The sequence below is a fragment of the Actibacterium atlanticum genome, assembly GCF_000671395.1.
Taxonomy (GTDB): Bacteria; Pseudomonadota; Alphaproteobacteria; order Rhodobacterales; family Rhodobacteraceae; genus Actibacterium_D; species Actibacterium_D atlanticum.
Genome location: NZ_AQQY01000009.1, coordinates 1 through 56,083, shown reverse-complemented (window position 1 = coordinate 56,083; position 56,083 = coordinate 1). Strand labels below are relative to the sequence as shown.

Sequence of the window (56,083 nt, the reverse complement as noted above, 5' to 3'; positions counted from 1 at the left end):
CCAATTCTAACCTGACGCCAGAACAACAGGTGCTGTCGATTGCGGTCAACAACGTGGTCCAGGCCGAGGGCCTTTAGCAGCGGGCAAAACTGGGCGGATCAGCCGTTGAGGGCGATGCGGCACAGGTTCTCTAGCCGCGCTTGGTCGGGGTGGTGATGCACAACCCGCGCAACCCGGGCCCAGGCACAGACCAGCAAAGTTTCGATGGTCACCTGCATGAACTTATGTGCCAATTCAGATGGATCATCCGCCTGCGCAAGCCGATCATGCATATCGCGCCAGGTTTCAAACTTGCGCTCAATTTTGGGCTCTTTCAGGCTGGCGCTTTCATTGTCGACAAACCGCGCGAAGGCGTCGCCTGCGGCACTTGGCGCCAAGCGGGTTGCCAGAACGCGCTCGTGAATCCCGTTCGCGCCCTCATAGATCGCGGTGATCCGCACGTCGCGATAGGTCTGTTCCAGCCGGTATTCCTGAAGATAGCCGTACCCCCCTAGCACCTGAATGCCCAAGTCGGCAGCGCGCATCCCGGCTTCGGTGCAATAGACCTTGGCAACGGGTGTCAGAAAATCGACCAGTTCATCATTCCCGCCCGCCTCCATCATGACAAATGCAAGATGAGAAACCGCGCGCCCACCAACGGCAAGCATATCCATCTCGTTCAGCATGCGGCGCACATCCGCGTGACCATCAAGTGCAATAGGCGCACCGTCCGCCCCCCGCCCCTGAATGCGCTCGGCCGCATAGGCGCTGGCCACATCATAGGCACGCGCCGCATGGGCAACCCCTTGCAGCGCGACATCCGCACGGGCGTGGTTCATCATGGTGAACATCGCGGCAAGCCCCTGCCCTTCTTGCCCGATCAGCTCGGCCTCGGCCCCATCGAACGCCAGTTGGCAAGTCGGAGAAGCATGCAGGCCCATCTTCTCTTCGATGCGAGTAACAGTAACGGCGTTGCGGCTGCCATCCTCGCGGGTGCAAGGGCAAAGGAACAATGACAGGCCCTTGATCCCATTGTCAGATGTGCGGGCCAGAACCAGATGCAGGATCTTTTCGCTCATGTCCTGATCGCCGCCCGAGATGAAAATTTTCTCACCCGTGATTGACCAGCCCTGATCCAAGGGGGTCGCTTTGCACCGAACACGGCTGAGGTCTGATCCTGCACCGGGTTCGGTCAGACACATGGTGGCAAGTGTTTCGCCAGACGCCAACGCTGGAATGTGCCGGGTCTTTTGATCCTCGGTTCCAAACCTCAGGATGGTGCGCACTGCACCGGGAACCAAGCCTGTGACCATCTGCAAACTGTGGTTCGCACCCGAGAAAATCTCGGAGGTGATCGCCAACATCAACGTATCCAGCCCCTGGCCGTCATACTCTTCCGGTACGGTCAGCGATGGCCACCCCTGTTCAGCATATGCGCGATAGACATCGACAAAACCGTCAGGCATCGACACCCGACCATCCTGCAAGTGGCATCCTTGTTGATCGCCCGGTTCGTCCAGAGGGGCGATCTCCCCTTCGGCGAAGGCCGCGAAATGTCCGCCGATTTCCTTGGCGAAGTCACCGTCCCAATCGGGCAAGGCATCAGCCCCTGCCACGTGGTTCAGGGAAAAGAGGATGTCCTCCAAAGGGGCTTTGAACGGTTTCATGATCTGTCCAATTTCTAGAGGGCGGGGTCACCGACCCGGAAGGCAGGTGCCCGCATTCGCAGGCACCCAGTCAGATTGGTCTGCAACGGCGCAAGGCCGCGTGGACGCGCAGGTTATTCAAACCCAAGCAGGCGGGCGGCGTTGCCTTTGATGATGTCCTCGCGCAGCTCGTCCTTGATGTCGATCTTCTCGAAATCGCTCAGCCAGCGCTCGGGCGAGATCATCGGCCAGTCGGAACCAAAGAGCACCTTTTTCTTGAGGATCGAGTTGCAATAGCGCACCAGGATCGGCGGAAAGTACTTCGGCGACCAGCCCGACAGGTCGATATAAACATTGGGCTTATGCGTCGCGACGCTCAGCGCTTCTTCCTGCCAAGGGAAGGAAGGGTGCGCCATGATGATCTTCATTTCGGGGAAGTCGACGGCCACGTCATCGAGATACATGGGATGCGAGTATTTCAGCCGCATGCCGTTGCCGCCGGGCATGCCCGAGCCAACCCCGGTCTGACCAGTGTGAAACAGGCCAATGCAGCCATGTTCGTTCAGCAGCTCGTAGAACGGATAGGCCATGCGGTCATTGGGGAAAAAGCCCTGCATTGTCGGGTGGAACTTGAAGCCCTTGATGCCGTGATCCTCGATCAGGCGCCGCGCCTCGCGCACCGCCATCTTTCCCTTCCACGGGTCGATAGAGGCAAAGGGGATCAGGATGTCGCTGTGCTTTTCGACCTCGGCCAGCACCTCGTCATTCGAATAGCGGCGATAGCCGGTTTCGCGCTCTGCATCGACCGGAAAAATCACCGCCGCCACGTTCTGCGCGCGGAAATGCGCCGCGGTCTGTTCGATCGTCGGCTGGACGACCTTGGCGTTGAAGTATTTCGCCATCGCCGCCTGCAGATCATCATAGCCATCGTCGGTATGGCAGCCACACGGCTCTTCGGCGTGGGTGTGGATGTCAATCGCACGGACCTTGGAAATATCTACCATCTGTCCAATTCCTTTTTAAATCTTGATGACCGCTGCGTCGGCGTCATCATAGAGCCGGTCCAGCAGATTTTTGCGGCGCGTCAGCACCTTGCGAAAGTTTAGATTGCCTTTGGCGGTGATTTCCCCGTCAGCCATCGAAGGCGGCTCGCTCAGCACGATGGCGCGCGAAATCCGGGTTGAACTGCCCGAAATTTCTCGAGCCCGTTCGACCAGACGACGGTGGATTTCGCCCTGCAACAGGTCACAGCGAAACGCGCCATTGTCATCGGTCAGATCAAAACCTTCGCGGCTCAGTTCGGTTTTGTCAGGGAAGACCATCACGCCAATCTGATCGCGATCTGCGCCGGTGATCACCAGATCGGCGGCCAGCGGGGCAAGGCATGACAACATATCAAGCCGCAGCTGCGCCGCGCGCACCCAAGTACCCGTCAAAAGCTTGAAGTCCTCGGAAATGCGCCCATCGAACTTCATGCCTTTATTCACGTCATCCGGGTCGACAAACACCATGGCATCACCAGTGATGAAAAAACCTTCTTCGTCAAAGGCATCCTTGGTTTTGACCGGGTCTTCAAAGTAGCCAGTCATAACATTTGGCCCCTTCACACGCACTTCGCAGCGCATGTCAGAATCCGGGATCAGCTTGGCGACCACGCCGTTCAGCGGGACACCCACGACGCCTGAACGATCAATCGGTTCATGCTGCATCATTGTCGCCGGTGCAGTTTCAGTCAGCCCCCAAGACGAGGTCATCAAGGGGATTTTCCCGGTGATGTCGCGGGCCATGTTCTGAAACCCTTCCCAGATGTCTTGTGGCAACGAGGCCCCAGCGTAAAAGATCAGGTCAAGATCTTCAAAAAAGCGTTGTTTCAACCCATCATCGGCCTTCAGGGCATTGAGCAGCATCCCAAAACCTACTGGAACATTGAAGACCAGCGAACCCGTGATCATCGACAGGTTCTCGACTGTGCGGTCAAAAAGGCCTTTCACGGGCTTGCCATCATCGACGTAAAAGCTGCCGCCGTTGGCCAGCATCATGTTGAAATTGTGCGATCCGCCGAACACGTGGTTCCATGGCAGCCAGTCAACCACGCGGGGCGGGCGGGCCCGCAGAAATGGCAGGGCATCTGCAATTTGGGTCTGGTTCACACACATCATACGGTGCGTCGTCAGAACGCCTTTGGGTGCCGAGGTTGACCCGCTGGTCATCAGGATTTTGGCTACGGTGTCTGGCGTCACATCTGCATACGCCGCCTGCAGGTCAACGCTGGCATCGCCTTTCAGCAGGTCTTCAAAAGCCGTGACATTTTTCGCCTGTCCCGTGCGGGTGGCGACAACTTCGATTCCGTTCAGCGCGTCCAACGCCAGCGCCTCGCTATACTGATCGGCATCGACCACATAGGCCATCTTGGGATGAACCAGTTCAATAGCATGGCGAAGGCGCCCATGGGCCCCATGGATCAGCGAATACTGTTCGGCCACCGGAACTGTCGGCACGCCAATGTAGTGCGCGGCAAGCGACAACAACCCATGGTCCACACCGTTGCCCGACATGATGATGATCGGGGTATCGGGCCCCATGCCCCGCGCCAGAAGTGACTGCGCAATGGCCTGTACTTTTTGCAAAGCCGCGGCATAGCTTTCTTCGCGCCAGCCTGCGCCGCTGCGCTCGGCCAGAAACACGCGATCCGGTGCTTCTTGCGACCAATGGTGCAGCCAGTCCCCCGTTTTGTCCGCTACCGGACCAAGCGGATGGGTCGAGTGCAAAAGGATGGACCCGTCGGCCCGGTTTTCACGGGCAACCTGATGAGGTTGGGTATGTGATGCCTGTGTCATGATCTCCCCCTATGCGCTTTTTCGATCCGCTTGAGCGCCTCAATCATGGCTGTCCGCAAATCTTGTGGCAGGTCAGCCAGAATGGCGTTTTCATGCAAAGTGACCGCCGCTACTGCTTTTTCGTAAAGCTGTCGCCCGGCCAAGGTCGCCCGAAGCGCATAGGCCCGGCGGTCTGTCGGAACACGGTCACGAACGATCAGTTCGCGGCGTTCCAGCTCGTCGATGAGAACGACCAGATTTGGACGTTCGATATCCATGGCGTCCGCAAGCTGCGATTGACGCAGGCCCGGGTTGTCAACGATCAAAACCAGCGCGGTATAGGTCAACATGCGCAGATCAAAGGGCTTGAGCGTCTTGGTCAGGTCGGCCTGCACAACGTTGAAAGCCCGCTTCATCCGATAGCCCACGAAATTGCGCAAGGTGGCATCGCCGGCATGGATCACGTCTGATTGTGGCATCTGTTTATGCTTTTGATTTGGCATTGTATCACCGGAATTTCGGGGCGCGTTTTTCAAGGAAAGCCTTCAACCCTTCCTCGGCGTCCGGGGTGGTCTGGGACAATGCCGCCGCAAGGGATTCAGTATAAAGACCGTCCGCCTGTGACATGTCACTGATCCGCGAAATCGACTGCACCATCAGATAGTTTGACATGGGCGCGTTGCGGGAGATTTTCCCGGCAAGGGTCTGCGCCAGAGTCTGGGCTTCTCCATCCTCAACAGAGTAATGCGCCAGCCCAAGGGCCAGGCCTTCGTCGGCTGAATACTTGCGCCCTGTCAGCATCATCTCGGTCATGCGATCCGGCCCAAGCAACCGGCCGACACGCGCCGTGGCCCCGCCACCCACGAAAATACCCCGCCGCCCTTCTGGCAGTTGAAAAATGGTGGATGGTTCAGCAATCCGAACATGGGTCGCAGCTGCAAGCTCCAGCCCGCCCCCAATTACCGCGCCAAACATTGCCGAAACCGTGATCAGCCCGCCAAACTGGATCTGTTCCATCACCCGATGCCAGTGACGCGAGTGATACAGGTTTTCTTCAGCCGAACGATGGACATGTTCAGACAGATCAAGGCCCGAGCAAAAATGTCCCTCGACCCCGGTCAGCACCACAACGCGCACATCTTTTGGCGGGGCAAAGTAAAAGGCCTCCAGCGCCTCAAGCAGCTCTTCGCACATGGCGTTACGTTTGCCAGGGCGGCTCATGGTCAGGGTCGCGATGTTGCCGTCAACCTGGATATCAAGAATGGGGGCTTTCATGTGTCAGCTCCTGTTTAGCGCGGCGGCAGGCGCACTGCGCCGTCCAGCCGGATGGTTGTTCCGTTAAGGAATGGGTTGGTCACGATCTGCTCTGCTAACAGCGCGAATTCTTCGGGTTCGCCAAGACGTGACGGAAACGGGATGTTGGCGGTGATCTGTGTCGCGACCTCTTCGGGCAGGCCCTCCATCATGGGGGTGCGAAACAAGCCCGGCGCGATGGACATCACGCGAATGCCGAACTGCGCGAATTCACGCGCGGCGGGCAAACACATCGAGGCAATCGCACCTTTGGACGCGGCATAGGCAGCTTGGCCCAACTGGCCGTCCTGCCACGCAACCGATGCAGTGTTCACGATGACCCCGCGTTCGCCATGTTCCAGCGGATCAAGTTCCGCCATCCGCCGCGCGGCATGGCTCATGACGTTGTACGTGCCAAACAAATTAACGCGCAGCGTCTTTTCAAAGACATCGAAAGAAAGCTTGCCCTCGCGCCCAACGATCCGGGCCGCCATGCCGACGCCGGCACAGTTGATTGCAATCCGGGGCGCCGCTCCCAGTGCGGTTTCAACCTTTTCCAAGGCAGCGTTGACCCCTGCCTCGTCGCTGACATCGGCCTGAACCGCGATGCCGTCCAGCTCGTGTGCGACCGTTTTTGCGCGTTCAAGATCGAAATCAAGGATGGCAACACGCGCGCCCTTTGCCGCCAGATGGCGCGCCGTGGCCGCGCCCAATCCGCTTCCTCCGCCCGTCACAACGGCAATCTGTCCGCCTATCTGCATGTCGTAGGTTCCATTCGTGTTTCTGAATTATTGTTATGCGTCATATCTATTTACCTATACGAAGTGCCATACGGGCGCTTCGCTATTGTTGTCAGGGTATCAGGAACAGTGTGATTGCCGGGAACAGCACCAGGATGACCACGCGCACCAGATCAGACGCCACAAACCACATGACGGCTTTGTAGGTCTGGACCATCGGCGTGCTGCGATCCATCGCGTTGATGATGAATAGATTCATCCCCACTGGCGGCGTGATCAACCCGACTTCGACCACGATCAGCACAAGGATGCCAAACCAGATCGCGACATGTTCGGGTGACATCCCGAAATCAAGTGCACTGATGACCGGGAAGAAGATCGGAATGGTCAGCAGGATCATCGACAAGCTGTCCATCAGGCAGCCAAAGATCAGGTAAAACACCAGGATCAACATAAGCACAGTCCACGGACTGAACCCTTGCCCGATCACCCAACCGGACAGCTCCTGCGGGACCTGGCTAAGCGCCAAAAAGCCATTGTACATGCCCGCTCCCAGAACAATGAAAAAGATCATCGCGGTGCTGTGGGCGGTGGCCAGTATACTGTCGACAAAGACTTTCCAGGTCAGGTTGCCGGACACCAGCGCAATCAGGCCGGTACCCGCAGCACCGACAGCCGCGCCCTCAGTTGGGGTGAACCAACCCAGATATATGCCGCCGACGACCAGCCCGAACACAAGAAGCACAGGCCAAACATCCAATAGGGCGCGGATACGTTCAGGGTATGGTACCGGCGCGCGCGTGCCCGCAGCGTCAGGATGGCGACGGACGTAGAGCGAAATGGTGATGATATAGCCAAGCGCCGCCAGAATACCCGGAATGAAAGCTGCGAGGAACAGCTTGGCGATGTTTTGTTCGGTCAGAATGGCATAGATCACAAGGATCACCGAAGGCGGGATCAAGATACCCAGCGTTCCGCCTGCGGCCAGCGTCGCGGTCGAAAACCCACCGGAATAGCCATATCTGCGCAGTTCGGGCAAGGCGACGCGGCTCATCGTTGCGGCGGTGGCCAGCGACGATCCGCAGATCGCACCAAACCCGGCGCAGGATCCGACAGCAGCCATTGCCACCCCACCGCGCCGATGGCCCAACCAGCTTTCTGCCGCATTGAATAGCGCTTTGGACATACCCGACAGCGTGGCAAACTGGCCCATCAGCAGAAACATCGGAATAATCGTCAGCGAATAGCTGGAAAAAGTCGAATAGGTTTCGCTTTTCAATTTGGCCATGAACATGTTGCTGCCGCCCATGGCGAAATAAAGCCCCCCGATACCGCATAGCATCATGGCAAGGCCAATCGGCGCACGCAGGAAGATCATCAGCAAAAGGATGGGAAAGGACGCGTAGCCCAGTTCAAGCATGCTCAATGCACTGCCTCCTCAGAGTGGGGCATGTAGGCGCGGCCCGATATCAGCTCAGCGACACGCGCGATTGCGCAGTAGATACCGACAACCGAAGCCACCAAGGCTGCGGCGAAGCTGGCGGCATAGGCCCACCAGACCGGAAACTGCAGAAGAAATGTGATTTCACCATTGGCCATTTTGCTTTGCATCCCTGCATATAAGCGCCACGTAATTAGCAGGATCACGGCGGTCAAAACGATCTCCCAAAACACGATCAGCAGCCTGTTTAGTTTGCGCGGCAGGAAATTGGTGAAAACGTCAACCGTGGCGTGGGCGCTATACAGCTGACAGATCGGAAGGAACGAAAAGATCGCAAAGGCCACGCCAGCTTCGACGATTTCAAAGTCACCGTTGACCGGGGAAACGCCCGTCGCGATCAAAGCGTCAGCCAAGCTTTTGGACACGTAATTCAGCAGATCTGAGTGACCGAACGTATTCAGGCCACGGCCCAACACACTGACACAGGTCAGCAAAACCAGAAACGTCAACACCAGCCCGCCGACAATAGCCATAAACCTTGCAAGGCGTTCCATTACTCGAAGCATTGCTCATCCCCCAATGGTTGCCCCCGGGCGCCGAGACGCCCGGGAAACTGTTTGCTTAGTTGGCTGTATACTGTTCGATCAGCTCAAGCGCGCGGGCACGCAGACCGGTTCCGTCTTTGCCCTTCTCGTCCATCTCGGCGACCCAGGCTTCGGTGGTGGCTTGTGCGGCGGTCTTCCACTCTGCGACCTGATCTGGTGACAGCGTGATGATGTTGTTGCCCAGATCCACGGCAAGTTGGCGTGGGCCGTCATCATCCATCTGCATCTGCTTGCCGGCAAAGGCCGAGAATTCAGCGCCCGAGTTTGCATCAATGATCGCCTTCAGATCGTCAGGCAGCGCATCCCAACGCTCTTTGTTCATCGCAAAGATAAACGTCGTCGTGTACAAAGAGTCGTCCCCAAAGGTGGTGTGGTTTTTGACCAGCTCGGACACTTTCAGGGCGCCGGTGACTTCCCACGGAATGACCGTCGCATCGATCACACCTTTTGACAGGGCCTCGGGCACGGCGGGCACGGGCATCCCCACCGGGGTCGCCCCCAGCGAGCTGAACAAAGAGTTGGTCACACGGGTCGGAGCACGAAGCTTCACACCGTTCAGATCCCCAATACTTTCAACAGGCTTTTTGGAGTGGATAAGACCCGGGCCATGCACCCACAAGCCAAGCACTTTGAACTGCTTGAAGTCATCGTCAATCATCGTCTCTTGCGCCAAATCCCAATAGGCCCGCGAAACAGCCTCGGCATTGGTCATGGTAAAGGGCAGCTCGAACACCTCGGTCCGCGGGAAGCGGCCGGGGGTATAGCCGGACACAGTCCAGATGATGTCTGCAACACCGTCAATGGCCTGATCGATCAGCTGTGGCGGCTTGCCGCCCAACTGCATGGCTGGAAAGCGTTGGATTTCAATCCGTCCACCGGACTCGGCCTCGATCTTGTCAGCCCACACGTCCAGAATGTTCTTGGGCACACTCGCTTGGGCCGGCAAAAACTGGTGCATGCGCAAGGTGACGTCTGCAGCCAATGCGCTGGTCGATGCCGCGCCAAACGTCAGCGCCGAGACGACAGCCGCGCCAGCGGTCTTTAGGATAGTTCTACGAAAATGGGTCATCGGTTCCTCCCTGATTGATCCCCCGGACGGGCTTTTCTTAGCTCTTCCGGCTTCTCCCCATAATAATTATGCGCCATAACTAAATCGTTTCAACACTTTATCCTTAAGTGTCTTCAACAACTTAGGTGTCTTGCTCCTGGATGGATCTCAAAACGCATCTATTCTCCCACCTGCCAGACTGCTTCATCATATTGTGAAAGTAAAATGAGTTTTTTCGACATTTAGTTGTCCATATGGCCAAGAAACCTGAGCGGATCGGGTCATCGTGCGCTGGTGGGCACAAGTATCCCGTCGAAAAACGTGGCCAACCCGCGAACATCGTCTAGCGGCAGCACGTTTGACACGTATTGATCCGGCCGCACGACAATCACGCACCCTGTTTCCCGATCAATTCCTCGCATATCGAAAATGTCACCCAGCCCCTTATGGTCAACGCAGAACACCTTTTCGTGGTCTTGCAGGCCGAGCTTGCCTTTCGCGGGCTTCAGAAGCGATGGCATGTGTTCATAGTTCAGAGCATCGAACGTCTGCTGGAACACGGCCCGCACATCAATCACCGCGTCGATGTCTTCATCCTTGCGCGTGTATTTTACCAAAGGGGAACCGGCATCAGTTCGAAGCCATTCAGCCAATGTGTGAATTCCACCCCCAGACAAACCATTATCGTTGCGTCCAGCAAAAGCATATATCCGCCATCTTCCATCGGCTTCGGCAATATGGCCAAGCTGCATCTGCATCGCGTCCGAAACACGCACCACAGGTGCTGAATGAAAGCGGCGACCGACTTCCTGCCCGCGGGCCAAACCCTGATGCTTTGGTGCGGCGATCAGAGCAGATTCATCATACTTGACCGCCAAGCCACCGGTGAATTCCAGGTTGTCTTTGAACTGGCGCACAAAGCGCGGCTCATCCTCCTTGTCCAGGTCAGACTCGCCCGGAGGCATCGACATGATGCGGGCCCATTCATGATCTGTATCGACCAGACGTTTGGCCTCGACCCAGCGCTCGGCAGAGTAGCTGCGCAGCAGGCTCGCATCTGCCTTACCCTGAATGACATGGGCCAACTTCCAGCCAAGGTTAAACGTGTCCTGCATAGAAACGTTCATCCCCTGCCCCGCTTTGGGGCTATGCGTGTGGCAGGCGTCGCCCGCGGTAAAGACGCGCGGATTACGGTCTTCGCCCGGCGGGACGTCATCAAACCGATCCGTCATCCGGTGCCCGATTTCATAGATCGACCACCAGACGACCTCTTTCACGTCGATCGTATAGGGCTGCATTATTCGGTTGGCAGCCGCGATCATGTCTTCCTGCGTCAAATTACGATTGGCGACGCGTTCATCGGCGTTCAGCTTGTCCAACTCGACATACATCCTGAACAGATACCCGCCTTCGCGCGGCAGGATCAGTACGTTGCCTTCCTGTGCAGATGTGATCAGGCATTTCTGGCGCACATCCGGGAAGTCAGTATTGGCCAGAATATCCATCACGCCCCAGGCCTGATGCGCGGCGTCCCCCTCAAGCTTGCCCCCAATCGCTTTACGCACATTGGAACGCGCGCCATCGCACCCAACCACATAGTTGGCGCGCACGGTGACCGTCTCCCCCCAATTCACACCGGTATCTTCAAGCGTGACAGTCACAGGATGGTCATCGGTCGTCGGATCAATTGTCAGATCACGCACCGACCAGCTGTAATCAGGTTCCAGCCGGGCGGGGGCGTTTTTCATCACGTCCAGAAACAGCTGGTGCAGCCGGGCCTGGTTGATCAGGATGTGAGGCATTTCCGAGGAATCGTCAGTCACATCCTGAACCCTGCCGATACGTTTGATATGCGCTGGGTTTTCCGGGTCGGGCATCCAGAAACTGGTCTGGTTCACCCAATAGGTTTCACGCTTGACCTTATCGGCAAAGCCAAAGGCCTGAAACATCTCCATTGTGCGGGTATTGATCCCGTCGGCCTTGCCCTTTTCGATGTTGCCGGGGCTACGTTCGATGATCATTGTTTCGATCTCTGGGAACTGGGAAAGCTGCGCGGCAAGGCACAGCCCCGCGGGTCCGGTCCCGGCAATCAATACGTCTACTTTTTCAGGCAGCGGTGCATGTGGGCTGCGATCCCTGCGGCAAGGCGCGGCACCTTTGACGTCAGGATCGCCGCCTCGAAACCCATCTACGTAAAACTGCATCCTCACCCTCCCATTGGTCGCGCACAGCCAGTTCCAGCGTCGCCTGCAATTTAGTATCTATACTTACTATTATCCGTCAACAAATAAATATGTGTACAAATTATATCCAGATATATTATTTCTATTCAGAGGATTAGGCGTAAGTCGTGCAAAGGAAAATCGCAGATGATGGTCTACAAAATGGCCGGGCACTTGATTCGGCGGTTGAACCAGATTTCAACACATGTCTTCGCACAGCACATGCAACAGTCTGGGCTTGATCTGACCCCTGTTCAGTTCGCCGCCATGGATGCAATCGCTGCAAATCCGGGTATCGACCAAGCCGGAGTCGCCGCCAAGATCGCCTATGATCGGGCGACAATCGGCGGCGTGATCGACCGCCTTTTGAAGAAAGGGTACGTCACACGCCAAGTCAGCACGCAGGACCGCAGGGCGCGCGTCCTACATCTAAGTAATGCGGGCCAGACGTTGTTTGAAGACATCTTCCCCACGGTGCAGGCGCTACAGGACGAAATCCTACCGGGGCTCAATGCGAAAGAGCGCGCCCTCTTTATGGAACTCGCCAGAAAAGCAGTTGCACCAACTAGCCCTCAAGGTTCTGGCGATTCCTAACAAATTCGGGGCAGCTGCTCTCCGACCAGCATGTCGACGATCCGTGCGCCGCCAAACAGCGTGCGCATGGTGACACGGCCCGGCATGGCGTCGCCGACTCTGCCAATCGACGTGGCTTCGCGCCCCTCGGGCAAGGCGCGCATCGCCGCCAGCGCTGCCTCCGCCTGATCAGCAGGTACGAACAGAACCAAAGTGCCCTCATTGGCAAGATACAGTGGATCAAGACCCAAAATCTCGCACATGCCCTTCACCTCGGAGCGCAGCGGAAGTTGGGTTTCATCAATCTCGATCGAACACCCCGCAGCTTCGGCGACCTCATTCAATACCGAGGCCACCCCACCGCGTGTGGCATCTCGTGCCGCACGGGTGTCAGGCGCAGCCTGCAAAACCGACTCCATCAGATGACCAAGCCCGGCACAATCCGAGGTCACTTCGCTTGACAGGGCCATGTCGCCGCGTGCGGCAAGGATCGCGGCACCGTGGTCTCCCAGCTTGCCGTTGACCAGTACCACATCGCCATTTCGCACGTTCTCAGCCCGCAGATTGCGGTCAGGGCCAATTACACCAACCCCGGATGTAGTGATGAAAACCTTGTCGGCCATGCCACGCCCAACGACCTTGGTGTCGCCTGTCACAATCCGGACCCCGGCGCGTTCGGCTTCGGCCACCATCGAGGCCACGATACGGCGAAGCAGGGCAATTTCGGTGCCCTCTTCGATGATAAACGCGGCTGAAAGCCACAAGGGCTTTGCCCCGCCCACGGCCAGATCATTCACCGTGCCACAGACGGCAATCTTGCCGATGTCGCCACCGGGAAACTCGACCGGATCCACCACGAAACTGTCGGTGGTGAAAGCCAGACGCGCACCGGTTTCTTGAAGCGCCGCATCCATCAGACGGGCCTGATCTTCCATGGCGTCCGGCTGAAAGGCTTGGGTGAACACCGATTCAATCAGCTCACGCATGGCCTTGCCACCGCCGCCATGGGCCAGTGTCACAACCTGATCACGCATTTTCGGGGGCATCATGTTCATCGCCGCCTCCTATTCCGCCGGTTCAACAGCGCGGGCACCGCCATATTGGTAATAGGCCGCGCAGGCCCCTTCCGAGCTGACCATAAGCGCGCCCAGCGGCATTTCAGGCGTGCAGCCCTTGCCAAACTGTTCACACTGAACGGGTTTGATCCGCCCGGTCATCACAGCGCCACAGGCACAGCCTTCGGGCTCTTGTACACTCCGCGCGCCGGCGCCATAGCCGATGCCAAACTTGGCCTCGGCGTCAAAGGCGGCATAGGCAGGACGAATACGCAATCCGCTGGCGTCGATCTCGCCCAATCCGCGCCATTCAAAGCTGGGACGTTCTTCGTAGACATCTTTGATCGCGGCGATGGACACCGGATTTCCGTTCTCGGGCACAACGCGGGCATACTGGTTTTCAATCTCGGCCCGGCCATCGCGGATTTGCTCCAGCACCATCAGCACGGATTGCAAAAGGTCGAGCGGTTCAAACCCGGCCACGACCAAGGGCTTACCGTAATCTTCGGCAATGAAATCATAGGGGTGCACGCCGATGACCATCGACACATGCCCCGGGCCGACAAAGCCGTCCAACACCATATGCGGATCGTCCAACAGTGCCTTGATGGGCGGCGGCACAGTGATGTGGTTGCAAAAGACGGTGAAATTCTCAAGCCCTTCGCGCGCGGCTTGCTGAATCGACAGCGCGGTTGAAGGCGTGGTGGTTTCAAAGCCCAGCCCAAAGAACACCACCTCACGGTCGGGGTTGCGGCGGGCGATTTCCAAGGCATCCAGCGGGGAGTAAACCATCCGAATGTCAGCGCCGTCGGCTTTGGCTTGCATCAATGACTTGCGGGTGCCGGGCACACGCATGGCATCGCCGAAGGTGGTAAAGATCACTTCGGGCCGTTCGGCCAGTTCGACGCACTCATCAACGCGGCTCATGGGCAAAACACAAACCGGGCAGCCGGGACCGTGAATAAACTCGATCCCTTCGGGGGTCAGCTTATCAAGGCCATAGCGAAAGATCGCATGGGTGTGGCCACCACAGATTTCCATGATGTGCACAGGTTTTTCGGCGGTAGCGCCGATCTGATCCACCACTTTGGCGATTTCATCCAAAACCGCGCGGGCCGCGATAGGATCGCGAAATTCATCTGCGTATTTCATGCTGTGCCCTCCAATGCAGCGTCGCCTGCGGCCATGGCCTCGAGGGTTTCCTGCGCTTCACCCAGACCGCGCAGGGCCTCAAGCGTTTTCGCGGCTTCTTCCTCGTCGATTTCGCTCATGGCGAACCCGACATGGATCAAAGCCCACTTTCCGATCACCCCTTCCAGGGGACCCTGTGCAATCGGGGCAACGTTGACCTCGCGGCGCACCCCCGACACTTCGGCCATTGCCATCATTCGGTCAGCGTCTGTGACGGCGACAATCTGGCCCGGTATTCCTAGGCACATGGGTTAATCCTCCTCAGGTTCGGGGCTGTCGGTTTTGCCGGTTTCAGCAATCCCATAGCGGTCAATCTTGGCCCGCAGGCCCACGCGGCTTAGCCCCAGCTCATTTGCTGCGCGGCTTTTGTTCCATTTCAAACGAGTCAGGGTTTCGCGCAGAATGCGCATTTCGATCTGCTCGACCCGCTCTTTCAACGTCCCGTCTGACACCAGCACCTGATCCACGGCATTGTCCCCTGGTGTTTGCGGGTTGGCTTGCAGGATGTGGCGACTGATCAATTCTGGGCCCAGAATGCTGTCTTGCGAGAAGATCAGCATGCGGACCATTTCATTTTCCAGCTCGCGCAGGTTGCCGGGCCAGTCATAGCGCGCCAGAAAACGCAGCGCGTCATCGGACAATCCATGGATCGGCTTGCCGTGTTTGGCCGCCGCATCAAACAGGAAGTTCTGCGCCAGAACCGACAGATCATCCTTGCGCGCCCGTAGCGGCGGCGTGGTCAGTGTAGTTTTGCTAAGGGCATAGTACAGATCAGACCGAAACCGACCTTCGGCAACATCCACCGACAGATCGGAATGGGCCGAGGCCATCAGGCGCACATCGCTGGTTTCCAGTTCGCTCGCGCCGATCGGGCGAAAGGTGCCTTCGGTCGCAAAACGCGCCATCACGCGTTGCATCCGAGGCGACAGGTCGGCCACACCGCGCAGAAACACCGTGCCTTTGTCGGCTTTGCGCAGCACTCCAACCTTTTGCGTCTGGCGCCCCTGAACCGATCCGCGCTTGGCCCCGAAAAGTTCGATTTCCAGCAGATCGTCATCCACGCCCGAGCAGTTGACCTCGACGTATCGCCGATCAGACCGCAATGAGCTGTAGTGCATCGCGCGGGCCAGAGCGGATTTGTCGGTGCCCGCTTCACCCTGGATCAGCACGGCAACATCGAAGCTGGCAAACTGCCGCGCCTGCGCCACAACGCTGTTCAGCGGAGAGTTGGGCGCCCGCAGGACATTTTCAAACCCAAGTCCTTCGCGCAGCGTTTTGCGCTGTTCTTCGACCTTGCTTTCGACCGTGCGCGTCAGGAAACGCATTTCCAGCGCCATCTGATCGTGTTCGCGGGTCAGACGAAACAGATCAGTGGCATTCTTGGCGCTCATAACCAGATGATCGGGATGCCATGGCTTGGTCAGAAACTGATAAATCCCGGCCTCGTTGATGGCGGCGATGATATCATTGGTTTCAGTATAGCCCGTGATGATGATGCGGACAGTATCAGGCCAGCGGTCGCGCACCTCGGTCAGGAATTCGACACCTGAACGCCCCGGCATGCGCTGATCGCAAAAGATCGCCTGAACAAAGTTCTCTTCCATGTATTGCATGGCAACCTCGGCATTCGGTGCGGTCAGGCACTCGAATTCATCCTCAAGCGCCATGCGCATCGACGCCAAGGAATGCTCCTCGTCATCGACCAACAGGATTGTAGGAAGCGCCTCGGTCATGGGTTACTCCGCTGCCAGGCTGCCTTGTTTGCGCTGCAACGAACTGCGCAACCAATTGAGCCAGTTTTCCATGCCCTCGCCAGTGCGGGCCGAGACACGAATGACCTCAATCCCCGGGTTCACGCGGCGCAGGTTCTTTTCGTACAGGTCCAGATCAACGTCGCAATGAGGTGCCAGATCGACCTTGTTCAACAATGCCAACCGCGAGGCGGTAAACATATCTGGGTATTTCAACGGCTTGTCTTCACCTTCGGTCACACTGAGGATCGCAACCTTGCAATCTTCGCCCAGATCAAACGCGGCAGGACAGACAAGATTGCCAACGTTTTCGATGAACAAGATCGAGTGTTCAGCCAGATCCAGATGTTCCATCGCGTGGCCCACCATGTGACCGTCCAGATGGCAGCCCTTACCGGTGTTCACCTGCACCGCAACCGCTCCGGTGGCACGGATACGGTCGGCATCATTGGCAGTTTGCTGATCCCCTTCGATCACGGCCAAAGGCTGATCGCCCAATGCCTCGATGGTTTTGCACAACAAGGTCGTTTTGCCAGAACCGGGCGAAGACACCATGTTCACGGCGAAGGCTCCCAGAGCGGTCAACGTAGCCCGGTTGGCATCCGCATAACGATCATTCTTGGCCAGAATGTCGGTTTCAATCTCGATCAATCGGTCCTGACTCATCCCCGGCACTTCGACCCCGGCAGGGCCATGGCCGAAATGCAGATCTCCGCCTTCGGGGTGATGATGGTGGTCGTGGTCATGAGAATGCTCATGCCCTTCCACACTGGCTGTTCCACATCCACAAACGGTACACATCACACCACCTCCAAGTCCTTGATCCTCATTTCATCGCCCGAGACAGGCATCAGCTTGCCGCCGCCGCAGTCCGGGCAGGGCGCAAGCCGGTCGTCGATTTCGACTTCTTTCATACAGTCATAGCACATGGCCTTGCCGGGCAGGTCGATCATCTCGAGCGCTGCACCTTCTGCAACCGATCCACGCATGACCACATCAAAGGCAAATTCCAGCGCCGGTTTCTCAACGCCTGAGAACTGGCCGATCTCGATCCGGACCCGTTTGACCGCGCGCACATTATGGGCGCGGGACTGATCCTCGATCACCTGACGGATTCCTTCGCATAGCGACATCTCATGCATCTTGTGCGCCCTCCTGCAAAGATACGGGAACACATGGGTCCAGAATGTCCAGCAAAAGCGGCGCATGCGAGTGTTTTTCCGCGGGCAAACGGGCCAATGACTGCGCCAGAATTCCCCCCGGCGCCAGCAGATGGTCGGTCGGTGTGAAGCGGCGAAACGCGGTGACTCTGCCAGCCTGCACTTCGGCCCGTACAGCATAGAGTCCACGCGCTGCGGGCACTAAAACAGCGCCATTCACAACCAAAGGGTCAGCCAAAGCGCCTTGCTCGACAGCTTGCAAATCCAATGCCCGCGCTGCCAGCCGCCACAGTGGGCCGCGCCCGCGCGTGACCTCGAGGTATTGCAGTACAGGATGATCCAGATGCCGCGCCGCAAGAGAGTTTTCGACAGGTGCGAGCCTTTCGGCGGAGACGGCGGTGACCGTCGGAAGAGTGTCGGTCACCGCCTCGCCGGGCGCGAAAATCTGGTCGACAGCGCGCAAATACGGGGCAATGCCTTGCTCCGTCTTCAAATAATCTTCGAACGCCGCGCCGGATTTTGGGAAAATCGCGCCTAGGGTTGGTTTAGAGAGATGCTGATTGCCGGGAGGGAGGGCCAGTGGCGCCATTCCCAACTTCGCAGGCAGCATCACTGCCAGCTTCAATGCATGATCGCGTGCAATGTCGCGACACAGGTCCTGCTTCCAGCCATTGGGCAACGCCAAGCCGAACGACAGACGTGCAGCCACCATCTGGGCAGCACGACACAGGTTAAAGATACGCGGCAACAGCTCGGCAGCGTCTTCAACGGATCGGCCCAAGACAAACTGTTCCACCGGGGGCGCAGGCACCACCCGGGGGGACAGTTTGATATGAGCGCGATCCAGCATTATTCTGCCACGTCGCCAGATATGCCAGCCGTCAAAACCTGACGGCGGGTCGGAGCCAGCGGAATTTCGGGCTGTTCAGCCTGGGCCTCGGCTTCGGCTTGCTTAGCCTCTTCGATCGCGGCCAGTTCGGCCTCGCGACTTGCTCGGATATCCGCAGAGCGATCCGTTTCCGCGCGATGCTCTTCTTGGAACAAGGCAACCATGATCGCTTCGGCCACTTCGACGGCCTGCTTTTGGGTTTTGAATTCGCCCATTGGCGAAAACAACGAGCAGGCTTTGTAACCGCCAGTCATGTCCCGCGCATTGTGGATGAACTCATAGTCGCCCGAGCCAAAGCTGATCACTTCCTTCGCGCCCGCCACCAGTTCGGACCAATCCTCGCCTTCGGTGGGCAACTGGATCAGGTTCATGAACCAAGGAGAAATCAAAACGCCAAGCGGGCGACCTTCATGGATCTTCCAGCCCACTGCCTGCACATGCAAAACCTTATTGACCATCGGGACATCGCGCATCTTGCTGTGCCAGACCTCGGTGAAGTCCGCGACCAGCAACTTGGTTTTCTGATCCAGCATATCGGCATCGCGCGCGGCATCAGAACCGGGATCCTCGGACACCAGGAACTGCTCCTTGGGTGCGTCGCAGTTGGGGCATTTCCAATCTTCGGGCAATGCAATGAACGGCGTTCCGGGCAGCACTTGCCGGGTGTCATCGCCTTCGGCTGGGTCATAGGGCGTCCAGCAGATTTTGCATTCCATGATGGCCTGGGTGCTGATCTTGTCATTCGCCCCCAGGAAGGATCCTTCAAAGCCGCTCATCGGATCGCCTCCAGCACTTCGACCAGACGTTCGCCGCTGTCCACCAGATCTTCAGGCGCTGCAATGGCGACTTCGGGCATGGAGGTCACTTCGAACGTGTCCAGGATCAACGTGTCCATCGAATTAAAGAACTGTACCCGCCAGATATGCGGCAAAGCCGTCGCCGAGACGCGGCAGTTGCCGTAACCGCGTGAAAGAATATCGACCGCGCCTTTCCCCATTGCGGCGTCCAGCCACTCCAAATCCTGTTCGGTATGGGGCAGCAATGTCAGGTTCACGACATGCGCTTCGTCATCGGACGAGAACCCGGCGGACTTATCAGCCAGTTCCACATAAATCGGAGGGGCGTTCACCACACCGGGCACCTTCGGCGCTTTGGTACCCTTGCCTTCCTTGCGTGGCACAAAGGCGCGGTCCAGCGCACCCTGCGGCACCGGGCCAACCTCGATCACATCAATGTTGGCGCCGCGCAGAACCCAAATGCCAGCGAAGACGCTTTCTTGCGCCGCGACGGCAGGCACATCGTGGATTTTCACGGACACTTCGCCCTCGCCCATTGTCTCGGCGATGAGGGCGCGATTGGGTTTGTCCAAACCAGACAGATCAAACTTAACGTTTTCGGCCCCGCGCCCGACTTTGTCGGATGCCTTCGCGATGTCACGCAGCACTGTCAGAGCCGGCGCATAGTTTTCGTCGGCCTCAATCTCGGGGATGTGGGTGGTGTAGGACCGCATATCCTGCGGCATCTGCATGTATTCCAGCTTGTCGCCCGTATCCTCAGGCTGCGAGCCGGGACCATAGCCCACTGGCGGTATATGAAAGCTTCCGACCATCTTTATTCTCCCTATTCTGCCGCGACCGGCTGGGCGAGAATCTGAGCGATCCGCACCATGTATTCATCCCAATCCCGTACCTTGGGGATGTTGCCGATCATCTGACCGTCACGGTAAAAAATCAGGCTGGGCGTTTTCAGAACCTTGGTTTCCTGACGCAGCTCTGTCTCGATATCATCGCCAACGACGGCACAATCGAACTGGCCCTGAAAGGCCATCTTCAGCTCGGGCAGGATCACCGCCACATCCGCTGTTTCCAGATTGCGCTTGGGGTCGCCTGGCACGAAAAGCGCATGGGCGCCGGGTTGTTGGATAAACGCGTCCAGCGCGTCTCGATCATTCAGGTCCTGCCAGCCCATCTCTGAGCTCAGCCTGTCAATCAACGGATGGGTCATGCGCGTTTCCTCCTGTCATGCCACCGATTTGCCTTTGGCCTGCGCCGCCTGAAGATGCGGCGGCAAGCTGGGGCCGCGCCCCTCTAAGTCTGCGAATGCGTCGCCCAGATCACCGCCCGCCATAAGTGAGCGAAGCCCATCCAGTGCGGCTGAAATCTTCTGCGCCTCGTCCGCGGTGATCACCTCGCGCGCGGCTCCCAGAAAGGTCAAGACCCAATCGCCGACCGGCACCGGGCCGGTAAGCGAAAGATCAATCTGCGCTTCTTCGCGCCCATCGGTCGCCTGCGCCGCGATCCCATCCACCGACAAGATCTGCATAGGAACCCCAACACACATCAGTCAGCCACCGGAAAGAAACGATCATCCCCGGTGCGGCAGGCCGCATCGGCGTCAGGGCGCCCCTCTTCGTAGGCATCCCGCAGGATCGAGGCATCAGCCAGCAGGCTCTGGTCGCTTTGGCCGGGACGCGCTTCGATGCCCCAGCGCTTAAGATGATCCATCGCAATCTGGATCGCGGGATCAATCTGCGCAGCCACGGTATCCCGCAGCCCCCCGCCGTAATCTTCCAACTCGACAGGTTGGCAGCCGATCAACAGGAGGGTTTCGGGGCAATAGCCCATCAACTGTGCGGTGGCGATGACGTCCTGAAAGCCCGTCTGATGCAGGCTCATTTTCTTCGCGCCCATGAACTGGGGCACGTCTTCGTTTTCGACGATTTTCATGGTGCCGGGTTCTAGCCCGTAGTCCACTGCATCAAAGACGATCAGCGTATCGGCTTCTTCCAGAAACGGCAGCAGATAGAGACCCTGCGTGCCGCCATCCAAAAGGCGTACGTTGTCGTCGAAGGCATATTTGGAGGCCATTGTCTCGACGCAACGAACGCCGAAACCTTCATCCGCCCACAGGACGTTCCCAATTCCTAATATGAGCACTTGCGCTGGCATTTTCCGGCCCTCCCAAACCTAAAAAGCTGGCTGCTTACTTTCCATTTTTTCTATCTTTGGAAGCTAATCTGCAGGAGGCGGCCACAAAACCACTTTAACCGCATTCCGCTGTATACCGTGCAAGTCCCAGTATTTTAACAATAATTAACGAATTTCAGCCCTATGAACAACTTGTCGCACGGTTAATTAGTATCCGGTTTTTCGAACAATCGTAATCTTTTCTTCCAATAAAAAAGGGCGGAGCCCAGCTCCGCCCTTTCGATTCGTACTGACTGTCGCTTAATCGGGCCGGTCGTCTTTGAAGCTCCGGTGCCCGGAAATCATCGTCGATACCATCGACTGACGGCTCATGATGTCCTCGCGGATCGCCAGATAGATGTGCACGATCATGAACAGCACGATCACCCACATCCCGATATGATGCAGGGAGTGTACCGCCTGACTGTTGCCCACCCAGGTCAGCACCCAGCCAAACATCGTGTCATAGAAACTGCCCTGTCCCGCGCCTTCCGAGTAGAGCGCAAAGCCAGTCAGGATCATGAACGGCAGGCCCAGCGTCATGGCAATGAACATCGCCGCCTGCGCCAAGGGGTTATGGCCCACGTATTTCTTGGGCTCGGACTCCATGAACAGATACCAGCGCAGTTCAAAGAACACCTCGCTCCACCAGTGTTTGTCCCACAGGGGCAACATGAACAGCTGCTTCGAGTGATGATTGCCCACCAAAGCCCAGTACATGCGCCCGAAGAACCCAACGGTCAGGATCATTCCCGCCGCGAAGTGGGCAAATCGGATGTAGCCGAACACAAACTGATGTGTTGCCTCGGCGATCTGCATGGATGGCGGCGGAGAGCCGATGAACCACCCTGTGATACACAGGACCAGAATAGCAGCCGCGTTAATCCAGTGCCAAAGCCGCACAGGGGCTTCGTATACGTAGACCGAGGTGCGACGACGCAGAGACCCGAGATCTTCGGCGGTTGCGTCACCGGTCAGGACCTGAGGCGCATCCGAGGGATCGGCAGAGGGGGCAGAAGTGACTTGGTCGCTCATGGCACCCTCCTTACTCGCGCAGGGCGCGCATCCGGCGCACCGACCAACGAATCCCCGCCAGCGATACCAACGCCGCTGACAGACCGACCACAACAATGTGGTCGGGTTGCGTCAGCCAATGGGCCTGACCTTCAACAACGGCCGCGTCATGGCCCGGATGGGCCAGAGCCGCAGTGGCAGTAGCAAAATAAGCGATAAGTAGTTTCTTCATGTCGTTTCCTCCTTAACGCACTTTGACTTCGGTCAGTTCTTCGCCATCGGGCGACATCACGTGGGTCGAACACGCCAGACAAGGGTCGAAACTGTGCAGGGTACGCAAAATCTCGACCGGCTCATCAGGACGCTCCATCGGAGTGTTCATCAAGCTTGCCTCAAACGCGCCAATGTTGCCCTGCGTATCACGCGGAGAGCCGTTCCAGGTGGTGGGAACCACACATTGGTAGTTCTCAATCCGGCCATCCTTGATCTTGATCCAGTGGCCCAACGCCCCACGCGGGGCCTCGGTCATGCCAACGCCTTTGGCCTCTTTGGGCCAGGTGCTGGGATCCCACTTTTCGATGTTCGCGGTGCTTTCGTCGCCGTTTTTGATATTGGTCATCAGCTTGTTGAAGAAGTACTTCTGCAAGCGTCCACAATATTCAGATTCCAGCGCCCGCGCCGCAGTGCGACCCAAGGTCGAGAACAGCGCATCCACCGGCAGATCCATGTCGCGCAGGAAGCCGTCGACCTGATCTTTGATGTCCTCGTGACCCTTGGCATAGCCCACGATGTAGCGGGCCAGCGGGCCAACTTCCATGGCATTGCCGCGCCAGCGCGGCGCTTTGATCCACGAATATTTGCCCTCTTCATCCAACTGTTTGATGTTGGTCTTGGTGCCTTTGGCATTCGGACCCAGCTCATAGTTGGGTTCGGTCACACCATCCCAAGGGTGCAGGCCTTTGCCGGATTCACCGTAAGAATACCACGAGTGATCGACGAACTCTTGCACCTGTTCTGGGTCGCGCGGATCAACGTCATGAACTTCGTTCAGGTTTCCGTTAATGATCGCGCCACGCGGCAGATACAGCTGCTCGGGCGAGAAGTCATTCGGGTTCTCGGGAATGTCCCCATAGGCCAGGCAGGCTTTCGAAGACAGACCGCCCCCATAGAGCCAGTTGCGGTAGAACCCACCGATGGCTTTGACGTCCGGGATATACACATTCCGGTTGAACTCGTCACACTTGTCGATGATCGAGCTGACAAGGTTCAGACGCTCCATGTTGATGGCACCGACGGCACCGGTGGAGTGCATGTTGATCGGGCACGGAACGCCGCCCACCAGCCAGTTGGGGTGCGGGTTCTTACCGCCAAAGATCGTGTGAACTTTCACGATCTCTTTTTGCAGGTCCAACGCTTCCAAATAGTGGGTGGTGGCCATCAGGTCTGCCTCGGGAGGCAGTTTATAGGCCGGGTTGTCCCAATAGCCGTTCTTGAACAGGCCCAGCTGGCCACTTTCGACGAACTTCTTCAGGCGGTTCTGCACGTCCCGGAAATAGCCGGGCGAAGACAGCGGGTGTGCCGGCGATACCGCTTGTTGCAGTTCTGACGTCGCCTTGGGATCAGCGCGCAGCGCGTTGATCGGGTTCACCCAATCCAGTGCATGCAGGTGATAGAAGTGCACGACGTGGTCGTGGATTTCCAGGTTCAGCTGCATCATGTTGCGGATGGAGTTGGCGTTGTCGGGGATGGTGATCCCAAGCGCATCTTCCACCGCACGAACCGAGGTCAGAGCGTGGGTGCCGGTGCAAACACCGCAGATGCGTTCGGTGAAAGCCCAAGCATCGCGGGGATCACGGCCTTTCAGGATCACCTCCAGACCACGCCACATTGTGCCCGTGGAAACGGCGTTACGGATCACACCTTCATCGTCCACGTTTACTTCGCAACGCATGTGGCCTTCGATCCGGGTGACCGGGTCCACCACGATGCGGCGGCCGGTATTGTCGAGGTCGAAACCGTTCGGAGTCGTTACCATCTATCAGGCCTCCTCTTTCGTGGATTGAGTTTTCTTCTGCGCTGCCTTCAGCGCGGTGATTGCCGCGTGGGCTGCAACACCTGCACCGACGGCACCTGCGGCGGTCAGGCCAATCTTGTCGGCGTTGGCTTCAACACCAAACTGGGTCAGATCGGTCACGCGATCATAGAAGCTGCCCTGATCCCAGAATCCGTCTTCGGAACAGCCAATACAGCCGTGGCCCGATTGGATCGGAAAGCTGACACCGTCGTTCCAACGCATGGTTGAACACGCGTTATAGGTGGTCGGACCCTTACAGCCCATTTTGTACAGGCAGTAACCTTTGCGGGCGTTTTCATCGTCCCAGGCTTCGACAAACTGACCGGCATCAAAATGCGGGCGGCGATAGCATTTGTCGTGGATACGCTGGCCATAGAACATGGCTGGGCGACCCTGACGGTCCAGCTCGGGCATGCGATCAAAGGTCAGCATATAGGTGATCACGCCGGTCATAACCTCGGCGATCGGCGGGCAACCGGGCACTTTGATGATTGGCTTATCGGTGATCACCTTGTGAACCGGTGTTGCCTGCGTCGGGTTCGGCTTGGCGGCCTGTACACAACCATAAGACGCACAAGCGCCCCAGCTGATCACAGCTTTAGCATCCTTGGCGGCGTGTTTCAGCTTCTCGACAAAGGGTTTACCACCCGAGATACAGAACATGCCGTCTTCATTCAGCGGCGGGTTGCCTTCGACCGCCAGAATGTAGTTGCCTTTGTACTTCTGGATTGTTTCCTCAAAGGCGGCTTCGGCGGCGTGGCCAGCAGCGGCCATCAGCGTGTCGTCGTAATCCAACGAGATCATCGACAACACCACATCCTTGGCAAGCGGGTGGGCCGAGCGGATGAAGCTTTCGGAACAGCAGGTGCATTCCAGCCCGTGCACCCAGATCACTGGCGTACGGGGCTTGGTTTCCATTGCATGAGCAATCTTAGGCACAAAACTGGGCGACAGGCCCAGCGCCGCTGCCGTCAGCGAGCAGTACTTCATGAAGCTGCGTCGGGTAATCCCCTGTCGCCGCATGACGTCGTAAAAGGTTTCTATCTGGCTCAAAGCTGGCCCTCCCTAGCGCGTCTGATTCTGTCGGAATGCAAATGCATACATTCCCTCAGCTTCAAAATGACGGGTTGGGGCGGGGCAGTAAAAAAGAAAGCCGAGCGTCGGGTGGAATTAATTAATGTGATTTTAATCAGGTACTTATGAAGATTGTCGCACAGATTTCCGCATCTGCAGCTGAGAGGGCGATAACCGGGTTTTCAACCTGCCGGTCAGCCGCTTACCGGGCCAGGGCCGCCGCGATCACGGCTTGTCCCAAAGCCAGCCCGCCATCGTTGGCAGGGGTGTGGGTGTGCAGCAGAACCGGCACATCAGGCAGCTGGTCCACCACTTCGGCCAGAAGGCGTGCGTTCTGAAAACACCCACCCGACAGTGCCACGGCCCGCGCCGCACCGCTTTCGATCAGCGCCTTGGCGGGGGCGGCAAAGGCCCGGGCCAGGCCCGTATGAAATGCGGCTGAAACCTGCGCGACCTTCGCCCCGGCATCAAGGTCCGCGCACATCGCACGGATCATCGGCGCGGGGTCAATGCACGACCCGTCGACGGTGAAATCATAACCTGCGTGTTGGGTGCCCTGCCCCAAGGCCTCTAGCCGCATCGCGGCCTCGCCTTCGAAGCTCTGGCGATCCGGGCAAAGCCCGCAGAGCGCAGCCACGGCATCGAACAACCGACCCGCGCTGGAAGACAGCGGCGCGTTCACGCCTTTGGCTGCGGCTTGACGCGCGATCTGCAATGGCTTGTCACCAAACAGCGCATCTGCCCGATCTGAAAGGCCCGCTTGATCGAGCCGCACCAAAGCGTTGCGCCACGGCTCGGCCGAGGCGCGATCACCGCCGATCATTGGCGCGGGTTTCAGCCATGCCTGCCGTGTGTAGCCGCGATAATCCCCCAACAAAATCTCACCGCCCCAAACCGTGCCATCATCGCCCAGACCGATCCCATCCAGAATGATCCCAGCCACCGGACCGCCATCCAATGGCCAGCCGTTTTCGGCCAAACAGGCGGCCAGATGGGCATGGTGATGTTGCACCTCGATCACCGGCAATCCCTTGCTGCGCGCATGTTGCGAGGCGCGGAAATCCGGGTGCAGATCACAGGCCACCATCCGCGGGCTATGGTCAAACAGATCTGCATAGTCGGCATCTGCCTGCAAAAAAGCGTCATAGGTGAGCGCCTCGTCCAGTTCACCCAGATGATGGCCCAACAGCGCCTGCCCGTTTTTGATCAGGCAGATCGCCGATTTCATCTGCCCGCCATAGGCGACGACCTGAGGCGCGTCTTCAAACCCTTCAGGTAAGGGCAGCGTTCCCGGCACCCGCCCACGGGCGCGACGAAGGATCATCGGACCGTGCGGTGTGATCCGTTCAACGCTATCATCCAAACGGCGGGCAATATCACGATCATGCATCAGATAGGCGTCTGCAAAGCCAGACAGTTTCTGGCGCGCCTCTTCGTTCCCTATGACTTGCGGCTCACCCGACAGGTTGCCGCTGGTCATCACCAAGGGGCGGTCAAGAGCATCCAGCAACAGGTGATGCACCGGCGTGTACGGCAGCATCCATCCAAGGCTGGCCTGACCCGGCGCAACCGTTTCAGGCAGCGCCGCGCCCCCCTTGTCTAGCAGGACAATCGGAGCGGCAGCGTCCTGAAGCAAGGCCTCTTCTTCAGGAGAGACCTGCGCGTACTGGCGGATGGTACCCAACCGCGCCATCAGGGCAAATGGCTTGGCCGGGCGGTGTTTGCGCTTGCGCAATGTATCAACGGCTTGCGCATTCGTCGCATCACAGGCCAGATGAAACCCGCCCAATCCTTTGATCGCCAGAACCTCGCCCTGCGCCAGACGCGCGGCGGCCCCGGCAATGGGATCACCGCCATCAGGTTCCAGCCACACCCGAGGACCACAGTCGGCACAGGCAACGGGTTGGGCATGAAATCGGCGGTCGGCAGGATTTTCATATTCGTCGCGACACGCATCGCACATGTCAAACGGCGCCATGGTGGTTTGAGCACGGTCATAGGGCAGCGCGCGCAGAATGGTGAACCGTGGGCCGCAATGGGTGCAATTGGCAAAGGCATAGCCGTATCGCCGATTAGATGGGTCGCGAATGTCCGACAGGCAATCCGGGCATGTGGCCGCATCAGGCGTGACCCGCGTTTCGGCCCCAGCCCCTTGCGAAGCAACAATTTCAAACCCATCGCCCGGTTCAATTTGCACCGCTTCGGCTTCGATCTGGTCAATCCGAGCCAAAGGCGGGGCTTCGGCGCGCAACGCCTTTTGGAAGGCCGGCAGTGCCTCGCCAACCGCAAGGATCAAGACGCCTTCTGGGTCGTTCAGAACGTGGCCACGCAACCCAAATCGTTGCGCCAGCTGCCAGACGAAAGGCCTGAACCCCACGCCCTGCACCTGTCCGCGGACTCGTATTCGTTGCCCGTGTTCCATGCCAGTTAGTGCACAGTGCAAACCATGCACGGGTCAAAGCTGCGTACGATATGCTGCACGCTTATGGGCGTATCTTCGCCTTCACCCACAGGCGCGCCGACCAACGCGGCCTCCACAGGGCCGGGCACGCCATTTGAATCACGCGGGCTAAAGTTCCACGTCGTGGGCGCGATGATCTGGTACGAGGTGATCTCTCCGCCCCTGAACTGCACCCAGTGCCCCAAAGCGCCTCGGGCGGCCTCGACCAAACCGCTGCCTTCGCCATCGTCGGGAATCACAACCGGCTCCATGAAACTTTGGCTGGGATCGATTTGCGCAACATGGCGTTCCAGCGCGATCTGGGTACGTGCAACTTCGAGTACGCGGCCAAAGATACGCGCCCGCACGCTGGCCTCTTGGGCCAAGGCGACGGCCAGCGGATGACCATCAACGATCTGTCGGGCCAAAGCACCGGTTTCGAAAACCTCATCATTCAAACGAGGGGCCTTGCACCAGCTATATCCGTCTTCGCCCATGTCCTCGTCAGGCAGGGTCTGGCCCCGGGTTGGATGCGCCGTATCGCCCAGCATCCAGGCATGGCTCAGGTCTTCGCGGATCAACGCCGGATCAAAGTCGCCTCGTGCCCCGTTCGCCCAGGTTCCCTGCTTGAACATCGGCCCCGAAGCACTTGGGTAGGCTCCGAACGACAAATAGCGCCCCTCTCCGCGCCCAGCTTCGTTCAGGCCAAGATCGTTGGCGATTTGCAAAAACAAGCCGACGTCACCGGTGGCCCAGCTGTCCAGTTCGGCGACAGTCGACAGGTTTACGAATGCCTCCAGCGGCGCGCCAAACAGCTGTGTTTCAAGATACCTGCGAAAAGTTTTCAGATCCGTCGCAATACGGATTTTATCACGGCTGGTGGGCGCTTTGGTGGCACCGCCTGGCTGAATGGCCAATGTGTGTGGCCACTTGCCCCCCAGCAGGCCAACGATGTGAAACAACCGCGCACGCGCATCAGTGGCCGCGCGCAAACCCGAGCCTTGCATCGCAGTAAACCGTTCCACGGCTTTATTGTACCAGCCGCGCCCCTGATAGATGGGGCGGGTGAAATCCGGCATGAAGAACAGATGGAAATGGGTAATGTGATCGGCGAGGTTTTCGACCGCGTGCATCAAAACGGCGATCTTTTCCCCTTCGACCGAAGGTGTCACCCCCGCGGCATCCGCCAAGGCCCGCGCTGCTGCAACGGACTGGCTTATCGAGCAGATGCCGCAAATACGCGGTGTGATGGTCAATGCTTCGGTCGGGGGCTTGCCCAGCAGAATACGTTCAAACCCCCGAAACAACGGCGAGTTGGCATAGGCGGCCGTGACCCGGCCATCCGCCACATCAAGGCGGATTTCCAGATCCCCCTCAACCCGGTTGAACGGACCGACGATCAAAGAGGTATCGCTCATGATTTTGGGACTTTCAGGCTTGGGGGTACAGTCACGCGGTCCGAGGTGGCATTAACCCCGATCCGCCGTGGCGTTGCGGCTTTGGACAGGCTGGCCAGCGCCATAAACCATGCTTTGGGCATATCCGACGGCAACCCCACAGGGATGCCCGCGAACTTGGGGGTTTCGGTGAAACGGTGCCCCGGTTCTTCGAACTCCGGCGCGGTGCAATTGATGCATGGATACCCCGCACGGGTGCAGCTGCCTTCGCCATTCCAGGTGCGGATATTGCAATCTCCGACAGCCTGCGTACCGATGCAGCCAAGATGTTCCATCATGCAGCCGATCTCTGACAGTTTGGTCGCGCTGGCCTTGTATTCGTAGAACTCGTTCTTTGGGCAGGCGTGATGAACCAGATGATCCGCATAGAACCGTGGGCGCCCAAAGCCATCCAGAGAGTCCAGGCTAAGTTCATCCGCCGCCAGCAACAGCAAGGTTTCCGTCACCCAATCAGGGTGGGTTGGGCAGCCCGCGATATTGACAACAGGCAGGCCCGACTTACTGGTAAAATCGGCAGCCAAAGCAGCGCCACGGTGAGAGCCTTCATACTGGACCCCGGTGGCATCTGACGGGTTCTCCCCCGATGAGGTCACCCCCCCATAGGTCGCGCAGGTACCGACGGCCACCACGTGGCGGGCTTTGGGGGCAAGGCTTTGCGTCCAGTCCAGCATCGAACGGCCAGTCCCTGCCAACATGTGGTATTTGCCTGTGCCATTGGGCCCGCGCACAATCGAGCCTTCGATGCAAAGGACATCCAATTCCTGCTCACCGCTTTCGATCCGTTGCAGCAACCGGCGCACCTCGGCCCCGGTTTCAAGGCTTAGCGAAGGATGCCACAGAAAGGAAATGCCCGCGCCTTCCAGCAGTTCAAGCACGTTAGGGCTTTCTGCGCAGAGCGTTGACATCGTGCAACCCCCGCAGCCCGCAGACTGTAGCCATAGAATGTTCATGTCGGCTCTCCTGTGGGCAGCTCCAAACGGAAACAGGCCCCTTTGCCTTCTTTCGCGACCAAGCTCAGAGAGCCCCCGTGCTCTTCTGCAATCTTGTGCGAAATCGACAAACCCAGCCCGGTTCCATCCCCGACCTGTTTAGTCGTGAAGAAAGGATCAAAAATGGTTGTGCTGATATCCTCGGGAACGCCAGGCCCATTGTCGCAAACCGTCAAAACAGCACGGTCCCCAACCTGCGAAAGATCAAGGCAAATTGCGGCATCTTCAACACCGGCCAATGCATCGACGGCATTTTGAACAAGGTTCATTACAACCTGCTGGATATGACCGGGCCGCCCATAGGCCATGCAATTCTCTTCGCCCCGATAGGTAATTTCATAGGCGGACTTGGTACCGCGCTTCACCCAATTGGCGGCGATGCGCGCGGTTTCTGACAGGTCAAACTGGCTGAACTCTCCCGACCCATCCGCCGACAGACGACGCAGATCTTCTACGATGCTGCGCACCCGCTCCGAGCCATCGCGCGCGCCCTCAATCGCGATGCGCAGGTTCTTGAGATCGCGATCCAGTTTCAGTTCCTGGCGCAGTTCAATCAGGTCCGTGCGCGACGCCCCGGCCTGCACCTGTTCGAAATAGGTTTCGAACCGATCAAGATACTTTTCCAACACATGAGTGTTGGCATAGACAAAGCTGATGGGGTTGTTCAGTTCATGCGCGACACCCGCCAACAAACGACCCAGCGACGCAAGCTTTTCGTTGCGCACCAGCTGGCCCTGCGCGTGTTTCAGTTCTTCGTGGCTGTGTTCCAATTCGGAAAATGCACGCCGCAATTCACCCAGTGTGCGTCCGGTCAGAACCACCCCCGTGGCCCGGCGGCGTTTGTCCAGTCGTGGTGCGACTTTAAATTCAACTGGGTCAGGCCCGTCTCGCGTGATCAGATCGGCCTCAAGCGTTGCACCGGTTTTCATGCTAAATGTCAGATGGATCGTATCCAGCAAATTTGCGCGATGACTGTCGGACAGAAAGGCCCCGATATCGCGCCCGATCAAATCCTCTTTGGCAACCCCAACTGCGGCACAAAAGGACGCACTGGCATCGGTGATCCGGCAGTCTTTTCCCGTGACGATCAGGAAATCACTGATCGAGGTCATGACCGACGACAGAAAAGAGCGCAGCTGCATCAGCTCTGTGTTGCGGGCTTCCAGCTGCTCCTGGTAATCCACAAGCTCAGCATAAGTCTTGTCGACGGCCTCAAGCACATCAACCCACGCCTCTTCTCCGAAGTTGGCCGCTTCCTGAGCCACGTTGTCTCCTATTTCAATCGCGCGCACCTGTTCTTGGCAAAAGCCTACGTCATCGCCTTCTATTTGTAAAAACCATAGAGTGCGACGCGTCGTCCGATGTGTGCTCAACGAAAGAATGCAGGCAGGCGCAGACACTTAGGCACGGCCAAGCAACGGTGCACATGATGCCGCTTTTCGGAGTATTGGCAGTCTTAACTACAGCTCTTCGGCCCAGGGTGGGTTGGCTCCGGCGCGCGAAACCGTCACCGCCGCTACGCGCGCACCAAATTCCAACGCCTCGGCAACCATGTCTGGTGAAATCTGGCGAAGGCCGGATTTGGTCAGCGCGCCAATCTGCGAAAGCTTTGCCAGAACACCCGCGTTGAAAGTATCGCCAGCGCCGACTGTATCGACCACCTCGACCCTTTGCGCGGGCACCGAAACTTCGGCCCCATCCGCCAGTACGGCGGTCGCCCCTTCACCGCCTTTGGTCAGGATAATCAACGCCGGCCCCATGGTGAGCATCTTGCGCACTTTCGACTCTAACGAATCCGGTGCTGGCAGAATCCAGTTCAGATCTTCGTCCGAGATTTTCAGGATGTCGGACCGGGCAATCATCGCCTCTAGCCGCGCGCGATACCGCGCTTCATCCTTGATGAAACTGGGTCGAATGTTGGGATCAATCATCACAGCCCGGTCTTTGCCCTCGCGGGCCAGGAGCGCGGCATAGGCATCTGCCCCCGGCTCGCATGCCAAACTGATGCCCCCAAAATAAAGCGTTGAAATATCGTCGGGCAATGCAGGCATGTCGTCGGGTGCCAGCATCCGCCCGGCGGTGTTTTCGTCATAGAATGAATAGGTCGCGTGGCCATCTGTTAGCTTCACGAAAGCCAGGGTCGTTGGACGATCCGTGGTGATAATATGGGAAGTATCCACGTGGCTAGCAGCTAGCGCATCCGCCAGTTGCGCCCCAAACATGTCACGCGACAGACCCGTCAGCATCCCGGTCCGCACGCGCAGTCGGCCAAGCGCAATCGCTGTGTTGAAAATCGCCCCGCCGGAATGCGGCACGAACCCATCGCGACCGCTGTCCGTGGGGGCGGGGATCATATCTATCAGCGCTTCGCCACAGCAAAGGATCATCGTCTTAACCTTTCCAGAGTGCATTTCGGTCGACCAGAAACCGGTTCGACAACGGCAAGCTTGCGGCACCCAAAGCGCGCGCATCGCTGCCAATGGTACCTACGCGTATATCGGGAACATCAATTCCGGGTAACGCGCTGCGTTTAAGTTGCGCAACAGTGCGCGCGACAAGCGCCTCACGCAGGTGATCCGGCATCCAGCCGTCAATCACAACGCAATCGAATTCGATCAAACAAACAGAACCGGCAATCACATGGGCCAGCCCCTGTGCTGCCCCGTCCAGCCAGTGCTCCAGCAAATGCGCGGGAACAGTCCATTCTTGGCTATCCCCCCAGATTTGATCGCTGTTTCCGCCCTCGTTCAGCAGCGCCTTTTCCAGCGTCGCCAGCGAGGCCAGATCGACAAGCTGTCGCATCTGACCATCGCCTGACGGAACAGGAGCCGATCCTAGCGCCGCAGCATTGCCCGTGCGCCCGGTGTAAAGTGCGTTGTCCAACACCAGTCCGCCGCCGACAAAAAAGCCTACGAAGAAATAGAGAAAATTACGTGGTTTGTCCTGATCACCAAAGACCAGCTCTGCACCGCAGGCAGCCGACGCATCATTTTGCAAATAGACAGGAACTTCCAGTCTCTGCGCGATTTCTACGGCGACATCGCGGTCTTGCCATGCGGCCATCTGAGCAGGGTCAACCTTTAGTGCATCGGCCCATTCCCACAGCCGATAGGGCATGGCAATGCCCAGCCCCGCCAGCCGTTTGCGATGCTGCACAGGCAGTTTACCCAGCAGCTGTGTCATGGCTTTTTCAGCAAAACGCACAACGGCATCAGGTTCGGGAAAACGATGCGAAGTCTGCGCGCGCCCCTGAACACGGCCCAGAAAATCCACAAGGATCATTTCCAGACTGCGTCTTCCAATCTTCAGCCCCAAGAAATAAGCGCCCTGAGCCACTAGCCCCATTGGCACCGAGGGTTGCCCAACCTTACCCCGGATCGGAGCGCCTTTTTCAAGCAGACCATCCGCTTCAAGCGCGCGCATGATCACCGATACGGTCTGGGCCGACAGGCCTGTCATCCGGGCAATCTCGGCCTTGGGCAGCGGCCCCATCTGACGCACAAGCGTCAGAACAAGACGCTCGTTATGGGCGCGCATTCCGCTCTGGTTTGAGCCGCGCACGGCGTCACCGTGCGCCGCCGCCTCGCGCGGGGGATCTTGATTTTTAGCGTTGTCCATGACCGATTTGACTGACCTAAAACGGATGCGGCCCACACATTCTCCCTTTCGGGGAACTATGTCAATATTAAATAAATCTAATTTACTTATTGAGGGCTATGCCTTTGATACAAAGGACATTCGTTAGATCTCAATCAGAATCACCAACGCCAGCCAGCCGCTGATTTCGCCGATTTGTTGGGCGCCCCCCATCACATCCCCGGTCTGGCCGCCGATCTGGCGCATGGCAGTCATTGCAACTAGTCCGCTCCCCAAAACCGTTGCGACAACCACGCCCAAGCCGGTGCCGAAGGGCAGCAGCAGCACAGACAGCATCCCAGCCAGTGTAAGTGCAGCAGCGACCGCCAGCGGGGCGGGGCGCGCGGCGCCGTGACCCAAACCATCCGTGCGGGCAGGCGGCAAGGCATATAGCCAAAGCGCCATCATCGTGCGGCTGATGACAGCAAGGGTGATCATTGCGGGCAGAACAACTATGGGGTTGGCCACGCTTTCGATGGCGGCAACACGCAACAGAATGGATAGTATCAGCGCGGCAACCCCATAGGTCCCGATCCGGCTGTCACGCATGATCTCTAGCTTGCGATGACGGCTCTGTCCGCCGCCAAAACCGTCAGCAAGATCAGCAAGGCCGTCTTCATGCATCGCGCCCGTGACAAACAGGCCCACCGTTAATGACAACATCGCCGCCAAAACCGGTCCAAACCCAACGGCGAAAGCCGCGCCATAGGTCAGCGCAGCCAGCCCGCCGACCACGGCCCCGACAATGGGCCACGCCCATACGCTTTGCGCCATAGAGGGTACCTGCCCCTTGATCCGCCCCGCCGGAAGCCGGGTCAGCAGCATCAAAGCGATGCGCAATTCAGACCAGCGGGCAGTCAGGTTCATGCGTCGGAAACTCCGGCCTCGGCAAAGGTGGCCATGCCATTGTGGCACGCCAGAGCCGAACGCAAAATGCCCAGCGCCAATGCCGCGCCAGAACCTTCGCCCAACCGCATATCAAACGACAGCACCGGCTCTTTGCCCATAGCATCAAGCAATAAGCGATGACCCGGTTCAGCACTGGCATGACCGACAAGGCAATGATCCAAAAGAGCAGGGTCCGCACCAAACAGGGGGGCGACCGCCGCGGTACAGATAAACCCATCCAGAATTACCGGAATGCGTTTGGCCCGCGCGGCCAGAACCGCTCCGCATATCGCAGCCTGTTCGCGTCCTCCCAAAGCCGCCAAAAAGGCGGGGAAATTTCCTTTCAGCGCATCGTGCTTGGCCAGACCGCGTTCAATCGCATCAACCTTACGTGCGACACCCTGTGCATCCGACCCGGTGCCGGGACCGACCCATTTGGCAGCCCCCCCACCAAATGTTGCACACGCCAGCGCGGCCGCGATGGTAGAGTTTCCAATGCCCATCTCACCCAGCACCAAGATATCCGCAGACCCATCCACGGCCTGAGCGCCACGCGCCATGGCCTCTAACGTTTCGGCCTCGCTCATGGCAGGACCTTGGGTGAAATCGGCAGTGGGGCGGTCCAGATCCAGCGCAACGACCGACAGCTGTGCGCCATTTACGGCACATAATTGGTTGATCGCCGCGCCACCGGCTTCAAAGTTCGCCACCATCTGGGCGGTAACCTCTTGCGGATAGGGGTTCACGCCCTGCGCGCAAATACCATGATTGCCGGCAAAAACGACGGCCTGCGCGGTGTCAATCTTGGGGCAATCCACCCCCTGCCACGTCGCCATGAACGCAGCCAGTTCCTCAAGCCGCCCCAGACTTCCCGGCGGTTTGGTCAACTGGTTCTGTCGGTCTTGGGCGGCCTGTCCGGCGGCGGTGTCTGCCGCGGGCAGGCTTGCGCTGATCGTGGTCAAATCGCGCAACGCGGTCAGTGTGAAAGAAGTCTCAGTCATTCGGTTTTACCTTCATCGGCAGGCCACAGACGGCCATGTAAACTTCGTCGGCCTGGGCGGCGATCATCTGATTCATCAGCCCCGAGGCGTCGCGGTAGCGCCGTGCCAGCGCGTTTTCAGGGACGATTCCTGCGCCCACTTCATTGGTCACGAGCACCACCGGGTCTATGAGTTCTGGCAAGGCCAGCGCCAAGGCGTTCACCTGGGCCTCCCAGTCCATTTCAGCGAGCATCATGTTGCTCAGCCACAGGGTTAGGCAATCCACCAGACGCGGGCCTTGACCATCTGTTTCTTGCAATATTTGCAACAGGTTAAATGGTTCCTGAACATCGTTCCATTCAGCGCCGCGTCGTGCTTGGTGCAAGGCCACACGGGCGCCCATCTCGGCGTCCCTCACCTCGGCTGTGGCAACGTAAACGGCAGGCGATCCCAGCGACAATGTATGCCGCTCGGCCAGAGTGCTTTTGCCGGAACGCGCCCCCCCTGTGTATAAAATCACCTTGCTCATGAGGCGCAGAAAAAGCAGATATGGGCGTCGTGTGGAAGGGGTAATTCGGCTATGCAGGCACAGCCCGGCGCGGAGTTGACGCTGATACGGCACGCCCCGGTGCAGGGCGATGGCCGCGTTTATGGCCGTCGCGATCTGCCCGCTGATTGCAGCAACAAGGCGGGGTTTGACGCGCTGCGTGCGATGCTTTCTAGGCCCGAGCGCTTGATCGCTAGCCCGGCCCAAAGGTGCTTGCAAACCAGCGCACAGCTCTGGCCCGGCCTGACACCCGAGACACATGCGGACCTGTGGGAGCAAAGCTTTGGCGCATGGGAGGGTCTGCCCTTTGGAGACATCCCAGATATTGGCCCGTTAAGCGGTGAACTGTTGGCCGAACACCGCCCGCCTGAAGGGGAAAGTTTTGCCGATATTTGCGCCCGCATATCCCCTATCTTGAACGATATCGCATTGCGAGGCCCGGCGACCATTGTCGCCCATGCCGGCACGGTGCGCGCCGCTTTGGCGCTGGCAATTGGTACGGTTGCACCCGCTTTGTCGTTCGATGTGAAACCACTGTCTGTCACGCGGATAACCCTTCTGCCCGGCGGCCAGTTTGTCATCGGGGGGGTAAACCAGTGCGCAACAGCCCCCTGACCGCCCGTATCGCCGGCCATTTCGGAGAGCTGATCCAGGGCCGCATCGGAGAAAATGGCCCCGTTGCGTTGCTGACACTGCCGTGCCCCGACCTCTGTGTGACGGCGCAGTTCCAACCCGATCGCCACCTGCGCCTGTTCAGTCAACAGCGGCTTATCACTCCGGCACAGGCGCGCACATTTCTGACAGGTCTGAACGGCGCATTTGGACGGTTTCGTCTGCACGCGCAAATGCCTGCCGGTGGCGGCGCCGGGGCCTCAACCGCCGCTCTGGTTGCTCTGGCGCATCTGGCTTGTCGGGATGTGACGGCCAAAGAGATCGCGCAAGCCTGTATCGCGACGGAGGGCGCCAGCGATCCGCTTATGTTGCCCCGGCCCGAACGTGTGCTTTGGGCCTCGCGTCGAGCGCAGGTTCTGGCCCAACTGCCGCCCCTGCCCCGGTTCGATGTGGTTGGTGGTTTCTTTGGTCCGCCCCGGCGCACCCGACCGGTCGATCATAACTTTGCCGATGTATCGGACCTTGTGGCCCGTTGGCAGCGCGCGCCCGACCTTGAAACACTTGCGCAGGTCGCCAGCCTGTCCGCCCAGCGCAATCTGGCCCTGCGCGGTCCAGCGCAAGACCCGACCGAAAGCTTGGCGAAACGACTTGGGGCTTTAGGCCATGTCATCGCGCATACCGGGTCAGCGCGCGGATTGATCTTTGCGCCGGGCACCGTGCCGCCATCAGCCAAATCAGCGCTGCGCCAAAGTGGGTTTCGGCAGGTTGTACAGTTTCGCGCCGGGAGCACCAGATGACCGGTGCGCTGGCAATGCTTGTGGCGTTGGTACTGGATGCGCTGATTGGCTGGCCCGACGGCCTGTTCAAACGCATCGGCCATCCCGTAACCTGGCTGGGACGGGTGATCGGCGCACTTGAAACCCGGTTGAATGACGGCTCAGCCAAACGTCGCCTTATCATGGGGGCGCTGACCAGCCTACTTACGATCGCTTGCGCCACGATACCCGCCATCTTGATTGTGGGTCTGGTCCCGTCCGGATGGGAGGGAGCCATCTTGGCCGGGGTGCTGGCTTGGCCGCTGGTCGCGGCGCGCTCCATGCACAGCCATGTTTCCGCTGTCGCGCGACCTCTGGCCCAAGGTGATCTGGCTGCCGCGCGCTTCGCGGTGTCGATGATCGTTGGACGCGACCCGTCGCAGCTGGACGAACCCGCCGTCGCCCGCGCGGCGTTAGAAAGCTTGGCCGAGAACACCAGCGACGGGATTGTCGCGCCGCTGTTCTGGGGGCTGGTCTTTGGCTTGCCCGGCATCGCCGCCTATAAGGCAATCAACACGTTGGACTCGATGATCGGGCATCGCAATGACCGCTACGAGTATTTCGGAAAATTCGCCGCGCGATTGGATGATGTGGTCAACCTGATCCCCGCCCGTCTGACGGGGGTGTTGTTCGCGCTGACCTCGGCACGGCCAATATCTGCCCTGCGGCAGATGGCGAAAGACGCCAGCCAGCACCGATCGCCCAATGCCGGCTGGCCCGAGGCCGCCTTGGCAGGTGCGCTGAACCTGCGCTTGTCAGGCCCGCGCAGCTATGGCGACACCGTCCTCTCCGAGCCATGGGTGAATGGCGCTGCGCCCGACCCAAGCCCCAGCGATCTGCACCGCGGATTGCGCCTTTACCTGCGCGCAATGGTTGCGCTGGCCGCCTGTCTGGGGATATTGGCCCTGATCTAAGGGGGCATACATGCGCGATCACGGTGGAAATCTGGACGGGGCGATGGCCCGCTTTGGCGGCGATCCCAGCGATTGGATCGACCTTTCAACCGGGATCAATCGGGTGCCCTATCCCATGCCCGATATTCCGCCCGCGCGTTGGCAAAACCTGCCCACCAAGGCGGAAATCGCCGCCCTGTGTGACGCGGCCGCGCGGGCCTATCGCACCCAGGCACCGATCTTGCCGCTGGCCGGGGCGCAAGGCGCGATCCAGCTGATCCCGCAGCTGCGCATTCCGGGCGAGGCCCGCGTGTTGGCGCCAACCTACAACGAACACGCCGCCAGCCTGAGGGCTGGAGGATGGACGGTGCAGGACGTTCCGACGCTTAAGGACCTACATGGCGCGGATCTGGCGGTGGTGGTGAACCCGAACAACCCGGATGGTCAAACCTTTTCCGCCGCTCAACTGAAAGCCCTTCGGGATAAAGTCGGACTGCTGGTGGTGGACGAAAGCTTCGCCGACCCGCGCCCCGATCTATCAGTCGCATCGATTGCAGCCGATAAACCGGGGCTTTTGGTGTTGCGATCCTTCGGCAAATTCTACGGGCTTGCCGGACTGCGCCTGGGGTTTGTGCTGGGCCACGGTGACGACATCGCCAAACTGGCCGAGGCCGCCGGACCGTGGCCGATCTCGGGCGCAGCCATTGAAATTGGCCTGAAAGCGCTGGCCGACACGCAATGGGCCGCCCAAACAACGGCGCGCCTGCGCTCGGAAGTCCCTCGGATCGACGTCATCGCGGCAGGCGCGGGATGGGACAGCGCGGGGGGCGGCGAGCTTTTCAGGCTCTATGCCACGCCAAACGCCGAAGCCGCGCAAGACCGCTTGGCCAAGTCCCACATCTGGAGCCGCATCTTCCCCTGGTCACCCAGCCTGATCCGGCTGGGCCTGCCTGGTACGCCCGCTGAATGGGCAAGACTAAAGGATGCGCTGGATTAAAACTCCACCCCGGCTTGCCCTTTGATGCCGGATCGAAACGGGTGCTTGATCAGCTTCATCTCGGTCACCAGATCAGCAATCTCGATCAGCTCTTCCTTGGCATTGCGCCCAGTCAGGACCACATGGGTCATCTCAGGCTTTTCGTTTTGAAGAAAGTCGACAACCTCTGTGATGTCCAGATAATCATAGCGCAGGGCGATGTTGATCTCGTCCAGCAACACCATGCGAATTTCAGGATCGCGGATCAGCTCTTTGGCCTTGGCCCAGCCCTTTTCGGCCATTGCGATGTCACGCGCCTTGTCCTGAGTTTCCCATGTAAAGCCCTCGCCCATGGCGTGGAACTGACAAAGATCGCTGAAATTGCCCTCGAGCAGGCGGCGTTCACCCGTGTCCCACGCTCCCTTGATAAACTGCACGACGGCACAAGGCATTTCATGGGCGACGCACCGCAGAATCATCCCGAACCCGGACGAAGATTTCCCTTTGCCCGCGCCGGTGTGGACGATAACCAGACCTTTCTCGCCCTCCTTGCGCTCCATCATCCGATCGCGCGCGGCCTTCTTTTTCGCCATTTTTGCGGCGTGGCGGGCTTCTTCATTGGTCGTATCTTCGGTCATCGTCCGGTTCCTTTGCTTGACAAGGCACGTGGTTTTGCCGCACTGGAAGGCGCGTTGGTTCCTGTCTTAGGACAGGCGAAGAGGGAATGCGATAGGCCTTTGGCCCCAAACGGGACCGGGTTGAAACGCAGCCGCCCCCGCGACCGTGACCGGAAAGGTCGCCTGATCACTGGCTCTGTTGCGCCGGGAAGATGGGCAGACCGCCGGGGCAACCGCCCTGATATCCGCAAGCCGGGAGACCTGCCAACACACGGATTTGAACGGGCGATCGGGGTGTGTCGCGGCCGGGTTCGGAGGATGCCATCTGATGCATGCCCGATGTCCAGCCCCCCTAAGCCAAAGCAAGGGATCGGCTGCATGGCCAAGGTAACGCTAACTGTCTGTACGACCTGCCGCCGGATTGCCGGTGGGGAACCTGTGGCCGAAGAGCCGCGCCCCGGCAACCGCCTGTTGGACGCTCTGCAGGCAAGCGGTCTGCCCGACAACGTGACCGTAAAACCTGTTGAGTGCCTGTCCGCCTGCACCCGCGGCTGTTCGATTGCGCTTAGCGGTGGTCCGGCGCGCTGGACCTATGTGTATGGCGACATGGACCCAGACCAGCACGCCCAAGACATCATCGACGGTGTCAGCGCCTATGCCGCTTCGCAGGACGGGATCGTGCCCTGGCGCGAACGGCCCGAAATCTTTCGCAAACAATCCATCGCCCGCATTCCCCCGCAGGAGTAACCATGTCCGATCTGTCAAAAATCCCCGTCACTGTCGTCACCGGCTTTCTGGGCGCGGGTAAAACCACGCTGATCCGCCATTTGATGTCCAATCCGCAAGGCAAACGCCTTGCCGTACTGGTCAATGAATTCGGCACCGCCGGGGTGGATGGCGACATCCTGAAATCCTGCTCGGATGAAAACTGCCCGGCGGAAAACATCGTCGAGCTGGCGAACGGCTGTATTTGCTGCACTGTCGCCGATGATTTCATCCCGACGATTGAGGCCCTGATGGCCCTGCCCGAACAGCCCGATCACATCCTGATCGAAACCTCAGGGTTGGCCCTGCCCAAGCCGCTTTTGAAAGCCTTTGACTGGCCGGCGATCCGCTCGCGCATCACTGTGGACGGTGTGATTGCGCTCGCTGACGCCGAGGCCGTCGCCAGCGGCCAATTCGCCCCCGATCTGGACGCCGTCGCGGCCCAACGCGACGCCGACGAGTCGCTGGATCACGAAACGCCCCTGTCCGAGGTGTTCGAAGATCAGGTCTCCTGTGCCGATATTATCCTGCTCTCCAAAGCCGATCTCGCGGGCGAAGACGGCATCGCCAAAGCCCGCGCTGTGATCGAGGCCGAGGCCCCGCGCCCTCTGCCGATCCTGCCCATGACCGAGGGTGAAATCGACCCGCGCGTCGTGCTGGGCCTGAACGCCGCCGCCGAGGATGATCTGGAGGCCCGCCCCAGCCATCACGATGGCCATCACCATCATGATCACGACGATGATCATCACCATGATGATTTCGACAGTATTGTCGTCGAGTTGGGTGAGGTGTCTGACCCCGAAGCCCTAAGCGCTTCGATCGAACGTCTGGCCAAAGAGCAAAGCATCCTGCGTGTCAAAGGTTATGTCGCGGTGTCGGGCAAACCGATGCGCTTGTTGGTGCAGGCCGTCGGTGCACGCGTCCGTTCGCAATTCGACCGCCCATGGGGCGCTGAGCCGCGCCGCACGCAATTGGTGGTGATCGCTGAACACGACAACATCAACGAAGCCGCCATCCGCGCCGTACTGGAGGGCTGATCCTGCATGCATGTCGTCTTTCGCGAAAGCCATGGGCTGGGGGAAACAGACACCCCGCAGGATTTGGGGCAAACGCCCGCAGATCTTGTGGTGCTGTCGTTTTCCGACAGTGATCTTGGCGCTTTCGCGGCAGGATGGCATCGCGCCGACGGTAAGCTGCCCACCTTGCGGCTGGCCAATCTTGTGGCGCTGAAACACCCGCTTTCGGTGGACACCTACGCCGAGCAAACATTGGTCGGCGCCAAAGGTGTTTTGGTGCGGTTGATCGGCGGCGAAAGCTATTGGCCTTATGGGCTGGCGACGTTGCAGGACATGGCCCGGAGGCAAAGCATCGCACTGGCCGTGTTGCCCGCCGATGGCCGCCCCGATGCGCGGCTGGATGAACTTTCCACCCTGCCTGTGTCTACCCTGCGCCGGTTGCAACACCTGTGCGACGCAGGCGGGGCGGTTGCCGCGCAAGCCGCTTTGGCGCAACTGTCCTTGGCAGCTGGATTGTATGCCGCGCCCGTGCCCGGGTCTAAAACCGTGCCCGAGGCTGGGTTCTATGACCCCGATCATGGCGTGATCGACCCACCGGAACCGGGTGGAAAACCGCTGGCACTCGTCACCTTCTATCGGTCCTACCTGACTGCGGCTGACACCAGTCCGGTGGATGCGATGATCGCCGCCTTGCGCGCCCGCGGATTTGACGCCTATGGCGTCTTTGCGGCCAGCCTCAAGGCGCCGAACTCGGCCAAATGGGTGCGTGATCAGATCACGCGGCTTTCCCCCGATGCCATCATCAACGCCACCGCGTTTTCGGCGCAAGGTGGGGATGGGTCGCCTTCACCACTGGATGCGGCTGGCTGCCCGGTCTTTCAGATCGCCCTATCGACTGCGCGCCGCAAGGATTGGGCCGAGGCAGAACGCGGCCTTTCCCCAGCTGATTTGGCCATGCATGTGGTACTGCCCGAGGTCGATGGCCGTATCTTCACTGGCGTTGCCAGTTTCAAATCCCCCGGCAAGCGGGATCCTGATCTGGAATATTCACGTTTTGCCCACCGCGCCGATGCCGACCGGATTGAGGCCATAGCAAACCGTGTTCAAAACTGGCACCGCTTGTCCACGCTGGCAGCAGCAGAGAAACGCGTGGCGCTGGTCCTGTCGACCTATCCGGGCAAAGACTATCAGCTGGCCCACGCTGTCGGGCTGGACGCGCTTGCCTCAACCGAGGCCATGCTGGCCGATCTGTCAAAGACCGGACATGAGGTCCGCCCGCAAACTGATCTGGGCCAAAGGCTGACGCGCGAAACGCTGTCATGGGACTTGGCAGACTACGAGCAGGCGCTCAAAACGCTGCCCCCCCTTCTGCGCGACGACCTGACGGCGGCTTGGGGTGATCCGGTCGATGACCCGCTGTTTAGCGGAGGTGCGTTCCACTTTCCTGCCCTGCGCGCGGGGAAGGCGCTGATTGCATTGCAACCCGAACGCGGCGATGTGCAGCAGCGCGATGACGACTATCACGATCTGTCGCGCACCCCGCGCCATTCCTATGTTGCGTTTTACCTGTGGCTGCGCGCGCAATCTGATGCGCTGATCCATATCGGCGCGCATGGCACGCTGGAATGGCTGCCCGGCAAATCTGTTGCCCTTTCGCATGACTGCTGGCCCGAGGCGCTGACCGGCGATCTGCCGGTGATCTACCCGTTCATTGTCAATGACCCCGGCGAGGCTGCGCAGGCCAAGCGCCGGATTGGCGCTGTCACCATCGGCCACCTGCCCCCACCTTTGGCCCAGACCAAACTGCCCGAAGGCTTAGGGCAGCTGGAACATCTGCTGGATGAGTATTCGACCGCCGATGGTCTGGACCCGGCGCGTCGCGATCGGCTGATCGCCGACATCCGGGCCGAGGCCCAAGGGCGCGGCGTTGAGGCCGATCTGGACATCCCCGCAGACGCCAACGCGGCCGAGGCCATCACCCGGATCGACGCGTTCGTGTGCGACATCAAGGAAAGCCAGTATTCTGACGGATTGCATGTGTTTGGCACAGGCGACTGCGGCGCGTCTGAACAGGCGGGTCTGACCGCCGCGCTTGCGGGCCGGTTCGTGCCGGCCGGTCCGTCTGGCTCGCCGTTTCGCGGAAGATCCGATGTGCTGCCCTCCGGGCGCAACCTGTTTACCACCGATCCACGCGCCGTACCTTCGCGGGCGGCGCATGCCCAAGGTGTGAAACTGGCGGAAGAGCTGCTGCGCCGCCACCTTCAGGACCATGGCGACTGGCCCAAAGGGCTGGTGATTGACCTGTGGGGGTCCGCCACCATGCGCACCGCAGGCGAGGAATTCGCCATGGCGTTGCACCTTGCCGGTCTCGCGCCAAAGTGGGACGAAGGCTCGCAGCGCGTATCGGGGTTCGAAGTTGTGCCATTGGCTCTGTTGAACCGCCCACGGATTGACGTGACCCTGCGGGTATCGGGCCTGTTTCGCGATGTCTTCCCGGGGCTTGCGCAGATGTTCGAAGCCGCCTCAGCCGCCCTGGCCGAGCGCGAGGAAGATCGTGCCGACAACCCCTATCTGGACGCCACCCCGCGCGTCTTTGGCCCGAAGCCCGGTCAATACGGGCTGAATATGACCGCGCAGCTGGAAGACTATTCTGAGGAGGCCCGTCAGGCGGCGGGCGAAGCATGGTTGGCGGCTTCATCCCACGCCATCGACGCAAAGGGGCGGATCGCCCCCGCGCGTGATGCACTGGAAGCACGGTTGCAGGCCGCCGACAGTTTCGTACACCTGCAGGACCTGCCTGAAACCGATGTGCTGATGGCCTCGGATTATGCCGCGCATGAGGCGGGGTTCGCCGCGGCCATGGCGCAGCTCGGCGCACAGGCGCCGGCGCTTTACCACATGGATGCCACCCGACCTGACGCGCCGCGCGCAAGGTCGCTGGCCGAGGAAATCGCCCGCACCGTCCGCGCCCGCGCTGCCAACCCCGACTGGCCCAGCGGCATGATGCGCCACGGGTTTCGGGGCGCGGCCGAAGTCGCCGCGACGCTGGATCATCTGGCCGCCTTCGCCCATCTGGCGGGGGTCGTCAGCCCGCATTTGTTTGACCTCTATTTCGAGGCCACGCTGGGCCGCGACGATCTGGTCGACTTCATGCAGGAGGCCAACCCGCAAGCCCTGCAAGCCCTGCGCGACCGCTTTGCCGCCTTGCACGCGGCGGGGCTGTGGCAAACCATGCGCAACTCCATCACCGCCGGGTTGGAGGCTCAGCCATGAGCGCCCCACAAATCAAAGGTTGGTGCCCCGGCGCCCTGCGTCCGATGGCCTCGGGCGATGGGCTGGTGGTGCGCGTACGCCCGCCTCTGGGAAGATTGAACGCAGTTCAAGCGCATGGTCTGGGCGAAGCGGCCCAGCGCCTTGGCACTGACGTGTTGGAAATGACCACGCGTGCGAACCTGCAAATCAGAGGCGTGGCCAATGCCAGTCTGCCCGAACTTCATGCCCGGCTGCGTGATCTGGACTTGTTGGATTCCAGCCCGGAACTGGAAGCGAAACGCAACATCATCTTAAACCCGTTTCGCAACGCGCAAGACCTGCATCACGAAGCGATTGCAGCCGCCTTGACCAAGGGCTTGTCTGCACCCGATATGCCCGCGCTACCCGGAAAATTCGGCTTCTTGATCGACGTGGCCCCCGGCCATCGCCACTTGTCGGGTATAAGCGCCGACATTCGGATCGAAAGCTCGGGGGAGGGGTTCATCGTACGTGCCGACGGCGCGGACACGGGCCGCCTGAGCACCTCGGTGGCAGACGCGGTCGAGATCGCCCTGCAGATGGCGCGCTGGTTTATCACCTCGGGCGGGGTTGGCGCGGATGGCCGCGGACGGATGCGCAATCATCTCGCCCATGGCGCGCAGCTACCCGCCGATCTGGTGGGGGATGCGCACCCCAGCCCTGCTGCGCCCAAGGCCAAACCCGGTCTGGTTGCTCACGGCCTTTGCGTGGCTGCCGCCTTCGGGCAACTGCCTGCAACCCATCTTGGCTGGCTGGCCGATCATGCCCCCGGGGGGGTGGCGCTGACCCCTTATCGGATGGTCCTGCTGCGCGGTGCGACACGTCTGCCCGATACCACTGATCTGATCACCGATCCCGATGCCGCGGTGATGAATGTCTACGCCTGCACCGGCGCGCCCGGTTGCCCGCAGGGGCTCGCGCCAACACGCGACCTGGCCCGCCAGTTGGCCACGTCTCTGCCCTCTGGCAAAACCCTGCACGTGTCAGGTTGCGCCAAAGGGTGCGCCCACCCCGGCAAAGCTGACCTGACCCTGACCGCCACAGGGCAAGACCAATTTGACCTGATCCAAAACGGCCGCGCCGATGGCCGCCCAATCCGCTGCGGGCTAACCGCCGCGCAGCTGATCCAAAACCCCGAAATTCTATCCCAAGAAGGCCCCTGAATGCCCCACAGCTATGAAAAGAACGGCGCAGCGATCTATGCTGAAAGCTTTGCCACCATCCGGGCCGAGGCTGATCTGGACCGGTTCGACCATGACGAAGAACCTGTAGTCGTGCGGATGATTCACGCACTTGGCTTTGTCGGGTTGGAGGAACATGTGCAGTTTGCTGGCGGCATGGCCACGGTGGCGCGTCAGGCGCTTAAAGACGGCGCGCCGATCTTGTGCGACGTGCGCATGGTGTCCGAGGGCATCACCCGCCCCCGCCTGCCCGCCGACAACCAAATCATCTGCACGCTGCAGGACCCTCGGGTGCCTGACTTGGCGAAAGACATGGCCAACACCCGTTCCGCCGCCGCGTTGGAGCTTTGGCGCCCCCATTTGGACGGTGCTGTCGTGGCAATCGGCAACGCGCCCACGGCCCTGTTTCACCTGCTGAACATGCTCGAAGACCCGGATTGCCCGCGCCCCGCCGCCATCATTGGCTGTCCGGTGGGCTTTGTTGGCGCGGCGGAATCGAAAGAGGCCTTGATGCAGGACCTGCCCGTCCCCTCGATGATCGTGCAGGGACGGCTGGGAGGCTCGGCCATTACCGTCGCCGCCGTCAACGCGCTCGCCAGCCGGAAGGAATAAGCCATGGGTAAAGTCATTTGTGTCGGGCTTGGGCCCGGCGACCCCGAACTGATGAGCGTCCGCGCCGACAGATTGATCCGCGGCGCACAGGATGTCGCCTATTTCCGCAAGGCTGGCCGCGCCGGGCAAGCACGTCAAATCGTCAACGGGATGGTGCGCGAGGACGCCCGCGAGCACGCAATGGAATACCCGGTCACCACCGAAATTCCACTGGATGATCCCGAATATAACCGGATCCTCTCGGCGTTCTACGAAGACTGGGCCGACCGGCTTGAAGCCATGGCCAAGGACCGGGATGTGATCGTGCTGTGCGAGGGTGATCCGTTCTTCTACGGCTCGTTCATGCATCTGCACAGCCGTCTGCAAGGTCGGGCCGAGGTTGAAATCGTACCCGCCATTACCGGCATGTCAGGCTGCTGGACAGCGACGGATCAGCCGATCACCTGGGGCGACGATGTGCTGACCGTGCTGATGGCGACCTTGCCCGAGGATGAACTGGCCCGCCGCGCCGCCGACACTGATGCGCTGATCGTGATGAAAATTGGGCGCAACCTTCCCAAGCTGAAACGGGCGCTGGAAACCGCAGGCCGTGCGCAGGACACTTGGTTGGTGGAACGCGGCACGATGCCCGGTCAGAAAGTCACCCGCCTGTCTGAAACAGAAGGTCCGGTGCCCTATTTCACCATCGCCGTCATCCACGGCAACGGACGGCGCCCATGAGCGGCTGGGTTGCAGTTGCCGGGCTTGGCCCGGGCGATGACGCGCTGATCACGCCCGAGGTGCAGCAAACGCTGGATCAGGCCACCGACATTGTTGGCTATTTCCCCTATGTCGCACGGGTCGCGCCGCGTAAGGGTTTGACCCTGCATGCCTCGGACAATCGGGTAGAGCTGGACCGCGCTGCGCATGCGTTGCAAATGGCCGCAGAAGGGCGCCGCGTAGTTGTAGTTTCGTCAGGCGATCCGGGTGTGTTTGCCATGGCATCGGCCCTGTTTGAGGCCTTGGGCAGCGGCCCTGAAGAATGGCTTGATCTGGACATCCGCATTCTGCCGGGCATCACAGCGATGCTGGCAGCAGCGGCCCGTTTGGGCGCGCCATTGGGGCATGATTTCTGCGCGATCAATCTTAGCGACAACCTGAAACCCTGGGACCTGATTGAACATCGTTTGCGCATGGCCGGGCGTGGCGGATTTGCGATGGCGTTTTACAACCCGCGTTCGAAGTCTCGCCCGCGTCAGTTTGGCCGTGCACTGGATATTCTGCGCGAAGAATGCGGCGGCGACACCTTGATCAGCTTTGCCCGCAACGTGTCGAAGCCGGATGAGACGCTGAACACGGTGACCCTATCCGCGGCCACCGAGGACATGGCCGACATGCGCACCGTTGTGATTGTCGGCAATGCCCAGACCACCCGGTTGGGGCGGTTTGTCTATACGCCGCGGTCGGCCCCATGACCCAGCCACGCCATCACATCAGCGACGGTCGGCAAGACACGCCTTGCGGGCACCTTGGGACGGTCGATCAGGATGACCGGCAGGCCCAGCGCTCGGGCGGCGTCCAACTTGGCGCGCGCGCCTTTGCCGCCACCATTCTTGGCGACGATCAGGTCGATGCGATGATCCTGCAAAAGCGCGGTGTCCTGGGCCACTTCAAACGGACCGCGCGCCACGACGGCGTCATAGCTGGGAAGCGGGATCACACCGTCGGGCGCGTCCACCAACCGCAGCAGATAGTGATGCTGGGGCTGCACGGCGAAATCAGCGATGTTCTTCTTTCCGATCGCCAGAAAAACCCGTTTAGGATCGACCGGAAGCGCTTGCACCGCGGCGGTCATGTCGGAAACGTTTGTCCAAATGTCACCCTGTTCGGCGCGCCAGGCAGGGCGCTCAAGCGCGCACAGATCGACGTCCGTCTCGGCGCAGGCGGCAATGGCGTTGGTGCTCATACCCGCCGCAAATGGATGGGTCGCGTCAACAACATGGGTGATACCTTCGGTGGTCAGATAGGTCTTCAGCCCCTCTACGCCGCCAAACCCACCGACCCGCGTCGCAAGGGGTTGCGCGACAGGCGACTTGGTGACCCCCGCGTAGGAAAAAACAGCGTTCATACCGGCCTCGGACAAGGCACGGGCAAGGCGGCTTGCTTCGGTTGTGCCCCCCAAAAGAAGGATGCGTGGCATGTGTGACCCCTGGCTAAGCATCATCGGTATTAACGAGGATGGCCTGAACGGACTGTCAGACGCAAGCCGTGCGGCGCTGTCGGGTGCCGAAATCGTGTTTGGCGGCTCGCGCCATCTGGAACTGGCAGGTGTCGGCGACAAAGGCCGCCCTTGGCCAGTGCCATTCTCGGTTGAACCTGTGTTGGCGCTGCGCAATACCAAGGTGGCCATTTTGGCCTCGGGCGATCCGTTCTGGTTTGGCGCTGGCGGGTCCATCGCCAAACATCTGAAAGCTACTGAATGGCGCAGTTACCCTGCGCCCTCGACCTTCGCGTTGGCCGCCTCGGCTCTGGGTTGGCGGCTCGAGGAAACCCTGTGCCACGGCTTGCACGCCGCGCCATTTGAACGCTTGGTTCCGGTACTGTCCGCCGGGGTGAAGGTGATCTGTTTGCTACGTGATGGCGATGCGCCCAAAGCGTTGGCCGCATGGCTGACCGACAAGGGCTTTGGCCCGTCGCCCCTTTATATCTTGGAATGTCTGGGGGGGTCGCGTGAGCGTATCCGGACCACCACCGCGCAAGATTTCGATCTAACCAACACATCCGCCCCTGTTGCGGTCGCAATTGACTGCGCGGGCGCCCCCGGCCTGTCGCAAGCCAGCGGTTTAGAGGATGATCTCTTTGCCTCGGACGGGCAGATCACCAAACGCCCCGTGCGTGCGCTGACACTCTCGGCCCTCGCGCCGCGCCCCAAGGAAACACTGTGGGACATCGGTGGCGGCTCTGGGTCGGTAAGTGTTGAGTGGTGCTTGGCAGCGTCAGGTGCAGAGGCCGTAACGATTGAACTTCGTTCAGACCGCTGCAACAATATCCGCGCCAATGCCGAAAACTTCGGCTTGTCGCACCGGATCAAAGTGGTCGAAGGCGCGGCCCCAGACGCCCTCGCCCATCACCCCGCTCCTGATGCGGTTTTCATCGGGGGTGGTGCATCCAAGGAGATGTTGGACGCCCTTTGGCACATGCTGCCGCAAGGAACCCGGATCGTTGCCAATGCTGTGACGCTAGAGACCGAAACCCTTCTGACCAATTGGCATGCCACCAAGGGGGGGCGCCTGATGCGGTTCGAGATTGCCGAGGCCACGCCGCTGGGTCGAATGCGCGGCTGGGACCGCGTCCGCCCGATTGTGCAATGGAGTGGGACCCGATGAAGATCGCCGGTATCGGATTTCGCGCTGATGCGCCGGTTGCCTCGCTGCGCGAAGCGCTAGAGATGGTCGGCCCGGCAGACGGTTTGGCGACGATCATGCCCAAGGCCGCGGCAGATGTGATCGTAACATTGGCACAAGAATTGAACCTGCCTTTGCTGCCTGTGACCGAAGCTCAGATTCAAGGTCAGAATACCCTGACCCAATCGCCCCGCATTCAGGCGCGTTTTGGCACCGGATCGCTGGCCGAGGCCGCCGCCTTGGCCGCTGCTGGCCCCGGCGCGCGACTGCTGGGCCCCCGCAAGATATCAACTGATGGCATGGCCACCGCCGCCATCGCAGAAGGACCCGAAACATGACCGTCCATTTCATCGGCGCCGGACCGGGCGCGGCTGACTTGATTACGCTGCGCGGGCGCGACCTGATCGCGGCCTGTCCAGTGTGTCTTTATGCCGGGTCGCTGGTGCCCGAAGCCTTGCTGGACCACTGCCCGCCCGGCGCGCGGATCGTGAACACCGCGCCCCTGTCGCTGGATGAGATCATCGCCGAGATCAAAACCGCGCATGCGGCTGGCCAAGACGTCGCTCGACTGCATTCGGGTGATTTGTCCGTCTGGTCCGCCATGGGTGAACAGCTGCGCCGCTTGCGGGCCGAAGGCATCCCGTTTGACGTCACACCCGGCGTTCCGGCCTTTGCCGCCGCCGCCGCGGCGTTGGAATCAGAACTGACCCTACCGGGCGTCGCGCAATCTCTGGTGCTGACCCGTACGTCGGGCCGGGCCAGTGCAATGCCCGAAGGCGAAACACTGGAAAATTTTGCAGCGACTGGGGCAACTCTTGCGGTCCACCTGTCGGTACATGTGTTAGAGGACGTCATCGCACGTCTGACCCCGCATTATGGCGCCAACTGCCCGGTCGCGATCGTCTGGCGCGCCACATGGCCCGATCAACGCGTCGTACGCGCAACGCTGGCCACATTGGAAGACGCAACCGGCGGCGAGCGCGGCCGCACGGCTTTGATCCTTGTCGGCCCGGCATTGGGGACTGAAGACTTCGATGAAAGCTGTCTCTATGCGGGCGACTATGATCGTCGCTATCGCCCCGTCGGCACCAATCCGCGCTTTCCGGAGGGCCAAGAATGAGCCTTCCACCCGGACTTCTGATCTCGGCCCCGGCGTCGGGCACTGGGAAAACCACCCTGATGTTGGGCTTGTTGCGGGCGCTCACCGATCAGGGCGTGACCGTGCAACCGTTCAAAAGCGGGCCTGACTACATTGACCCAGGCTTTCACCGTGCGGCTTCGGGGCGGGCCTCTGTGAACCTTGATAGCTGGGCGATGCGTGAAGAGCTGATCGGACAGTTGTTGCAGGCCGCCAATGGTGCCGATCTGGTGCTGGCCGAAGGCTCGATGGGCCTGTTTGACGGCGTTGCCCAACCCGGTGCTTTTGGCACCGGAGCCAGTGCTGATATCGCCGAGCTGGCCGGATGGCCGGTGGTTCTGGTGATCGACGTCTCTGGTCAGGCGCAATCCGCAGCCGCCGTGGCCAAGGGATTTGCCCTGATGCGCCCCGAAACGAAGCTGGCCGGTGTGGTGTTGAACCGTGTCGCCAGCCCACGCCACGAAGCGTTGGTGCGCAAAGGGATGGACGATGCCGGAATCACCGTACTGGGCGCCCTGCCCCGCAATACATCCATAGAAATGCCCGAGCGCCATTTGGGGCTGGTACAGGCCGAAGAACACACCAAGCTGGATCAGATTATGGCGTCGGCAGGGGCCTTTATCGCTGAACATATCGACTTACGGCGCTTGCGGGCCGCGGCACAGCCGACTTTGGCGCCTACGGCACCTGCCGCTCGGGCAAAGCCCCCCGGCCAACGCATCGCGCTTGCCCGGGATGGGGCGTTTTCCTTTGTTTATCCGCATCTTCTGGACAGCTGGCGCGCGGCAGGGGCCGAGATTTTACCGTTCTCACCGCTGGCCGATCAGGCGCCCGATCCCAGCGCCGACATCTGCTGGCTGCCCGGTGGCTACCCTGAACTGCACGCCGGGAAACTGGCTGCGGCCACTGCTTTCCGCGCAGGGCTGCGCGCCTTTGCCCAGACCCGTCCGATCCATGGAGAATGCGGGGGCTACATGGCCATGGGCACCGCCTTGATCGACAAAGAGGGCATCCGGCACGAAATGGCCGGATTGCTTGGCTTGGTGACCTCTTACCAAAAACGCAAGATGCACCTTGGATATCGTCAAGCAGAACTAAAAGCCCAGATGCCCGGGCTTGAAACCGGAACCCGCCTATGCGGGCACGAGTTCCATTACTCGACCATTGTCGAACAACCCGACGCACCTTTGGCCCGGGTGCTTGACGCCAACGGGGTGGAAGTGCCAGAAACCGGCTCTTGCCGCGGACTGGCCAGCGGCACGTTCTTCCATCTGATCACGGAGGCCGTATGAGCGGGTTTGTCAGTTTCGTCTCCTCTGGCCCCGGCGATCCAGAGCTGTTGACGCTTAAGGCGCTTGACCGTCTGAAAAGCGCCGATGCGGTGCTGTATGACGATCTGTCGGCAGGGCCCATTCTGGATCATGTCGGGCCGGATGCTGATCTGGTCGGTGTGGGCAAGCGCGCCGGGCGCCCCTCGCCCAAGCAAGACCACGTGAGCCGGTTGCTGGTGGATTATGCGTCCCAAGGGGGGCGTATCGTGCGCCTGAAATCGGGTGATGCGGGCGTTTTTGGCCGTCTTGAAGAAGAAACCACAGCCTTGCGTGCTGCTGGCATCAAGTTTGAGATCATCCCCGGGGTCACCGCCGCCAGCGCTGCCGCCGCGGCGGCAGGCATTCCGCTGACCCGCCGCCTGACCGCGCGCCGCTTGCAGTTTGTCACCGGTCACGATGTCACCGGTGCCTTGCCCGAAGAACTGAACATTGCCGCGCTCGCCGATCCCGAAGCAACCACTGCCATCTATATGGGCCGTCGGACCTTTGCGAAGCTGGCCCAGCGTTTGATCGACGCCGGTCTGCCAGAAGACATGCCCGCGATGCTGGCGCAGGGGGTCTCTACCCCAGAGCAATCGCTGCATCGCAGCACCATGGCTGCTTTGGTCGACGAAATCGACGCCAACACCAGCGACGCGCCGGGGCTGATTCTGTTTGGCCCTTTGGCAGATGAGGATTGACAAACACCGCTTTGTAACCCACCACAGACGTCACGGTTCCATGGGTGCAAAGCGCCCCGGATGAAAAGGGAACACGGTGCGGTGTAGCCAACAGGCGCCAAACCCGTGACTGCCCCCGCAACTGTAAGCGGCGAGCCTCCAGAGAAACCACTGGCCCACAGGCCGGGAAGGGCTGGGAAGGCATTGACCCGCAAGTCAGGAGACCTGCCGTAAAGGGCCTTGATGCCCGCAACCTATTTCCGGCCCAGCCGGAGCAACACATGATCCGCCGTCGGGTGTGACGGCATGGAGGAAAGAAAAATGCATATCGAACCCGGAATCGTTGATGGCGCGAAGATTGCGCTCAGCTATGCCACCGCCGCCGGCGCGGCCACTTATGCCGTGAAGCGCGCGGTTGAAACCATCCGCCAGTCGGGCCTGCCCGCCCTTGTGCTGCGCACGGTGATCTCGACCGTGCTGGTGTTCAGCTTCTTTCAGGTTCTGCCGCACTATCCTGTGGGCGTATCCGAAGTTCACTTTATCCTCGGTTCGACCCTGTTCTTGATGTTCGGCGCGGCACCCGCCGCCTTTGGTCTGGCCTTGGGACTGCTGGCGCAGGGCGTATTCTTCGCCCCCTTCGATCTGCCGCAGTACTTCATCAACACCACCACGCTGCTGGTGCCTCTGTTTGCTGTTCAGGCGCTGGCCAAGCGCATCATCGCGCCCGGCACGGCTTATGTTGACCTGAAATACAGCCAAGCTCTGGCGCTTTCGACGGCGTTCCAGGGTGGTGTTGTGGCTTGGGTCGCCTTCTGGGCGTTTTACGGTCAGGGCTTTGGCGCTGCGAATGTCGCCTCGGTTCTGTCCTTCGGCGGCGCTTACATGCTGGTCGTGATCCTTGAGCCGCTGGTTGATCTGGCTGTTCTGGCTGGCGCGAAATCGCTGCGCGGCCTGTCGCGCACTTCGCTGCTGACACCGCGTGTCTACAACGCGGCCTAAGCGTCGTTTGATCCAATCTGACACGGCCCCGACCAGCGCGGGGCCGTGTTGCATTTGAGGTCCTGACCATGATCACTCTGACCCTTGTAGGCATCGGCTCTGGCAATCCGCAGCACCTGACTTTGCAGGCGATTGAGGCCTTGAACAGCGCTGATCTGATACTGATCCCGCGCAAAGGGAAGGGCAAAGACGATCTGGCCGGGTTGCGGCGTGATATCTGCACGCAGGTGCTGCGCGATCCCGCCCCACGTCTGCATGAGTTTGACCTGCCGGTGCGCGACCCCAATACACCCGACTATCGGCAACGGGTTGACGACTGGCATGACGCCATCGCCACGATTTGGCAGCGCGAAATCGTGGCCCAGCTGCCCAAAGGCGGCAATGTCGCTTTTCTGGTCTGGGGCGATCCGTCGCTGTATGACAGCACGTTGCGTATTGCCGAACGTCTGAAGTCGCAGATGGCCTTGAATGTGCAGGTCGTCCCCGGCATTACCGCGATTCAGGCACTAACCGCAGGGCACGCTATTCCGCTGAACGACATTGGCGCGCCCGTGGTAATCACCACCGGTCGTCAACTTCGTGACAACGGGTGGCCCACCGGCGCGGATACTGTTGTGGTCATGCTGGACGCAGGCGGTGCCTTTGAGACATTGGATCCGGTCGGCATCGATATCTGGTGGACCGCCTATGCCGGGATGGAAAACGAAATCTGCCTGCACGGCCCGCTCAGCGAAGTAGGTCCGCAGATCGTGACTCGCCGCGCCGAGGCGCGGGCCGACCATGGCTGGATCATGGATATCTATTTGATGCGGCGCGCCTGACTGCGGGCCCACCCCCAAACAAAAAAACCGGCGCGAAATTCCGCGCCGGTTTTCCGAATTTATCTGTAAACCTAAGCTCAGGTCTTTTCTTTGCGGGCATCTTCGCGCCAGTTGACCCAGCCGCCTTCGGGCGCCTTTGAATCTACGCTTGGGGCCTCGGGTTGCTGTGCAGAAGCTGCTTGAGGCTGTTGCTGCTGGCCAGCACCGAATGCACCCCCAAAACGCCCCTGCCCAAAGCCGCCCTGGCCCTGACCGCCACCAAAGCCGCCACCCTGACGTCCGGCAAAGCCGCCTTGGCCCTGACCGCCGCCGAAGCCACCGCCCTGACGTCCGGCAAAGCCGCCTTGGCCCTGACCGCCGCCGAAGCCGCCGCCCTGACGCCCGGCAAAGCCGCCCTGGCCCTGACCGCCGCCGAAGCCACCGCCCTGACGTCCGGCAAAGCCGCCCTGGCCCTGACCGCCGCCAAAGCCGCCGCCCTGACGTCCGGCAAAGCCGCCTTG

General features: G+C 60.0%; 58 protein-coding genes and 2 riboswitches (1 of these 60 cut by a window edge). Of the genes, 21 read left to right on the top strand and 37 right to left on the bottom strand.

Annotated elements, in window-relative coordinates:
- Positions 1 to 77, top strand: partial view of a pca operon transcription factor PcaQ gene (pcaQ, locus tag ATO10_RS12965; RefSeq protein WP_035252250.1) — the final stretch only. It extends 838 nt beyond the left edge of the window; the window shows 77 of its 915 coding nt (coding positions 839-915); the start codon falls outside the window, past its left edge; its stop codon occupies positions 75 to 77.
- A 21-nt stretch (positions 78 to 98) separates the two neighbouring features.
- Here the strand turns inward: pcaQ and ATO10_RS12960 are convergent, their stop codons facing one another.
- The 10 genes from ATO10_RS12960 to ATO10_RS12915 all read right to left on the bottom strand — a co-directional run bounded on the left by ATO10_RS12960 (position 99) and on the right by ATO10_RS12915 (position 11,772).
- Positions 99 to 1,646: an acyl-CoA dehydrogenase family protein gene (locus ATO10_RS12960; protein ID WP_035252248.1), complete on the bottom strand. Its 1,548-nt coding sequence runs from the start codon at positions 1,644 to 1,646 to the stop codon at positions 99 to 101.
- 113 nt (positions 1,647 to 1,759) lie between these two features.
- A complete protein-coding gene (locus ATO10_RS12955) occupies positions 1,760 to 2,629 on the bottom strand; it encodes an amidohydrolase family protein (protein ID WP_035252244.1) in 870 nt (289 codons plus the stop codon).
- A gap of 15 nt (positions 2,630 to 2,644) precedes the next feature.
- A complete protein-coding gene (locus tag ATO10_RS12950) occupies positions 2,645 to 4,462 on the bottom strand; it encodes a feruloyl-CoA synthase (protein WP_035252242.1) in 1,818 nt (605 codons plus the stop codon).
- Positions 4,459 to 4,920, bottom strand: a complete 462-nt coding sequence (locus tag ATO10_RS12945; protein WP_035252240.1) for a MarR family winged helix-turn-helix transcriptional regulator — start codon at positions 4,918 to 4,920, stop codon at positions 4,459 to 4,461. Before ATO10_RS12945 ends, ATO10_RS12950 begins: the two co-directional genes overlap by 4 nt.
- Positions 4,921 to 4,948: 28 nt before the next feature.
- Positions 4,949 to 5,716: a crotonase/enoyl-CoA hydratase family protein gene (locus tag ATO10_RS12940; RefSeq protein ID WP_035252237.1), complete on the bottom strand. Its 768-nt coding sequence runs from the start codon at positions 5,714 to 5,716 to the stop codon at positions 4,949 to 4,951.
- A 14-nt stretch (positions 5,717 to 5,730) separates the two neighbouring features.
- A complete protein-coding gene (locus ATO10_RS12935; protein ID WP_035252236.1) occupies positions 5,731 to 6,495 on the bottom strand; it encodes an SDR family NAD(P)-dependent oxidoreductase in 765 nt (254 codons plus the stop codon).
- 91 nt (positions 6,496 to 6,586) lie between these two features.
- Entirely contained in the window at positions 6,587 to 7,900 is a 1,314-nt protein-coding gene (locus ATO10_RS12930; RefSeq protein ID WP_035252234.1) for a TRAP transporter large permease, read from the bottom strand.
- A complete protein-coding gene (locus tag ATO10_RS12925; protein WP_035252232.1) occupies positions 7,897 to 8,481 on the bottom strand; it encodes a TRAP transporter small permease in 585 nt (194 codons plus the stop codon). The genes ATO10_RS12930 and ATO10_RS12925 overlap by 4 nt, the downstream gene beginning before the upstream one ends.
- Positions 8,482 to 8,536: 55 nt before the next feature.
- Positions 8,537 to 9,589, bottom strand: coding sequence for a TRAP transporter substrate-binding protein (locus ATO10_RS12920; RefSeq protein WP_035252230.1), 1,053 nt, complete (start codon positions 9,587 to 9,589; stop codon positions 8,537 to 8,539).
- A gap of 260 nt (positions 9,590 to 9,849) precedes the next feature.
- Positions 9,850 to 11,772 carry an FAD-dependent monooxygenase gene (locus ATO10_RS12915; protein ID WP_035252228.1) on the bottom strand — a complete coding sequence of 641 codons (1,923 nt, stop codon included), beginning with the start codon at positions 11,770 to 11,772 and terminating at the stop codon, positions 9,850 to 9,852.
- A 165-nt stretch (positions 11,773 to 11,937) separates the two neighbouring features.
- On the opposite strand from ATO10_RS12915, the gene ATO10_RS12910 reads away from it, so the two are divergent.
- On the top strand, positions 11,938 to 12,384 hold the full coding sequence (locus tag ATO10_RS12910; protein WP_035252226.1) for a MarR family winged helix-turn-helix transcriptional regulator: 447 nt from the start codon (positions 11,938 to 11,940) through the stop codon (positions 12,382 to 12,384).
- Here the strand turns inward: ATO10_RS12910 and hypE are convergent.
- The 25 genes from hypE to cobU form a co-directional block, all read right to left on the bottom strand.
- Positions 12,381 to 13,418 (bottom strand): hydrogenase expression/formation protein HypE, encoded by a 1,038-nt coding sequence (gene hypE / locus ATO10_RS12905; RefSeq protein WP_035252224.1) that lies wholly within the window; start codon positions 13,416 to 13,418, stop codon positions 12,381 to 12,383. The two genes, ATO10_RS12910 and hypE, sit on opposite strands and share 4 nt — an antisense overlap.
- A 9-nt stretch (positions 13,419 to 13,427) precedes the next feature.
- Positions 13,428 to 14,570 carry a hydrogenase formation protein HypD gene (gene hypD / locus ATO10_RS12900; RefSeq protein WP_035252222.1) on the bottom strand — a complete coding sequence of 381 codons (1,143 nt, stop codon included), beginning with the start codon at positions 14,568 to 14,570 and terminating at the stop codon, positions 13,428 to 13,430.
- Positions 14,567 to 14,857, bottom strand: coding sequence for a HypC/HybG/HupF family hydrogenase formation chaperone (gene hypC, locus ATO10_RS12895; protein WP_035252221.1), 291 nt, complete (start codon positions 14,855 to 14,857; stop codon positions 14,567 to 14,569). The genes hypD and hypC overlap by 4 nt, the downstream gene beginning before the upstream one ends.
- Positions 14,858 to 14,860: 3 nt before the next feature.
- Complete coding sequence (locus tag ATO10_RS12890) at positions 14,861 to 16,342, bottom strand: sigma-54-dependent transcriptional regulator (protein WP_035252218.1); 1,482 nt, start codon at positions 16,340 to 16,342, stop codon at positions 14,861 to 14,863.
- Between the two features lie 3 nt (positions 16,343 to 16,345).
- Positions 16,346 to 17,161 (bottom strand): hydrogenase nickel incorporation protein HypB, encoded by an 816-nt coding sequence (gene hypB / locus ATO10_RS12885; RefSeq protein WP_035252217.1) that lies wholly within the window; start codon positions 17,159 to 17,161, stop codon positions 16,346 to 16,348.
- The gene (gene hypA / locus ATO10_RS12880; protein WP_035252216.1) at positions 17,161 to 17,502 is read right to left on the bottom strand and encodes a hydrogenase maturation nickel metallochaperone HypA; all 342 of its coding nucleotides are present in this window, start codon (positions 17,500 to 17,502) and stop codon (positions 17,161 to 17,163) included. Before hypA ends, hypB begins: the two co-directional genes overlap by 1 nt.
- On the bottom strand, positions 17,495 to 18,370 hold the full coding sequence (locus ATO10_RS12875) for a hypothetical protein (protein WP_035252215.1): 876 nt from the start codon (positions 18,368 to 18,370) through the stop codon (positions 17,495 to 17,497). The genes hypA and ATO10_RS12875 overlap by 8 nt, the downstream gene beginning before the upstream one ends.
- Entirely contained in the window at positions 18,370 to 19,185 is an 816-nt protein-coding gene (hybE, locus tag ATO10_RS12870) for a [NiFe]-hydrogenase assembly chaperone HybE (RefSeq protein WP_035252214.1), read from the bottom strand. The genes ATO10_RS12875 and hybE overlap by 1 nt, the downstream gene beginning before the upstream one ends.
- Positions 19,182 to 20,018, bottom strand: coding sequence for a hydrogenase expression/formation protein (locus tag ATO10_RS12865; RefSeq protein ID WP_035252213.1), 837 nt, complete (start codon positions 20,016 to 20,018; stop codon positions 19,182 to 19,184). The genes hybE and ATO10_RS12865 overlap by 4 nt, the downstream gene beginning before the upstream one ends.
- Before the next feature lie 11 nt (positions 20,019 to 20,029).
- On the bottom strand, positions 20,030 to 20,413 hold the full coding sequence (locus tag ATO10_RS12860; protein ID WP_035252212.1) for a thioredoxin domain-containing protein: 384 nt from the start codon (positions 20,411 to 20,413) through the stop codon (positions 20,030 to 20,032).
- Between the two features lie 15 nt (positions 20,414 to 20,428).
- Positions 20,429 to 20,749, bottom strand: coding sequence for a HypC/HybG/HupF family hydrogenase formation chaperone (locus ATO10_RS12855; protein ID WP_035252210.1), 321 nt, complete (start codon positions 20,747 to 20,749; stop codon positions 20,429 to 20,431).
- Positions 20,749 to 21,357, bottom strand: a complete 609-nt coding sequence (locus tag ATO10_RS12850; protein WP_035252208.1) for a HyaD/HybD family hydrogenase maturation endopeptidase — start codon at positions 21,355 to 21,357, stop codon at positions 20,749 to 20,751. The genes ATO10_RS12855 and ATO10_RS12850 overlap by 1 nt, the downstream gene beginning before the upstream one ends.
- Before the next feature lie 279 nt (positions 21,358 to 21,636).
- Positions 21,637 to 22,410, bottom strand: coding sequence for a Ni/Fe-hydrogenase, b-type cytochrome subunit (cybH, locus tag ATO10_RS12845; RefSeq protein ID WP_035252205.1), 774 nt, complete (start codon positions 22,408 to 22,410; stop codon positions 21,637 to 21,639).
- Positions 22,411 to 22,420: 10 nt separating this feature from the next.
- Positions 22,421 to 22,621, bottom strand: a complete 201-nt coding sequence (locus ATO10_RS12840) for a HupE/UreJ family protein (RefSeq protein ID WP_035252204.1) — start codon at positions 22,619 to 22,621, stop codon at positions 22,421 to 22,423.
- A gap of 12 nt (positions 22,622 to 22,633) precedes the next feature.
- Positions 22,634 to 24,424 carry a nickel-dependent hydrogenase large subunit gene (locus ATO10_RS12835; protein ID WP_035252202.1) on the bottom strand — a complete coding sequence of 597 codons (1,791 nt, stop codon included), beginning with the start codon at positions 24,422 to 24,424 and terminating at the stop codon, positions 22,634 to 22,636.
- A gap of 3 nt (positions 24,425 to 24,427) precedes the next feature.
- Entirely contained in the window at positions 24,428 to 25,516 is a 1,089-nt protein-coding gene (locus ATO10_RS12830; protein ID WP_035252201.1) for a hydrogenase small subunit, read from the bottom strand.
- A 223-nt stretch (positions 25,517 to 25,739) separates the two neighbouring features.
- Positions 25,740 to 27,959, bottom strand: coding sequence for a carbamoyltransferase HypF (hypF, locus tag ATO10_RS12825; RefSeq protein WP_035252200.1), 2,220 nt, complete (start codon positions 27,957 to 27,959; stop codon positions 25,740 to 25,742).
- Positions 27,960 to 27,964: 5 nt separating this feature from the next.
- Entirely contained in the window at positions 27,965 to 29,395 is a 1,431-nt protein-coding gene (locus ATO10_RS12820; RefSeq protein WP_035252199.1) for a nickel-dependent hydrogenase large subunit, read from the bottom strand.
- A complete protein-coding gene (locus ATO10_RS12815; protein ID WP_035252198.1) occupies positions 29,392 to 30,384 on the bottom strand; it encodes an NADH-quinone oxidoreductase subunit B family protein in 993 nt (330 codons plus the stop codon). The genes ATO10_RS12820 and ATO10_RS12815 overlap by 4 nt, the downstream gene beginning before the upstream one ends.
- Complete coding sequence (locus ATO10_RS12810) at positions 30,381 to 31,688, bottom strand: PAS domain-containing sensor histidine kinase (protein WP_238323502.1); 1,308 nt, start codon at positions 31,686 to 31,688, stop codon at positions 30,381 to 30,383. The genes ATO10_RS12815 and ATO10_RS12810 overlap by 4 nt, the downstream gene beginning before the upstream one ends.
- A gap of 195 nt (positions 31,689 to 31,883) precedes the next feature.
- On the bottom strand, positions 31,884 to 32,810 hold the full coding sequence (locus tag ATO10_RS12805; protein ID WP_035252196.1) for a carbohydrate kinase family protein: 927 nt from the start codon (positions 32,808 to 32,810) through the stop codon (positions 31,884 to 31,886).
- Positions 32,811 to 32,814: 4 nt separating this feature from the next.
- Complete coding sequence (locus tag ATO10_RS12800; protein WP_155886766.1) at positions 32,815 to 33,960, bottom strand: ROK family transcriptional regulator; 1,146 nt, start codon at positions 33,958 to 33,960, stop codon at positions 32,815 to 32,817.
- Positions 33,961 to 34,164: 204 nt separating this feature from the next.
- Positions 34,165 to 34,926: an adenosylcobinamide-GDP ribazoletransferase gene (gene cobS / locus ATO10_RS12795; protein WP_035252195.1), complete on the bottom strand. Its 762-nt coding sequence runs from the start codon at positions 34,924 to 34,926 to the stop codon at positions 34,165 to 34,167.
- Positions 34,923 to 35,948, bottom strand: coding sequence for a nicotinate-nucleotide--dimethylbenzimidazole phosphoribosyltransferase (cobT, locus tag ATO10_RS12790; protein WP_035252194.1), 1,026 nt, complete (start codon positions 35,946 to 35,948; stop codon positions 34,923 to 34,925). The genes cobS and cobT overlap by 4 nt, the downstream gene beginning before the upstream one ends.
- Positions 35,941 to 36,456: a bifunctional adenosylcobinamide kinase/adenosylcobinamide-phosphate guanylyltransferase gene (cobU, locus tag ATO10_RS12785; protein WP_035252192.1), complete on the bottom strand. Its 516-nt coding sequence runs from the start codon at positions 36,454 to 36,456 to the stop codon at positions 35,941 to 35,943. The genes cobT and cobU overlap by 8 nt, the downstream gene beginning before the upstream one ends.
- Before the next feature lie 51 nt (positions 36,457 to 36,507).
- On the opposite strand from cobU, the gene ATO10_RS12780 reads away from it, so the two are divergent.
- The 4 genes from ATO10_RS12780 to cobD are packed head-to-tail and all read left to right on the top strand — an operon-like array spanning position 36,508 to position 39,791.
- Complete coding sequence (locus tag ATO10_RS12780) at positions 36,508 to 37,089, top strand: histidine phosphatase family protein (RefSeq protein ID WP_035252185.1); 582 nt, start codon at positions 36,508 to 36,510, stop codon at positions 37,087 to 37,089.
- Complete coding sequence (locus ATO10_RS12775; protein WP_035252182.1) at positions 37,071 to 37,883, top strand: hypothetical protein; 813 nt, start codon at positions 37,071 to 37,073, stop codon at positions 37,881 to 37,883. Before ATO10_RS12780 ends, ATO10_RS12775 begins: the two co-directional genes overlap by 19 nt.
- Positions 37,880 to 38,815, top strand: a complete 936-nt coding sequence (cbiB, locus tag ATO10_RS12770; protein WP_035252180.1) for an adenosylcobinamide-phosphate synthase CbiB — start codon at positions 37,880 to 37,882, stop codon at positions 38,813 to 38,815. The genes ATO10_RS12775 and cbiB overlap by 4 nt, the downstream gene beginning before the upstream one ends.
- A gap of 10 nt (positions 38,816 to 38,825) precedes the next feature.
- Positions 38,826 to 39,791, top strand: coding sequence for a threonine-phosphate decarboxylase CobD (gene cobD, locus ATO10_RS12765; RefSeq protein ID WP_035252177.1), 966 nt, complete (start codon positions 38,826 to 38,828; stop codon positions 39,789 to 39,791).
- Here the strand turns inward: cobD and cobO are convergent.
- Positions 39,788 to 40,408 carry a cob(I)yrinic acid a,c-diamide adenosyltransferase gene (cobO, locus tag ATO10_RS12760; RefSeq protein ID WP_035252175.1) on the bottom strand — a complete coding sequence of 207 codons (621 nt, stop codon included), beginning with the start codon at positions 40,406 to 40,408 and terminating at the stop codon, positions 39,788 to 39,790. The two genes, cobD and cobO, sit on opposite strands and share 4 nt — an antisense overlap.
- Positions 40,409 to 40,446: 38 nt before the next feature.
- Positions 40,447 to 40,670, top strand: a riboswitch (cobalamin riboswitch).
- Between the two features lie 95 nt (positions 40,671 to 40,765).
- Here cobO and ATO10_RS12755 point away from each other — a divergent pair.
- The 7 genes from ATO10_RS12755 to cobJ are packed head-to-tail and all read left to right on the top strand — an operon-like array spanning position 40,766 to position 48,706.
- On the top strand, positions 40,766 to 41,134 hold the full coding sequence (locus tag ATO10_RS12755; RefSeq protein ID WP_155886765.1) for a DUF1636 family protein: 369 nt from the start codon (positions 40,766 to 40,768) through the stop codon (positions 41,132 to 41,134).
- Between the two features lie 2 nt (positions 41,135 to 41,136).
- Positions 41,137 to 42,189, top strand: coding sequence for a cobalamin biosynthesis protein CobW (cobW, locus tag ATO10_RS12750; protein WP_035252170.1), 1,053 nt, complete (start codon positions 41,137 to 41,139; stop codon positions 42,187 to 42,189).
- A 6-nt stretch (positions 42,190 to 42,195) separates the two neighbouring features.
- A complete protein-coding gene (gene cobN / locus ATO10_RS12745) occupies positions 42,196 to 45,441 on the top strand; it encodes a cobaltochelatase subunit CobN (protein WP_035252168.1) in 3,246 nt (1,081 codons plus the stop codon).
- The gene (locus ATO10_RS12740) at positions 45,438 to 46,622 is read left to right on the top strand and encodes a hypothetical protein (RefSeq protein ID WP_035252167.1); all 1,185 of its coding nucleotides are present in this window, start codon (positions 45,438 to 45,440) and stop codon (positions 46,620 to 46,622) included. The genes cobN and ATO10_RS12740 overlap by 4 nt, the downstream gene beginning before the upstream one ends.
- Complete coding sequence (locus ATO10_RS12735; protein ID WP_035252165.1) at positions 46,623 to 47,252, top strand: precorrin-8X methylmutase; 630 nt, start codon at positions 46,623 to 46,625, stop codon at positions 47,250 to 47,252.
- A gap of 3 nt (positions 47,253 to 47,255) precedes the next feature.
- A complete protein-coding gene (cobI, locus tag ATO10_RS12730; protein WP_035252163.1) occupies positions 47,256 to 47,972 on the top strand; it encodes a precorrin-2 C(20)-methyltransferase in 717 nt (238 codons plus the stop codon).
- Positions 47,969 to 48,706 carry a precorrin-3B C(17)-methyltransferase gene (gene cobJ / locus ATO10_RS12725; RefSeq protein WP_035252162.1) on the top strand — a complete coding sequence of 246 codons (738 nt, stop codon included), beginning with the start codon at positions 47,969 to 47,971 and terminating at the stop codon, positions 48,704 to 48,706. Before cobI ends, cobJ begins: the two co-directional genes overlap by 4 nt.
- Here the strand turns inward: cobJ and ATO10_RS12720 are convergent.
- On the bottom strand, positions 48,682 to 49,431 hold the full coding sequence (locus ATO10_RS12720) for a cobalt-precorrin-6A reductase (RefSeq protein WP_035252160.1): 750 nt from the start codon (positions 49,429 to 49,431) through the stop codon (positions 48,682 to 48,684). The two genes, cobJ and ATO10_RS12720, sit on opposite strands and share 25 nt — an antisense overlap.
- Here ATO10_RS12720 and ATO10_RS12715 point away from each other — a divergent pair.
- The 8 genes from ATO10_RS12715 to ATO10_RS16540 form a co-directional block, all read left to right on the top strand.
- Entirely contained in the window at positions 49,430 to 50,617 is a 1,188-nt protein-coding gene (locus tag ATO10_RS12715; RefSeq protein ID WP_035252159.1) for a bifunctional cobalt-precorrin-7 (C(5))-methyltransferase/cobalt-precorrin-6B (C(15))-methyltransferase, read from the top strand. The two genes, ATO10_RS12720 and ATO10_RS12715, sit on opposite strands and share 2 nt — an antisense overlap.
- Positions 50,614 to 50,973 (top strand): cobalamin biosynthesis protein, encoded by a 360-nt coding sequence (locus tag ATO10_RS12710; RefSeq protein ID WP_202898663.1) that lies wholly within the window; start codon positions 50,614 to 50,616, stop codon positions 50,971 to 50,973. The genes ATO10_RS12715 and ATO10_RS12710 overlap by 4 nt, the downstream gene beginning before the upstream one ends.
- Positions 50,970 to 51,755, top strand: a complete 786-nt coding sequence (cobM, locus tag ATO10_RS12705) for a precorrin-4 C(11)-methyltransferase (RefSeq protein ID WP_035252156.1) — start codon at positions 50,970 to 50,972, stop codon at positions 51,753 to 51,755. The genes ATO10_RS12710 and cobM overlap by 4 nt, the downstream gene beginning before the upstream one ends.
- Entirely contained in the window at positions 51,752 to 53,065 is a 1,314-nt protein-coding gene (locus ATO10_RS12700; protein WP_035252154.1) for a cobyrinic acid a,c-diamide synthase CobB, read from the top strand. The genes cobM and ATO10_RS12700 overlap by 4 nt, the downstream gene beginning before the upstream one ends.
- A complete protein-coding gene (gene cobA / locus ATO10_RS12695; RefSeq protein WP_035252152.1) occupies positions 53,062 to 53,784 on the top strand; it encodes a uroporphyrinogen-III C-methyltransferase in 723 nt (240 codons plus the stop codon). The genes ATO10_RS12700 and cobA overlap by 4 nt, the downstream gene beginning before the upstream one ends.
- Before the next feature lie 17 nt (positions 53,785 to 53,801).
- Positions 53,802 to 54,010, top strand: a riboswitch (cobalamin riboswitch).
- Positions 54,011 to 54,084: 74 nt separating this feature from the next.
- Positions 54,085 to 54,762, top strand: coding sequence for an energy-coupling factor ABC transporter permease (locus ATO10_RS12690; RefSeq protein ID WP_035252150.1), 678 nt, complete (start codon positions 54,085 to 54,087; stop codon positions 54,760 to 54,762).
- Between the two features lie 68 nt (positions 54,763 to 54,830).
- The gene (gene cobF, locus ATO10_RS12685) at positions 54,831 to 55,583 is read left to right on the top strand and encodes a precorrin-6A synthase (deacetylating) (protein WP_035252149.1); all 753 of its coding nucleotides are present in this window, start codon (positions 54,831 to 54,833) and stop codon (positions 55,581 to 55,583) included.
- A 179-nt stretch (positions 55,584 to 55,762) separates the two neighbouring features.
- Positions 55,763 to 56,083, top strand: a 321-nt coding sequence (locus tag ATO10_RS16540; RefSeq protein WP_202898662.1) for a hypothetical protein, incomplete at its 3' end; no start/stop codon positions are given.

Bases quoted from the DNA above. Each gene is read 5' to 3' on its own strand.
- ATO10_RS12960 (WP_035252248.1), bottom strand. From the start codon at position 1,646: ATGAAACCGTTCAAAGCCCCTTTGGAGGACATCCTCTTTTCCCTGAAC.
- ATO10_RS12955 (WP_035252244.1), bottom strand. From the start codon at position 2,629: ATGGTAGATATTTCCAAGGTCCGTGCGATTGACATCCACACCCACGCC.
- ATO10_RS12950 (WP_035252242.1), bottom strand. From the start codon at position 4,462: ATGACACAGGCATCACATACCCAACCTCATCAGGTTGCCCGTGAAAAC.
- ATO10_RS12945 (WP_035252240.1), bottom strand. From the start codon at position 4,920: ATGCCACAATCAGACGTGATCCATGCCGGCGATGCCACCTTGCGCAAT.
- ATO10_RS12940 (WP_035252237.1), bottom strand. From the start codon at position 5,716: ATGAAAGCCCCCATTCTTGATATCCAGGTTGACGGCAACATCGCGACC.
- ATO10_RS12935 (WP_035252236.1), bottom strand. From the start codon at position 6,495: ATGCAGATAGGCGGACAGATTGCCGTTGTGACGGGCGGAGGAAGCGGA.
- ATO10_RS12925 (WP_035252232.1), bottom strand. From the start codon at position 8,481: ATGCTTCGAGTAATGGAACGCCTTGCAAGGTTTATGGCTATTGTCGGC.
- ATO10_RS12920 (WP_035252230.1), bottom strand. From the start codon at position 9,589: ATGACCCATTTTCGTAGAACTATCCTAAAGACCGCTGGCGCGGCTGTC.
- ATO10_RS12915 (WP_035252228.1), bottom strand. From the start codon at position 11,772: ATGCAGTTTTACGTAGATGGGTTTCGAGGCGGCGATCCTGACGTCAAA.
- ATO10_RS12910 (WP_035252226.1), top strand. From the start codon at position 11,938: ATGATGGTCTACAAAATGGCCGGGCACTTGATTCGGCGGTTGAACCAG.
- hypE (WP_035252224.1), bottom strand. From the start codon at position 13,418: ATGAACATGATGCCCCCGAAAATGCGTGATCAGGTTGTGACACTGGCC.
- hypD (WP_035252222.1), bottom strand. From the start codon at position 14,570: ATGAAATACGCAGATGAATTTCGCGATCCTATCGCGGCCCGCGCGGTT.
- hypC (WP_035252221.1), bottom strand. From the start codon at position 14,857: ATGTGCCTAGGAATACCGGGCCAGATTGTCGCCGTCACAGACGCTGAC.
- ATO10_RS12890 (WP_035252218.1), bottom strand. From the start codon at position 16,342: ATGACCGAGGCGCTTCCTACAATCCTGTTGGTCGATGACGAGGAGCAT.
- hypB (WP_035252217.1), bottom strand. From the start codon at position 17,161: ATGTGTACCGTTTGTGGATGTGGAACAGCCAGTGTGGAAGGGCATGAG.
- hypA (WP_035252216.1), bottom strand. From the start codon at position 17,502: ATGCATGAGATGTCGCTATGCGAAGGAATCCGTCAGGTGATCGAGGAT.
- ATO10_RS12875 (WP_035252215.1), bottom strand. From the start codon at position 18,370: ATGCTGGATCGCGCTCATATCAAACTGTCCCCCCGGGTGGTGCCTGCG.
- hybE (WP_035252214.1), bottom strand. From the start codon at position 19,185: ATGAGCGGCTTTGAAGGATCCTTCCTGGGGGCGAATGACAAGATCAGC.
- ATO10_RS12865 (WP_035252213.1), bottom strand. From the start codon at position 20,018: ATGGTCGGAAGCTTTCATATACCGCCAGTGGGCTATGGTCCCGGCTCG.
- ATO10_RS12860 (WP_035252212.1), bottom strand. From the start codon at position 20,413: ATGACCCATCCGTTGATTGACAGGCTGAGCTCAGAGATGGGCTGGCAG.
- ATO10_RS12855 (WP_035252210.1), bottom strand. From the start codon at position 20,749: ATGTGTGTTGGGGTTCCTATGCAGATCTTGTCGGTGGATGGGATCGCG.
- ATO10_RS12850 (WP_035252208.1), bottom strand. From the start codon at position 21,357: ATGCCAGCGCAAGTGCTCATATTAGGAATTGGGAACGTCCTGTGGGCG.
- cybH (WP_035252205.1), bottom strand. From the start codon at position 22,410: ATGAGCGACCAAGTCACTTCTGCCCCCTCTGCCGATCCCTCGGATGCG.
- ATO10_RS12840 (WP_035252204.1), bottom strand. From the start codon at position 22,621: ATGAAGAAACTACTTATCGCTTATTTTGCTACTGCCACTGCGGCTCTG.
- ATO10_RS12835 (WP_035252202.1), bottom strand. From the start codon at position 24,424: ATGGTAACGACTCCGAACGGTTTCGACCTCGACAATACCGGCCGCCGC.
- hypF (WP_035252200.1), bottom strand. From the start codon at position 27,959: ATGGAACACGGGCAACGAATACGAGTCCGCGGACAGGTGCAGGGCGTG.
- ATO10_RS12820 (WP_035252199.1), bottom strand. From the start codon at position 29,395: ATGAGCGATACCTCTTTGATCGTCGGTCCGTTCAACCGGGTTGAGGGG.
- ATO10_RS12815 (WP_035252198.1), bottom strand. From the start codon at position 30,384: ATGAACATTCTATGGCTACAGTCTGCGGGCTGCGGGGGTTGCACGATG.
- ATO10_RS12805 (WP_035252196.1), bottom strand. From the start codon at position 32,810: ATGATCCTTTGCTGTGGCGAAGCGCTGATAGATATGATCCCCGCCCCC.
- ATO10_RS12800 (WP_155886766.1), bottom strand. From the start codon at position 33,960: ATGCGCGCCCATAACGAGCGTCTTGTTCTGACGCTTGTGCGTCAGATG.
- cobS (WP_035252195.1), bottom strand. From the start codon at position 34,926: ATGAACCTGACTGCCCGCTGGTCTGAATTGCGCATCGCTTTGATGCTG.
- cobT (WP_035252194.1), bottom strand. From the start codon at position 35,948: ATGACTGAGACTTCTTTCACACTGACCGCGTTGCGCGATTTGACCACG.
- cobU (WP_035252192.1), bottom strand. From the start codon at position 36,456: ATGAGCAAGGTGATTTTATACACAGGGGGGGCGCGTTCCGGCAAAAGC.
- ATO10_RS12780 (WP_035252185.1), top strand. From the start codon at position 36,508: ATGCAGGCACAGCCCGGCGCGGAGTTGACGCTGATACGGCACGCCCCG.
- cbiB (WP_035252180.1), top strand. From the start codon at position 37,880: ATGACCGGTGCGCTGGCAATGCTTGTGGCGTTGGTACTGGATGCGCTG.
- cobD (WP_035252177.1), top strand. From the start codon at position 38,826: ATGCGCGATCACGGTGGAAATCTGGACGGGGCGATGGCCCGCTTTGGC.
- cobO (WP_035252175.1), bottom strand. From the start codon at position 40,408: ATGACCGAAGATACGACCAATGAAGAAGCCCGCCACGCCGCAAAAATG.
- ATO10_RS12755 (WP_155886765.1), top strand. From the start codon at position 40,766: ATGGCCAAGGTAACGCTAACTGTCTGTACGACCTGCCGCCGGATTGCC.
- cobW (WP_035252170.1), top strand. From the start codon at position 41,137: ATGTCCGATCTGTCAAAAATCCCCGTCACTGTCGTCACCGGCTTTCTG.
- cobN (WP_035252168.1), top strand. From the start codon at position 42,196: ATGCATGTCGTCTTTCGCGAAAGCCATGGGCTGGGGGAAACAGACACC.
- ATO10_RS12740 (WP_035252167.1), top strand. From the start codon at position 45,438: ATGAGCGCCCCACAAATCAAAGGTTGGTGCCCCGGCGCCCTGCGTCCG.
- ATO10_RS12735 (WP_035252165.1), top strand. From the start codon at position 46,623: ATGCCCCACAGCTATGAAAAGAACGGCGCAGCGATCTATGCTGAAAGC.
- cobI (WP_035252163.1), top strand. From the start codon at position 47,256: ATGGGTAAAGTCATTTGTGTCGGGCTTGGGCCCGGCGACCCCGAACTG.
- cobJ (WP_035252162.1), top strand. From the start codon at position 47,969: ATGAGCGGCTGGGTTGCAGTTGCCGGGCTTGGCCCGGGCGATGACGCG.
- ATO10_RS12715 (WP_035252159.1), top strand. From the start codon at position 49,430: ATGTGTGACCCCTGGCTAAGCATCATCGGTATTAACGAGGATGGCCTG.
- ATO10_RS12720 (WP_035252160.1), bottom strand. From the start codon at position 49,431: ATGCCACGCATCCTTCTTTTGGGGGGCACAACCGAAGCAAGCCGCCTT.
- ATO10_RS12710 (WP_202898663.1), top strand. From the start codon at position 50,614: ATGAAGATCGCCGGTATCGGATTTCGCGCTGATGCGCCGGTTGCCTCG.
- cobM (WP_035252156.1), top strand. From the start codon at position 50,970: ATGACCGTCCATTTCATCGGCGCCGGACCGGGCGCGGCTGACTTGATT.
- ATO10_RS12700 (WP_035252154.1), top strand. From the start codon at position 51,752: ATGAGCCTTCCACCCGGACTTCTGATCTCGGCCCCGGCGTCGGGCACT.
- cobA (WP_035252152.1), top strand. From the start codon at position 53,062: ATGAGCGGGTTTGTCAGTTTCGTCTCCTCTGGCCCCGGCGATCCAGAG.
- ATO10_RS12690 (WP_035252150.1), top strand. From the start codon at position 54,085: ATGCATATCGAACCCGGAATCGTTGATGGCGCGAAGATTGCGCTCAGC.
- cobF (WP_035252149.1), top strand. From the start codon at position 54,831: ATGATCACTCTGACCCTTGTAGGCATCGGCTCTGGCAATCCGCAGCAC.